Source organism: Caballeronia cordobensis (assembly GCF_001544575.2).
In the GTDB taxonomy this organism is placed as follows: Bacteria; Pseudomonadota; Gammaproteobacteria; order Burkholderiales; family Burkholderiaceae; genus Caballeronia; species Caballeronia cordobensis.
In genome coordinates, this window is the sequence record NZ_FCNY02000005.1 from 1 (window position 1) to 57671 (window position 57671).

Below are 57671 nucleotides of genomic sequence, written 5' to 3' on the forward strand. Positions count from 1 at the left end.
ATTAGCTTGACCTCGAAACGCCTCAGGTGCGACATCTGTACTTTGCTCAAGTACGACACTACTACTTTGCTGTGACAAGTAAAATATTGATAATTGGCCTTATGTAAAGTAGCGTGTTCGATGAGAATGCTTATGACGTTCGTATGCGAATGCTTCTTCTCTGAAACCACCTCCCTGGTCTGAGTATGGCGACAGCGTTCGCCGCCTGGCATCTTCCAATGCCACACGCCGACTTGCGCCTAGCCTCAAGCCTGCCTCCTTCCCTGCCGATATCCCGAAGAGTTTCCAACTGATGCCCTGTGCGATGAAGCCCTCGCACGGCGTATCCCAGGCCCGGGTCTCCACCCTTGCGCCTGCAACCGCATGCTCCGATAAAAGGCCCGAAGATGACGACCAAAAACATCAGCCGACGCACGTTCCTTCTCGGCATGGGGGCATCGGGCCTGCTCGCCGCATGCGGAGGCGGTTCGGGTTCGAATCCGGCGTCGGGATCCTCGGGTTCGTCGTCCAATCCGGCTTCCTCGTCGGCGCCCCAGGCGGGTGGCGCGCAACCCACCGCGAAGACGCCGCTGACGCTCGATCTCACGCAGACCGATCTCCCGGCCGGTACGTCCGTCTACGCCTACGTGATCGGCGAGACGAGTCTGACCTCCGGCGTCACGCAGTACTGGGTGGATTCAACAGGCACGCCCCACGTGATGAGCGTCGCCGACAACACGATGGCTCCGAAGACGTTTCCCGGCGCGTCCGCGCTGCCCGTGAGCGAAGCCGCGGCGCTCGCCGAAACCTATCCGCTCGCGTGGGCCGATTACAGCATTCCGCTCAAGGTCGGTTCCAGCTTCGTGCTGGATCTGTCGAAGCTCAACGCAACGAGCATTCCGGGTCTGGGCACCGGCACGGCGGCGTTCAGCGGCCGCATTTACCTGTCCGTCGGTGTACCGAAACTGCCGTTCACGGCGCTGGGCAGCAGCGCATACACTGCCCCGGTGACCGTCGACGGCCCCGGCTCGCTCACCATGTTCGACTGGATCGAATTCTCCTTCGACAGCGAATGCAATTTCAACGGCAACACCACGCAAGTCGATCAATTCGGCTTTCCGCTCTTGCTGAACGGCACGCCGGGCGGCGCCCAGCAAGGTCAGTACAACGCCTCGCGTCCGGCTATCCTCGATGCGGTGTCGACGCTGCCCGCCGCGTTCTACCTGCCGCAAAACGTGCCCGCGCCGTCCGCGTTCCCGGCGGGACTCGCGGTCAACGGCAGCGTCACCTTGCGCGCGCTGTCGCCCAAGACCATCTCGGCGCAGAACCAGTACAGCGGTTCGCTGCTGACGTATTTCGATCAGACCATCGAGAACTGGTATCAGACCTGGACCACCACGCCCCTGTCGGTCACCGATCTCGCGACGGGCACCTACACCGGCATCGTGCAATCCGGTGTCGGCCTGACGTTTTACGCCGGAACGGCTGCGAGCGGCACGGCGGCGTTCACGGTCGGCGGCGCGGGTACACCCGGCATCTCCAGCTATGACGTCTGGCAGTGCGCGAACACGCTCGCGACCGGAAGCGACGCTGCCAAGAACGTGCAGAAGATGCTGGCCGCCGCTTTCAACCGCGGCGTGATGTCGAACGCGCTCGCCGATGCGACCTGCAAGAACGACGCATCCACGTTCTATCAGATCACCAATCCGAACACCCTCGTCTTCAATCCGTGGGCGCAGTTGTTCCATCGGCTGAGCACCAATTCGCTCGCCTATGCCTTCCCGTACGATGACGTCTGCGACCAGAATCCGTCCATCGGGCTGACGGGGACGCAGTCGGTCACGATCACGCTCGGCAAGTTCTTCAGCTGAGCTTCGGGTTCGCGGATGCTTCGTCATCCGCGACCGGTGATTTCAGCATCGCCTCATGGCGCAGCATTCTGCCCACACGCCGAACTGACGTGTAATCCAGCTTCTTTTCCAGACTTCGTTTTTAGACCGAAGCCCTAGACTTTCCGCTCCGAAGGCCCTTGCGCGCATCGCACGTGACCGCTTGGGCCTGTCACTATCGATTTCGGAGCACCCAGATGGCGACCCCGCCAAACTCCCCGCAGACCGTAACGCTCCATGAAGCGCTGAGCCGCGGGAAAGAGGAGATCGAACGTTTGCAGCGCGACTACGGCCATGTTTTTAGAAATACATAGTCAGATCAAATCTTGCCTGTTGAAGCAAACCGCCAGAATTTGCACGGAAGGTACGAATACCCCAACGTCCATTCGCTTTCGAAGCTCACGCAGCTCTACGCCGACGTGATGGTCGAGCAGGCTTCGTCGGGCGCGGTCGCGCTGGGCATCGGGCCGTCGTCATCAATCCGGCAGACGGTAGTGCTCGCGGGCGTTCATCACCTGTTCTGAACGCGCGCTCAGCCAAGCAGCAGCAAGGCGTCCGCGAGCGACAGCACCGTCGTGCGCGATTCGAATGCGGTGGAAAACAGATGTTCGTGCACCACCAGATCCGGGTCGTAACAGCAATCCTTGACGGTGTACAGGCAAAAGTCCGCGTCGCTCGCATACGCAACCGACGACAGCACGACACCGGTCGACGCGATGCCGGCCATGATCAGCGTGTCGATGCCTTGCGCGGAAAGCCGCACGTCGAGGTCGGTGTTGAAGAACACGCTGGCCCGGTGTGCGATGACGAGTGGTTCGTCGGCGCGCTGAGCGAGCTCCGGCGCGGTCTCGTCGCCGGTGAAGAGACCGCGCCGCTTGATCTCCTGCCCGTTCTTGTTCAACCGGCTGACTTCCGGATAGCCCGGACCGAACCGTAGATTGACGAAAAACACGCCGACGCCCTTGGCGCGCGCCGCGTCGCATAGCGTGCGCGTATTGGCGAGCAGCGACGGCGCGACCGATGGAAAGAGCCCGAGAATATCCGTCTGGTAATGCATGACGATAAGCGCGGTGCGCGCCGGATCGATTGCTGCAATTTGCTCGCTCATGTGCGGGTCTCCTTGACGTCGAGTGCGATGTTGCCGTCGACATCGTATTCGATTTCGCCGCATGAGATCTTTTCGATTGTCGTCGCGATAGAGCCACGTCGTACACACCGTGGAACTGTAGTGCGCGTAACGAAACCCGCCGCGCATCCCGATGCGGCCTTGCAAGCCTTCGGCGTCGCGATCAGCGATCGGACGCTGGTCAGCGAAGACGTCGCGGCCCAGCGGCTTGTCACGCCGTTCGATATGATGCTCAAGACGGGTTCGCTACGACTTCGCCCATCCGGATTGCGTCGCGCATCAGCCGAAGGTCACGCTCTTCAGCGACTGGATCGTGCGCGATCGCAATGCGGCTGCGACTGCCGCATAGCGATGGGCGTCGAATCCGCTTCGCGCGGACCGCTCGCTCTCGGCACGACCAGCGTCAAAGCCACGCCCACGACACCGATCACGGCCAGAACATAGAAGATCGAATTCAGCGCGAGCCCCGAGCCGATCAGCAAGCCTCCCAGCAGCGGACCGATCACGCCCCCGAGACGCCCGAAACCGGCGCACCACGCAACGCCCGCGCCACGCACGCTGGTTCGATAATAGTTCGCGACGAAGCCGTAGATCAGCGTTTGCGTGCCGCTCGTACCCAAGCCGACGATCGCCACCAGCGCCAGCAGCATCCCGAGCGGCACATTCAACGTCAGCAGCGCGATCGAGATCGAGCCGATGAGAAAGCACGTCGCGACGACTGGCTTCGGACCGAATCTGTCCGCGACACGCGAGCCCGCCAGCGCGCCGATCACCGCGCCACCGTTTAGCACCAGCAGAAACGACAGCGATCCCTTGGCGTCGAATCCGGCCCGCAGCATTAGTTCTGGCAACCACGTGTTCAGCGAGTAGACGAGCACGAGTCCGGTCGCGCTCATCAGGCCGAGCACGATCGTGGGCAACAGATAGGAACCGAACAGTCCTGCGAACCCCGCTTTCTCCGATGTGACCGCCGCGGCGCCGATGTCCGGCCCCTTGACGGCTTCGGGCAGCGGCACGCCGGTGCGCTCCGAGATGGCGCGAGCTTCGTCTAACCGTCCGCGGCTGACGAGCCACGCCACCGATTCCGGCATTTTGAAACAGGCTAACGGAAGGAGCGTGACCAAAGGCAGCGCGCCGATCCAAAACATGCCGCGCCAGCCGATGTGGTTCAGCAGCAGGATCGCCAGCATGGCCGCCAGCAGACTCCCTAACGGCACGCCGGAATACGTGATCGCGTTGCAGAGGTTCTTGCGGCCTTTCGGCGCGTATTCCGACACGAGCGCGCCGGTCGTCGCCACCAGTGCGCCGACGCCGAGACCGGTGATGAAACGCATCAGCCCGAACATTGCCGTGGTGGTGGTCATCGCGGTAATCGCCATGCCGACCGAGAACCAAGCGTACGAGAACAGCATCACTTTGCGACGGCCGAGGATGTCGCCGACGCTTCCCGCGAGCAGCGCCCCGACAAGCACGCCGACGAGCGCATAACTACCGAGCGCGCCCGCGGTCGCCGGCGTGACGATGCCGATATGCGACGGGTCGCGCAGGAATCTCGACACGACCGTGCCATATACGACGAGATCGTAGCCATCGAAAATCAGACCCACGGTGGCGAGCGCCACCACCCATACGACCGTGCGACGGCGTAGCGTCTCTGCAGCGATTTCTGTTGTCATCGTGATTGCGAAGCTTCCGTGTGTTGAGTGCCCGTTTGCGTTAAGCGATTTCGACAAACATCTTCGATATCCTTACGATTTAGCGTACGGCGAACCGGGACGAGACACGCTGCACATGCCAGTGCGATGAAATGGCATGGTGTCGTCTCCTATGGGTTTGACCAACTTGAATAGCAATATACTCCGTACACCAACTATAATTCAAGAAAATTTCGCGATTCTGCGGTTTACCCTGAGATCGAGATACGAGTTCGATATATTCATACAACCGCCGTGAAAAGAAGCCACCGACGCCACTCGCAGCGAGCCCTTCACCTCTCGCCACTCTGGCTGGCGATCCGAGCGCGGGTATCACGTGATCCGTGTGCGGCAACGGCCAGTCGTCGGGCGGCTATAACCGCAATACCGGCACGGCTTGGTCGTCGCAAACGAATCAGAACGGGAAGCGGACGACGCAGACCAATCGCGGTGGCGAAGCGACGACGATGAACGGCAAAGGCGTGGTTCAGGGCGCCAACGGGAAAACCTGCTATCGCACGGCCAATCATCACGGTTGCAATTGAAGGATTCTGGGCGCCCGTCGCACTCACCAATAAAGCGCATCGCTGCTGAGCCAGCCATCCTGGCGGCGACGCCAGTATTCGGCGTGCAGCGTCGCTGTGAGCGCACCCGGTCCCGTGCCGATTTCCACGTCATCGATGCGCGTGACCGGCAGGATGCCGCCCGCGGTCGTTGTCAGGAATGCTTCGTCCGCGCGTACGAAGCGTTCAAGCGTGATGTCGCTTTCCGACACCGGGATCTCCAGCGACTCCGCGATCTGGATCACCGTGCGGCGCGTCATGCCGTCGAGCGCGGCGCTGCGCGGAGTCGTCAGCTGGCCGTCGATCACGGCGAACACGTTGAAGCCCGGACCTTCGGCGATATGTCCATCGATGCTCTTCAGCACGACAGTGTCAGCTGAGCGGTCGAGCGCGTCGAACAGGCCCATTTCGAAGTCGAGCCAGTGATAGTGCTTGATCAACGGACTGACCGATTGCGTCGGCACGCGACGGATATCGCTGACATGAACGTGCATGCCCTTGCGCTGTTTCTCGGGCGATGCGATCCACACATAGGGAATCGCGAACGCCTGGAAACGGTTTTCGCACAGACGCGGATCGCGGCTGCCGACCGGCGGCACGCCGCGCGTCATGATGATCTGCACGTAGGCATCGCGCCATCCGCCGATCGCGACGAGCTTGCGCACGACGTCGCGCGACAGCGTGTCAGGCGTCATCGTCCTTGCGTCCGCAAGTGCAGGTTGCGCACGCAAGCGTGACCTCTTTCACTCCATCGCGCTACGTGCGGAGAAATTCGCGCTTACTGTCGAGCGTTCCCGCCTCATCGAGACGGCCATCGACGAGATCCGGCGGCGGCAGACGCCTGTGCCGTCGGATGAGACACTGGCGCAATGGCAACGCGCGATGACTCCCGCCTTTCCTGACGTCACATCTGGCGACACATTGTGCGGCGTTTACCTCCCGGACTGCGGTGCGCGCTTCTATGTCAATGGGCGGCTGACGACCGAGGTCGATGACCCCGCCTTTGCCCGTGCCTTCTCCGATATCTGGCAGGCACCCGGCACCCGGCCACCTGCCCTGCGCCACCATCTGCTGCGCGAATCACAGTGATGCTCATACGACTAGCCGGCATCTCCCGGCGACTGGAAGCCTGGTTGTCCAATCTGACTGGGGACTTGCGGCACGCGCCGGAAACGCGAAGTGTCATAGCCCATTGCTTCGAAGCGGCCGAGTGCCGCGCGATAGTCGGTATCGCTCATGTCGGGGTCGCGTGAGAAGACCCAGCCGAGGCTCTTGTCCGGATAGCCCACGAGCGTCACCCGATACTCCGGATCGACATACAGCGTCAGTTGCGAAACGTAGATTGGCCAGAACAATCGCACGCGCCACTCGCCACCACCGCTGCCCGCAACCACCGAATCCACAAACTGCATGTGCTTGAAGGGCGCATCAAAACCGCCGGGGCGGTAGACGTAGGCATCGTCGATACGTCCGTCAGGCCGCAGCGCCCATTCGGCGTAGCTGCCGACGTTTCCGCGCTCGCCAAAGTACGGGATATTCGCGATGACATACCAGCGGCCCATGTAACGATGGAGATCAACCGGCACCGGTTGCAGCGGCACGGCGGCCCGCGGATTGGGATTCGACGGAGGCCCTGAGCACGCCGCACAGACAAGCAGCAGTGCGGCCACAGCAAAGCGGCCCGCCCAACGTGACAGGATGCGCGTGCGTTGACCTCGACGATGCGTTCCCATCGTGCCCTCCTTTATGTGGTCGCCGGACAGTGGGTGCCTGTTTTGGTGTGGATAGGCCAGCGCAGCGACGGAACCGGCCTTCTGCCAAAAACACCTAACGCTTGACGAGTCGGTAATGCGCGACGCCCCACTCGTTGCCACCGGCATAGCCAAATAGCGCCGACACCGCCAGATAAAACATGCGCCACCGCTGGAACCACACTGCCGCTTTGCGCTCGCCGTAAGTCTGTGTGAACACAGGCATCAAACGGCTGCGGGCAGCATCGAGGTTGGCTAGCCAATGGTCGGCTGTGCGCGCATAGTGCATGCCGTTGAGCCACCATTGCCTCGTGACACGCAGGTCATCCTGAAAGTGCAGCAGCAGCGCCTCTGATGGCATGGTCCCCCCAGTGAAGAAATACTTCGACATCCAGTCGGTACCGGTTTGTACCCGGAAGTGATAGGCCAGCGTGCGGTGCGCAAAGATGTGCACGAACAGCACGGCATCCGGGCGCATCCAGCGCGCGATCTTGCCAAGCAACAGTCCGTAGTTCTTCATGTGCTCGAACATCTCGGCCGAAACGACGCGGTCAAAGCGCCCGCCTTCTGACATGTCCGCAAACTCGAAATCGACGATGTTCCCGGTGTGCACGCTCAGATTAGTCAGGCCACGCTCGGCAGCACGCGCTTCGATCCAACTGCGCTGGCCCTGCGAATTAGACAGCGCCACGATGCGCGCATTGGGATAGCATTTGGCCATCCACAGCGATAGCGAGCCCCAACCGCAGCCCAGATCCAGAATGCACTGGCCATCCGCCAAGCCAGCGCGTTCGGCATAGCAAGCGAACATGGCCTTTTCTGCCTCGGCCAGCGGTTCACTGCCGGTGTTGTACAGCGCGCACGAGTACTTCAGTTGCGGCCCGAGATGCGCTTCGAAGAATGCCGGCGGCAGTTCATAGTGCTGCGTGTTTGCCGCATCCGTCTCGATCGCGATAGGGCTGCTTTGCAGTTCGTCGAGCAAGGCATTGAAGCGCCGTGACCGCAGCTCGCCGTCATGAATGCCCTCGTCGCGCAGACGCTGGCGCATGAGCGCGCGCATGCCAGCGCGCACCAGCCCATCGGGCAGCCAGCCTCGCTCGCACCACTGGATGAGCCAGCCGTCACTGGGCTCGGCCGCGGCTCGCGCGGGGGTGGTTGGTGTGGACAGTGCAGTCATGTGTGGTCTCCTTGGGTCTGCACATCAATGGCGCGGCGGCCAGGGGATCAGAACGCTCGTGGTGCGTGCGTACTCGGTGTAGTCGTCGCGCGTGGCGCACAGGTGGGCTTCCAGCATGGGGACGCCCGAGACCTTCACGAGGAGCCACGCCATCGCCACCGGTGGCAGCAGCGTCAGCCACGCCCCCGGCGCGCCAATCGCCAACGGGACATAGGCCAGCCAATGCACGCATTCAAAGAAATAGTTCGGATGCCGCGAGTAGCGCCATAGCCCCACCCGGCACGTCTTGCCACGGTGCGCCGGATCGGCGGCAAACCTGCGCAGTTGCCGGTCGGCCAATGCCTCCCCAGCCACCGCAATCCCCCACAGCGTGACAGCAGCCGCGACGGCGAAAATGCTTGGGGCGTCGGGCCGGTGACTCGGCACGGCAAACGCAATCGAGAGGAACATCGACACCGCGGCCTGCAACTGAAAGATGCCGAACATCTTCCTTGGTGCCGCTGCGCCCCATTCCTCACGCAACTTGCGATAGCGCGTATCTTCCGGCTTACCGAAATTGCGGCGCCACAAGTGCCAACCGAGTCGGCATCCCCAGATCGCACCGCCCACGCCGACCAGCACGCGCGCCTGTTCCGAGCCCGTACCAAGCCATGCATAGAGCAATGCCACCACGCCGAGCGAGAATGCCCACACCGGGTCGATCATGCCGGCGTTCTTGTTGGACAACTGCCACGCCCACACGGCACTGAACACGGCCACCAGAAACAACAGCGCAATGAGGGCAACACCAAGCACCGACATGGTCACCTCCGTTCGAGCAGAAACTGCGAGACGCCGATTCGGCCTTCTTCGAAACCGGCTTCGCAATAGGCGAAGTACAGCCGCCAGATACGGATGAAGGCTTCGTCAAAGCCGAGCGAGCGGACGGCATCAAGACGCGCTTCGAAACGTTGGCTCCAGCGACGCAGCGTCTCGGCGTAATCACCGCCAAAGTCGAGCCGGTCAATTACACGCATGCCGTGCTGCTCTGCCAGACGGATGAAGCGCTCGCGACTGGGCAGCATGCCACCCGGGAATATGAACTGTTGAATGAAATCGGTTCCGGTGCGGTAGCGCTCGAAAAACACCTCATCGATGGTGATGCTCTGCACCAAGGCCCGGCCGCCATGGCGCAGACAACGCACCAGCGTCTGAAAATAGGTTGCCCAATAAGACTCGCCCACCGCCTCGAACATCTCGATAGAGGCGATAGCGTTGTACGCGGCATCTAGATCACGGTAATCGCGCAGCTCGACGCGGGCCCGCGACTCACCAACGAAGCGCGCTGCCGTGTAGCGGCGCTGCTCCTCTGACAGCGTGATGCCATGCACGCGCGCGCCACGCCCACAGGCCATCGCCATGAGACCGCCCCAGCCGCAACCGATCTCAAGCACGTCCATACCCGGCCCGACCCTCAGTAGATCGCATGCGCGCCGATACTTGGCAGTCTGCGCATCGGCCAGGCTGCGCTGCACATTGCCGTCAAACCACGCTGACGAGTAAGCCATGCCCTCGTCCAGCCAGAGCCGATAGAAATCGTTACCAAGGTCGTAATGCAAGTGGATATTGCGGCGGCTGCCACGACGGCTGTTTCTGTGCAGCAGGTGACGCAGGCGAAGAAACACGCGCGCAAATGCATTTCCGAAGATCGCCTGTTCTAGCGTGACGGCATTGACGATCGCCAGACTTAGAAGGCTCGCCAGGTTGGCCGAATCGATCCACCCGTCGCGATACGCCTCGGCGAAGCCCACGTCACCACTGCGCAGAATGCGTGCGCAGGCGCGCCAGTCCAGGATGCGCAGATCAGCGACCCGCGGCGAGCCGGCCTCGCCGACGTATATCTCGCCGTCGGGCGTGACGAGGTGGAGGAAACCGTGCCGTAACCGACCGGCCAGCGCCACGAACAGACGCCCGGCGGCGGGAACATGGGATGGCACCCAGGCGAGGGACTGCGTGGCGGTCATCGGGAGTTCTCCGGAGAAGATCTGTCGCGAGCGTCGCGGCCCAAGAACGGCACGCCCTTGATCCACAGGCGAAGGGCCTGCCAATGAATGCGGCCAATAACCTGCAAGGCGAGCAACGGTTGCCGTAGCAACGCGCGGCGCAGGTGAGCGGCATCAAACGGCTGCAACCGTCCACCGATGGCCGTGTGCAGCAACAGGCCATCGCGATCGTAATAAGCAATGCGAACCAATGCCGTTGCTGCGGTCTCGGTAAAGCGGAACTGATAGCCGCCCTCGACCCGGCAGAACGGCGAAACGTGCAGCGCTTTACGGCACGTCAGCACGATATGCGTATCAATGGTGCCGCCATCTTGCGCGCAGACCAGGTAGCGGTGATGCTGGCCGAAGGTGTTGTTGACCTCGGCCAGCACCGCGCGCAGCGCGCCGGCCGCGTCGTAGCAGTACCAGAATGAGACCGGGTTGAACATCCAACCCGCAATGCGCGGGATGGTCTGCAGCCAGACGTCGCCGTCGGCGTTCAGACCGGCATCGCGCAGCACGCCTCGAATCCAGATAAGCAGGTCTGTCCCGTCGCGCGGTCCGTAGTCACGCGTGCGCAACGACAGCGGCCGCAGGCAGTCCACGCCGAACCATGGGCTTGTCAGGCGCCCCAGCGCGGACAACTTCACGCGCACGGCGAACACCGGGTAGATGAAGCGATTGGATACCGGTCGCAGACGGCGGTGCATGACCTGACCGACGAGGAGTTGCGCGTCCGCGTTCATGGCGCCACCTGTGCCCAAGCTGGTGCGCAGCCAAAATCCGCCGCAACCCGCAGGGCGGACTTCAGACCGTCCTCATGGAAGCCATAACCCGTCCACGCACCGACAAACCATGTGCGGCGCCGACCTTGAAGCGCCGGCAAACGCGCTTGCGCGTCGATGGCCAGTTGATCGAATACCGGGTGCTCGTATTCGAAGCGGCGGTACTCCAGCTCGGCCGCAGGCGGTGCCAGCGGGTTAAGCGTGACCACCACCGGCGTCGACACGGGCAACGGCTGCAACCGGTTAAGCAGGTAGCTCACATACGGCGCGCGGCTGACGGCCCCATTACGTGGCGCTTCGAGATAATTCCATGCCGACCACACGCTGCGCCGGCGCGGCAGCAGGCTCCTGTCACGGTGCAGGAAGGCAGTGTTGGGCTGATAGCGGAACGCAGTCAGCACAGCGCGTTCGTCGTTCGATGCGTCGTCGAGCAGACGCAGCGTCTGCGGTGCGTGCGTTGCCAGCACCACGGCGTCGTAACGCATGCTACCCGAATCGATCAGCACGTCGACGTGGTTTGCCGCGCGACGGATGCTGCGTACCGGTGTTGCCACACGCACGTCAGCCAGTTGGCCGGCGATCACGCGCACGTAGCTGCGTGCCCCGCCTTTGACGGTGCGCCAGCGCGGCCGGTTGAAGATCTGCAGCAACCCGTGATTGAGGCAGAAGCGCAGAAACGCTTCCGCCGGGAACGACAGGACGTCCCGGCTGGGCGTCGACCAAATCGCCGCAGCCATCGGCAGCAGGTAATGCGCGCAGAACGGTTCGCCGTATTGGCCGGAAGCCAGCAGCGCGCCGAGGCTATGGCGCTCGGCTCGGGCCGCGGCCAGGTGGGCCTGCGCGTGGCGATTGAAACGTAGGATGTCTCTCAGCATCGACAGAAACGGCCTCGATACCAAGTTGCGCGGCTGCGCAAACACCGTGCGCAAGCTGGTGCCGGCCCACTCAATCGCGCCCCCGTCCACGGACACGCTGAACGACATGTCGCTCTCGCAATGCGCCACTCCAAGCTCGTCGAACAGTGCAATCAGGTTGGGATATGTTCGCGCGTTGAAGACCAGGAAGCCGGTATCGACGCCAAACGCCTCCCCGTGCTCCTCAATGTCGACGGTATTGGTATGACCTCCGAGCCTGGGCTGCGCCTCGAACAGGGTTACGGCGTGGCGCTTGGCGAGGAAATGCGCTGCCGCCAGCCCGGAGATGCCCGAGCCGATGACCGCAATGCGCTTCGCAGGAAATGGGAAGATCTTCAAGGCAGGGCCTCTTCGAGTCTTTGAATACTTATCCCTGGCTACGGCCAGGCAGCAGTGCAAGAAATTCCAGGGAGGCGGCGATGTTGTCGTTCGCGTGAAAGCGATTACCGGCGCTCATCAACCGCCCCCGAATCCGGGCAGAGAGCGGCACGCTACCGACCGCCCCGGCAGCGCCGGGCGGGTCAAAAGTGACGTTCATTGAAGTTGCCTCCGAAAGTCGGCGGTGCACTCACCGCCCCCGCCCGCTCAGGTGGGCTCCTGAGCGTATATACGCAGCTAGCTCGCTGGCGGATTCATCGTCTCTGAGCGAATCGCGAATTCCATCGCGTCTTCGAGCAACAATCTGGCGCGGTTGGCGACATCGCCGAGATGCCGGTGGAGTTGTTCGTCGAGCGAAGAGCGCACCATGCAGCCGTCGCTGAAGTGCTCGAATGCATCGAGCTGGCGGATCAGCGCAACGAGGTGCCGCGGGCATTCGCAGGCGATCGTCTGCGATGCGTTGGCAAAAATCTCGAGCTGGCGGTCCGTAAACCGGCGCGCGTTGCGCCGCAGGGGCTGTAGCTTGCCGTAGACCGCGTCCACTCGCACGAGCTGCGACAGTTCCTGCAGGATCTGATCGAGTTCGCTATGTGCGTTTGGCTCGCGATACAGCCGCACGCCCGCGGCACGGAGCGTGTCGGTGGACCGCACCGTGCCGAAGCTATAGATCACGCCAACTGCGCTGGCGCCAGAACTGCGCGCCGCGACCAGGATGGCTTCGGCCGTTTCGGGCTGCAGTGACGCGGCTTCTACAATTAGTGCGTCTGTGTGCGGCGGTAGCTCCGGCGGCGTCTGTCCGTCAATGGCTGGCAGCTCGGTAATCGGATCCAGGCCCAACGACGCGAGCGTGTTTTTCCTGCGCCGAACGCGCTCTGCCATGAGTGGGCCGCAGACGGCAAGCGAAATGACTGCCTGGGCTTGAAGCGGATGAGACGCTTCAGCAGCACCGGATGTTTCGAGCAGTTGCTCAAGCTCGGCGCTCCCGGCGCGCGCAATCGCGCCAATGGCGTGCCCCTGATTGACGAGGGACCGCAAGAGCGTGAGCCGTTTGACGTCCTCGCCGGAATACAAGCGCTGTCCGGTCTCCGATTTGGCGGGCGAGATCACGCCATAGCGCTGTTCCCACACACGGAGCGTGGATACAGGCATCTTGGCCATGCGAGCAGCGGTTCCGCTTCGATATCGAGGCCTTGCGTCATCTTGCTGCACAATCGTCTCCCAGCAGTGCGACGTGCTCACTATGAGACGCTTTAACACCAATATCGTCAACGATATGAAGCGCAAATCACGGCTAATCGATGCAGGTGAGTAGCATTTGAGTCGCTATTTCGCGGGCAAATAGCCTCATCCGGGCGGTCTGGAACGAGGACTTTGGTGTGTATGTTGCGCGCAAGGCCTGGCGCCAGTTGCTGCGATGGCGTGGAGGTCGCACGCTGCACTGTTGCGCGCCTAACGAACGTGATTGGCCTCGAAGCTGTGCGGCGCGGACGCCGGATCAAGACGACGCGGCGCGACGATGCGAAGTCAGTTCTGGGCCGAGCGGCCTAACGCGCTGTGGGTCGCAGTTTCACCTATTGCTGGAAAGGGTCGGGCTTGGTCTCAGCCACTCGGCGATAGCGCCTTGGAAAACAGGTCTTATTTAGCGGTTTAGCGATTGGTCATCGCATTTCCCTGTATCGACGCGAGCAACTTCTGCAGCGAACTGAAGTCTGCCGGCTTGACGAGATGGTGATCAAAGCCGGCGGATGCGGTCCGTTCGCGATCCTCGTCCTGGCCCCAGCCGCTAAGTGCGATCAACTTGATGTCCTTGAGTGCGGGGTCACGCCTAAACCGTCGCGCGACCTCCCAGCCGTCCAGAATAGGCATGCCGAGGTCGAGTACGACCGCCGATGGTGTCCACTCTGCGGCGCTCGCAAGCGCCGATGCTCCGTCGTACACGACGCGCACTTCGGTGCCGAGGGCGCTCAGCAGCATACCCAGACTATCAGCGGCGTCGTGGTTGTCGTCGACGACCAGAACCCGCAGGCCTCCGAGAGCATGTTGGCCATCTTGCTCTGTGCTGCTCAGCGCTCTACTCCTCGCGTGCCGCAACGGCAGTCGAACCGAGAACGTACTTCCTTGCCCAAGACCATCGCTGTGCGCCGAGACGCTGCCACCGTGCATTTGCGTGAGGCGCTGCGACAAGGCCAAGCCGATGCCGAGCCCACCGCCGGATCGCGCGTGCGCTGTGTCGACCTGCGCGAACATCTCGAAAAGTCGAGGCAGTTGCTCGGGCGACAATCCGACACCGCTGTCGCGAACGTCGACGACGGCCCATTCGCCTTCGCGCCGACTCTCCACCTCGACGCTACCTCCAGCGTCAGTGTACTTCGCTGCGTTGTTGAGTAGGTTAGCGATGACCTGCGTGAGTCGCACTTCATCACCATCCACAACCAATGGCTGCTCGGTCGCGCGGACTGTCACGCAATGACGACCGCGGTCGAGCAGCGGCTTACTTGTCTCAAGCGCAGTCCGGACGACCTCGTTCAGGTCAACAGGTGCGCGTTGCAACTGAAGCTTGCCGCTGCGAATGCGAGAAGCCTCCATCAGGTCATCGACCAGGCGCACCATGTGATTGACCTGGCGCTCGAGCATTTCGCGCGGGGCGGACGGGGGCACGTCGTCGCCAGTAAGGCTAAAAAGGTGCAACGCGTTACGGATCGGAGCGAGCGGATTGCGCAACTCGTGCGCAAGCGTGGCGAGAAACTCGTCCTTGCGCCGGTCTGCATCGAGCAACGCTTGCTCGGCTTGCTTGCGCGCCGTCACGTCGCTCGCTGCACCAAGCCACTCGACGATAACGCCGTCTTGAAGCACTGGGATCGCACGCGAGAACACCCAACCGATGGTGCCGTCAACGCGCGTAACCCGGTGCTCGAGTTCGAAGGGAGAGCAGGCGTGTATCGCGGCTTCGACGGCGGACATGACTCGCGGGCGCTCGTCGAGAGGGATGTAGCGCGTCAGCCAAGCGTCGCTCGGCTCCAGCGTGTCGACGATGAAATTCTGGCCCAACAGTTGGCGCAATTGCATCCAGTCCGGGCTCATCCGGAAGATGATGTCGGATGTGGCCGTCACCAATGCACGAAACTGCGCCTCGCTGGCCCGCACTGCCTGATCAGCGTCGCGGCGCAGCTGCGCAGTCGCGAGATGCGCGCTCACCCGCGCCATCAGTTCCCGAGCCGAGAACGGCTTGACCAAGTAGTCGTCGGCCCCCGCGGCCAATCCTTCGATTCGCGCTTCCTCACCGGCACGCGCCGACAAGAGGAGAATTGGAATGGTGCGAGTGCGCTCATCGGCGCGCAATCGCGCGAGCAAACCGAATCCGTCTAGTTCCGGCATCATCACGTCGGTAAGCACAAGATCGGGCGGTGCGGCAAACGCCTTGTGAAGCGCATCGATGCCGTCGACGGCCGTTGTTACCGCGTAGTGAGGGCTCAATAATCGCTGAAGATAGGCACGCAAATCGGCATTGTCATCGGCAACTAAGATGCGATGCGCGTCCGGCCGTAGCGCGCGCATCTCGGCAGCGGACTGCAACTCTTCCTCCCCGCTGCCGGCTGGCGCATCGTCACGGCTGGATGGCAGCCACTGCAGCGCTTCGCCCACGTAAGCTGCCGCGTGCAAAGGCCGGTGCGGCGCCTGCGGTATCTCACGCACCTTCTGCGGGGCGAGGTGTGCCTTGCCGAAGGGCAAGCGGACGGTGAACTGGGTGCCGCGACCCTCGGAGCTCTCAACCTCGATGGAGCCGCCATGCAATTTGACCAGCTCATGCGTGAGCGCCAGACCAATACCGCTTCCCTCGAAGCTGCGCCCGCGCACGCCCTCGATGCGCTGAAAGCGCCCAAATAACTTATGCAGTTCCCCCGGCGGAATCCCCGCGCCGGTGTCGCGCACCAGCAGTTCAGCGCCGTTGCCGTCATCAGAGGTCCGGACCGCGACCATGATCGAACCTTCCAAAGTGAACTTGAAGGCGTTTGAAACGAGATTGAGGACGATCCTCTCCCAGTGGTCGCGATCAACGTAGACCGGCTGCGCGAGCGGCGGGCAGTCCACATCCAGTACGAGCCCCGCCTTCTCGCACGCGGAGCGGAAGGTGCTGGCGAGTTCGGCTGTGAGCAACGGCACGTCGGTGGGTTCAAACGTCGCGCTGGCACGACCGCCTTCGACGCGCGCGTATTCAAGCAGCGTGTTGACCAATTTGAGCAACCGCTCTGCATTACGCTGCGCCGAGGCCACCAAGGGCTGCTCGGGACGGCCGTCGAGGCCCGCGAGCGCTTCTTCGAGCGGACCGAGCATCAAGGTGAGCGGTGTCCGGAACTCGTGACTGACGTTGGTAAAAAAGGTCGTCTTGGCGCGATCAATCTCGGCGAGCGCCTCGGCACGCCGCCGCTCGGCCTCATAGGCTTCGGCTTCAACCAGCGCGCCGCCGATGCTGGTCGCTACCAAGTTGAGGAACGACCGATAGTCATCGTCCATCACCAGGTGGGAACTGATGCCACAGACAAGCAGCCCGAGGGCGTCGTCGCGAGATGCGCCGGGGATCGGTACGGCTAGCACTTGCTGCACGGGGCGATATGACACATCCAGCGCGTTCTGCTCGTGCGCGTCAGTCATCATCGAAAGTTCGGTCGGCAACCCGTTTGCAGTCGCATCGTCGAGTCCGATGCTTCCGACCAGGCGAGCCTGCGCCGCTTGGGACTCTCGTAGATACACCGCCGCAAAAGGGATGTCGTGCGGGTTTCTGGCCAGCGCGTTGAGCGCGTTGCGCGCCACCTCCGTCGACCGCCGTGCCCCGGCCTGGCGTTGACCCAGTTGCCGCAGCAAGTCGATCCGGCGCTCGCTGATGACGCGATCCGTAGTCTCCGTACACGGGCAAAAAATGCCGTCCACACGCGCCCCGTCCGGCGACACGATTGGGCCGAAGCTGAAGCGAACGTACACTTCCTCAGCTGGCAAGCGTCGCGCGAAGTACATCAGCAGGTCCTCGGACCAGGTCGCTTCCGCAGTCTCGACCACGCTCCGCAGCATAGGTCCGATAGTGGGCCAAATCTCACGCCAGCATTCGCGCGCGGGCGCGCCAAGGAACCGTGGATGCTTATCAGCGCCGAGGAATGAGATGTACGCGTCGTTGTAAAGGACATTGAAGTCCTCGCCCCAGTACATGACGACGGGAATCCGCGATGTTAGGCACAGGCTGAGCGCACTACGCAGGTGCAGTGGCCAGCCGTCAGGGTCGCCAAGCGACGTGCGCGACCAGTCGAGCTCGCGCATTCGCCGCGACATCTCGCTGTTACCCGGGAATACGGGATTGAGGTTAAGCGGCACGATCCTCCTGGAGAGTGGCCGACGAGCGCGCTGCTCGGTTTGTTGGTTTAACGCCTACCCGGCGAGACAAAAGCTGGACGCGACGGAGAGCTCAATCGAAGCGTGGAGGTCATCGAAGCGCGGCTAGTCCCAATGCCTTCGCAACGCGCATTTTGACCGTACAGCGGGCGTCTTGCAACGCTGGGGCTGGCGTCAGCGCAACGACTGCCAGCGCAGAACTCCCACTCAGCCTCCAATGGTCACACGAAGCGCTGCAACAAATCGCGCCTTGGCCGGACGCTGTTTCCTAGCGAATGCCGGCGCTTCGGAACACGTCGCCGCCGCTCGAACCGGAAAGTACACTTACCCCATAGTGGCGAATTCGATGGAAGCCGATAGGCAACACATGGAGCAGGAAGCGGCGCATGAATTCGCCGGGCTCGAGCGTCATGACCTTGTGCCGGGTGCGACCGTTCTCGCGGTAGTCCTTCCAACGGAAGCTCACGCCACGCTCGTCTAAGGCGAGCAACCGCTGGTTGGAGATGGCGACGCGATGTGTGCAGCGTGACAGGTACCCGAGCACCGCTTCAGGACCGGCAAACGGACGCTCGGCATACACGAACCATTCCGAGGCTCGCAGCGGCGCGAGCCACCTTGCGAAGGCCTCGCGATCCGCGAGTTGCGCAACCGCGCCGATCACCACGTTCCGCTAAACGCCTGCTGTACCTTATGCGAATCAGTGACACCGTTCGCAATCAGCAACTGCGTAAGCAACCGGGCCTTTTGCGGGTTCAGGTCGAGCGACACGACGAAACCGCTCTTGTCATCATCGACCTCCACGTTTCTGTTCACGAACCCCGACATTACGCGCGTCGAGCGGACCACCACGATTCCCTTTTTAGCCGCCCGGTCGAGCGCAGCGAGCGCTTCCTTCGACGCGTCGCCATCGCCTTCGCCTGCCAGCACGATGCCTTTTGCGCCATCGCTGATCGCGTGGTCGATCTGCATTCCGTCCATGTTGCTATGCGCATACACGATCTCGACGCGCGGCAATGCACCATTCGCCGGCAAGCCCAGCACGTTGCGCGCGGTTTGAGGCAGCGGCGTGACAAACCGCACGCTTGCCGGATCCACGTAGCCGACCGCGCCCGCATTCGGCGAAGCAAACGCCTGAACCGCGGTCGTGTTGGTCTTCGTGATCCAGCGCGGCCCGTGAATCTGGTCATTCATCACGACCAGCACGCCGCGCCCCTGAGATTTCGGGCTCGCCGCCACTTCCACCGCTTCATAGAGATTGCCGGGACCATCGGCGCTCGTCGAACCGCCGGGACGCATCGAGCCGACCAGCACCACCGGCTTATCCGAGCGCAGCACGTTTTGCAGGAAGAACGCGGTCTCCTCGATCGTATCCGTGCCGTGCGTAATCACGATGCCATCCGCCTCGTTCCGATCGAACGCCTCCTGAATCCGGTGCGCCAATTGAAACCAGATCTTGTCGCTCATGTCCTGCGAGCCCACATTGGATATCTGCTCGGCGCTGATATTCGCGAGCTTCTCGATGCCCGGCACGCCACGCACGAGATCCTGGCCCAGCACGTTGCCCGAGTTGTAGCCGATCGCCGAGCGCGGATCAGCCGTCCCGGATATCGTCCCGCCCGTCGCCAGCACGAGAATGCGCGGCGTCGCAGCCAGGGCGGCCGTCGTCGCGTCCGGCGCCGCATCTGCGGCCAGAGCGCTCGTTCCATGGAGCGCGCTCGCACCCACGACAAGCCCTGCGACAAGCATTGCGCCTTGCACGATAGTCTTGATGCTCATTTCCTTCTCCTCCGTTGATTGGACAGCGCAAAAGACGGGACGCCGCGATTCAGCCGAGCGCCCCGCCGGGTGTTTCCTTACGCGGCAGACGAGATTTTTCTGGGCTGCGTCAGCATGGCGGGCTGCAGAATCTCGTCGAGCTGCAACTGGCTCAGGAGCCCCTTTTCGACCACGATCTCCGCGACGCTGCGCCCCGACGCGAGCGCTTCCTTCGCGACCTCGGTCGAGTGCGTGTAGCCGATGTACGGATTGAGCGCGGTCACGATGCCGATCGATTGCTCGACGATCGAGCGCAGCCGGTCGCGATTGGCCGTGATGCCATCGACACATTTCGACGCGAGCGTGAGGCATCCCGCGCGCAGATGAGCGACGCTCTTGAAGAGACTATGCGCGATGATGGGTTCGAACGCATTGAGCTGAAGCTGGCCCGCCTCCGCCGCAAAGCTGACCGTCACATCGTTGCCGATGACTTCGAATGCGATCTGGTTGACGACTTCCGGAATGACCGGGTTCACCTTGCCCGGCATGATGCTGGAGCCGGCCTGCACCGGCGGCAGGTTGATTTCGCCGAGTCCAGCGCGCGGGCCGCTCGAAAGAAGCCGAAGGTCGTTGCAGGTCTTCGAGAGCTTGACCGCGACGCGCTTCAACACACCGGACAACTGCACGAACGAGCCAACGTCCTGCGTCGCTTCAACGAGGTTCGGCGACGTCGTGAGTTCAATGCCGGTCACGTCGCTCAAATGCCGGCAGACGAGCTGCGCATACTCCGGATGCGTATTGATGCCAGTCCCGATCGCCGTTGCGCCGAGGTTGATCTCGCAGATCAGCTTCGCGGCTTCCCTCAGCCGCTCTTCGTCTTCGCCGAGCATGACCGCAAACGTGCTGAATTCCTGCCCGAGCGTCATCGGCACCGCATCCTGAAGCTGGGTGCGGCCCATTTTCAGGTCGTTGCTAAACTCCTGCGCCTTGCGTTCGAACGACGCGCGCAGCACGCCCATCGCCTCGACGAGTTGCATGATGCCCGTATAAGTCGCGATCTTCAGGGCGGTCGGGTAGACATCGTTCGTGCTCTGCCCGAGATTCACATCCTCGTTCGGATGCAGGACGCCGTACTCGCCTCGCTGATGTCCGAGATGTTCGAGCGCGAGATTCGCGATGACTTCGTTCGCGTTCATGTTGGTCGAGGTGCCCGCGCCTCCCTGAATGACATCGACGACGAAGTGGTCGTGCGCCGTGCCGGAGCGCACTTGCCTGCATGCCTGGACGATGGCCTGCATCTTGAGTTCGCTCAGCAATCCCAGGTCGTAGTTCGCGAGCGCGGCTGCTTCCTTCACGCTCGCCAATGCGTTGACGAGATTCGGGTAAGCGGAGATGGCAATACCCGTGATCGGGAAGTTGTCGAGCGCGCGCAGCGTGTGAACGCCATAGTACGCCACGGCGGGCACGGCGAGGTCGCCGAGAAGGTCGTGTTCGATGCGTTCGGTGAGTGCTAACATATGGATTCCTATGTAATTTCAAATGCGAATTGACACTGACGAACGGAGTCATCCGGCGCACATCGTGCGCAGGACAGTCAGCGATATCGATTGGATGAACTAGGTTGCTTCGGGCAGCAGCGGCGTCGCGCTCGCGTACGTCACGCACTGTCTTGCAAGCACATCGGTCGGGTCGACGAGCCGTACGCGCGCGCCGCCTGCCCCGGTGAAGTCAGTCCGCGGAAACAGGAGCGGCAATTCGGTACATCCCAGGATGATGACTTCGACACCCTCGGCGATCAGGCCCTCGATCGCGGCGGCGATATCCTCCTGGCACGCTCCGGTCGTGAAGCCGGCTTTCACGCCCTCCTTGCCGTAGATCGCCGCCATCACGCGCGCCTGCAAGGCGGGGCCCGGAACGATCTGCCGCAAGCCCTGTGATTCGAGCGCTCTCTCGTAGACGCCGCTTGCAACCGTACCCGACGTCGCCAGAACGCCCACCGCGCGCAGTGCCGGAAACGTCTCGCGAAGATATCGCACGGTCACGGTCAGCATGTTCACGATAGGAACGGCGAGATAGGGTTGAATGCGCTCGACGAATGCGTGGGCCGTGTTGCACGGGATGGCGATGATGTCCGCTCCCCCCGCTTCGAGCTTCTTGCAGGTCGCATAGAGCGAGATGGTCGGGTCGGGACCGTTGCCGACCAGATTTTCCGTGCGGTCCGGAATCTGCGGATTCTGTTCGACCATCAGCTTGATATGGTCCTGGTCGCGCCTCGCAGGCGTTGCGCGCACGATTTTGTGAATGAAATCGACCGTCGCCGCCGGCCCGACTCCGCCGACCACGCCGACCTTGAAGAGCGTTTCCGGGGACCCGTACTGGCCCGACACGACGTATTGCGCATAAACGAGGTTCGAATCCACCAGCGGGACCCGCAGCGGGCCGATGTCCTCGGCGACGAGCGCGATCTCCGTCAGGCCAGGCACGATGACATTGGCGCCTTGCGCGATGAGGTCTTCGCAGGCCTCCCGCAACAGTTCGACTGGCCGGCCGCGCAGCGTGCCGCTCTTCACGCCGTTCGGTCCGTAGACGGCCTCGTTGACGAGGTCGCGCCCTTCCGCCAGACGCGGATGGATCACGTCGAACTCGGGCGCCGCGAAATACGATTCGAAGAGTCCCTTGCGCCGCGCGTAGGCGGACGCCAGCACGCCGATCCGTCGAACGGCCGGAAACTTCCGTCGTACATGACTGCGGACCGCTTCGACCATATCGACGATCTGCAAGGGCGAGTTGGCCTTCAGCTCATCGATGAAAGTGTGGCTGAGAAAGCAAGGGAGCACGACCGTAGTCACGCCGCGCTTCTCGAAGCTGTTCATCATATTGAAGATGTACAGCTTTCTTTGCGTCAACGTATCGCGGCCGGCATCGGAGCTCCGGAAGGGATGTTGCTCGAAGATCGCGTCGAAATGCTCGCCGTCGCTCGCAGTGGGCATCGACTTGATCAGCTTGAAAAAGACGTCTGCGCTCGCGAGCGGCCCGAGTCCGCCCACCACGCCGAACTTTCGCACGCTCGTCAGATTGCCCTCGCTCATTTCGTCTCGCCTTCGAGCTGGCCGAACGCGACCGTCTGCGCGACTTGCTCTTCGCGGACTGCGCGCTTGCCTTCCCACTTTGCGATGACCGCCGTGGCGATGCTGTTGCCGATCACGTTCGTCGCCGTGCGCCCCATGTCGAGGATCTGGTCGATGGCGAGGATCAGCACCACGCCCGAGGGCGGCAGATGGAACATCGGTGCCACGGCCGCGACCACGACCACCGAGCCTCTCGCGACGCCGGCCATGCCCTTGCTGCTGACCATCAGGACGAGCAGCATCAGAATCTGCGTGCCGAGCGGCATGTCGATTCCGAACGCCTGGGCGATGAAAATCGCGGCGAACGCCTGATACATCATCGAGCCGTCGAGATTGAACGCGTATCCGAGCGGCAAGGTGAAGCCCACCACTTTCTTGTCGACGCCGAACTCCTCGAGCTTCTCGGTGAGACGCGGATACGCGGCCTCGCTGCTCGCCGTCGAGAACGCGAGCATCGCGGGTTCCCGGATCGCCTTCAGCAGCGCCCAGATCGGGTTGCCGAGAAATGCATAGCCCACCAGGATGAGCGCGGTCCACAAGAGGGCGAGACCGGCATAGAAGCTGCCGATGAGCTTGCCGTAGGTCATCAGCACGTCGAGCCCGTGCACGGTGATCGCGGAGGCGAGCGCACCGAAGACACCGAGCGGCGCGAGGCGCATCACGTAGTCGGTCAGCTTCAACATGGCGGGCACGAGCGCATCGATGCCCGCGATCAGCGGTGCCACGCGCGGGTCGGACTTGATCACGCTCAGGACGATCCCAAACAGCACGGAGAAGATCAGAATCTGGAGGATGTCGTTGCGCGCCATCGCATCGAGGATGCTGGTGGGAAACGCGTGCGTCACGAAGTCCTTGAAGTTGAGGCCGCTAGTGTTGAGGCCGGTCGCCACGTCGGCGCTCGTCTGGGTCATGTGCAATCCTGCGCCCGGCTGAAACAGGTCCGCGAGGAAGAGGCCGAGCGCAAGCGAAAACAGCGACGCGCTCAGGAACCATCCAATCGACCTCAAGCCGATTCGGCGCACATCGCTCGTGCCTTCCATGCCGGCGAGGCCGGAGACGAGCGTGGCCAGAACCAGGGGCGCAATGATCATCTTGACGAGCCGCAGGAAGATATCCGTGATGATCGAGAAGTAGCCCGCGATTTCCTTGGCTTGCGCCGCATCCACAGCCGTCCGATGGCAGACGTAGCCAACAGCCACGCCGAGCACCATGCCGGCGAGTATATAAAGGGTGAGTCGATTTTTCATTTGTCTCCGTCCAAGGATGGCGACGTCAGGGTCGCTTTTCGCGGCCGCTGCGCGCTCGGGGGCTGGCAAAGACGCCGCGAATTCAGCGGCGCTTTTGTGTCTGGACGGAATCTTAGGGAAGCTGGAAAAAAGGTGAATGCTACTCCTGCATATGGTTATGCGAGTTTCGCATAACGCGGGACAACCCTATCCGGCGGCACCGGAAGCGGCACGGAGGTGACGCCAGAGCGAATCCAGAAATTCGCTGTGGTTCGACGCATCCCGATACACCCGAAGCTCCACTTCGAGTTGCCATTCCGCCGTGCCGGCCGGCACGAGATCGCCGGCGTCGAGTTCGGCAAGGATGGAGCTTCTCGGCAGCCACGCGACACCCTCGCCTTCGAGCACGAGCTTCTTGACCACTTCCGCCATGTCGGATTCGTAATGAAGCCGCAAGGCGGGCGTCGAGCGGGCGTGAGCGAGCAGGACTGCGAGGCAGCGTCCGAAGTAACTGGTCTCCGTGTAGGAGATGAGCGATAAAGGACGTTCGTTCGTGCCGGGCAGGCGGAATGCGGGCGCGCTTCGCTGATTGGGCTTGCAGACCGGCATGAAGGTGTCGGTGCCCACGGTGAGGTACTCGTATCGCGTCGGGTCAAGATGCAGCGGCAGCTCGGGATGATGATAGGCGAACATCAATTCGCAATTGCCGTTGACGAGCATCAGGATCGAATCGTGGACATTGGCCGGAATGACGCGGGCGCGCACTTCGTCGAAATGCGCAGCGAGCGCACGCAGCCACGCGGGCAGGAAGTTGAGCGCGATGGTATGGCCGGCGGCGATCTGCACGCCCTTGCCGGCAATGCGCTGCTCGGTGCGGATGATGGCGCGCGTGTCGAAGAGCTTCTCGATGATGTCCTCGGCCGCTTCGCGAAAGAGCTGACCCGCGGGCGTCAATGTAGGAGGAAAGCTGCTTCGGTTGATGAGGTCGGCGCCGACCCACTGCTCAAGCGACTGAATCCGCCTGCTGAACCCGGACTGCGTCACGTTGCGAAATTCTGCCGCCCGCGAGAAGCTTTGATACTGCGCGAGCGCGATGAAGTCTTCGATCCACTTGATTTCCATAGCTTGTCCGTATCGGTTTCAGCGACAAGGCAGATCGGCCGCCGGATGACCCTCGGATTCTACGGGACGCATCGTCGCCGATTGAGCCGTCGGATGCCCGTCCGTGTTCCTCAGCGCATGGGCTCTTCGAATTTCCCACGCTAATAAGTATTTGGCGGCTCGAACCCGACGACGCGCCGCTGCTCGAAGCCATCTTGCGCCAAGCGGACGGCTAGCTTGAACGGGCGCCGCGCTACGTACACGTGGACGCGCGCGAGCGATTGGAGCGGGTTCGCGGTCGGCGGCCGCCAAACTGCGCTGGCAGGCGCGGCGCACCTCCGGTAACCCCTGCTCTCCATACAGAACGCCGCTCGAAGAACCGGTTTAATCTTCGCGCGCTGCGGTTGCTCATGTGCACGCCAAGTCACGGTTGCCAATCGGCGATTATATTTAGGATTACGATATAAAAGATGATCATTGGCCTCATGTAAAATCGATATGCTCGTCTAAGGCGTTGAGACGACCTGGACTCGCCGCTCGCCACCGGCTATTCGAACATAGCAGCGCGCACGGCGGCCGCACCGGCACCCGTCGGTCGAACTTGCGGCACACTGTTTCTTTTCGTTGGAAGAGCGATCGGTGGCCAAGGCATACAAACCCACGGCGGAACAAGAAGCCGTTGTCGAAGCCGCGAAAGGCGGCGGCGATCTGAAGGTCAAAGCGTATGCGGGCGCAGGCAAGACTTCGACGCTTCGGCTCGTCGCTCAGCAGCTCATTGGCCAGCGGGGCAGCTATCTGGCCTTCAACAAGGAAATCGCGGACTCGGCGAGACGCGGCTTTCCGGCCAACGTCTCATCCCGCACCGTTCATTCACTGGCATACGCGAGTGCGCCCGCGTGGCTGACCGCGCGCATCAATCTGCCATCCGAGCCGCCACACGAGCTGGCCGCCCGATATGGGTTCGGCCCTATCGAAGTGCCGACCATCACAGGAAAGAACGCGAAGGTCGATCCGTTCGAAATCGGCCGGATGATCGTAGACGGTCTCGGCCGCTTTTGTCGGTCCGCCGATGATGCGCCGCAGCCCTTCCACCTATCAGTCGACGAGAAGATCCGCGACGATGCGGCCGATTGGCTTCGCGAGCAACTCGTACCCCGCATCGGGCGGCTATGGGCGGAAAGCATTAACCCGCGCGGCCTGAAGGCGATACAGCCTGACGTTTATCTGAAGGTGTGGGCGCAATCCAATCCGCGTATCAACGCCGACTTCATCTTATTCGACGAGGCGCAGGACAGTGACGGCATCATGCTGTCGGTTCTTGCCCGGCAACGGCACGCACAGAAGATCTACGTGGGCGATCCGTATCAGCAAATCTATGAGTGGCGCGGCGCAGTCAACGCAATGGCGCAAATTGATGCGCCAGAGCGGCCGCTGACTGAATCTTTCCGTTTCGGTCCGACCTTCGCAGGACTCGCGAGCCGCGTGCTCGCATTACTCGGAGAGGCAATCCCTATCCGAGGCCAGCCGAGCATCGGCTCGATCATGGTCGAAGATCCGTCCGTTCAGCCGCCCGTGGACGCGGTGCTGTGCCGCAAGAACGCCACGGCCATCTGGCAGTTTGCGGCGGGCATCGAGATGGGGCATCGCCCGGCACTTCGCATGAACCCCAGCGAGGTCGTCGCCTTTGCCGACGGCGCTGATCAGCTGCTCAACGGAAGGCGGGCTTTTCGGCCGACCGCTCTATCGTTGTTTGAAAACTGGAATGAGGCGCAAGCATTCGCGCGCAGCGCGGTCGGCCGCGATTTGCTGCCTGTCGTGGAGATCGTCGACGATCGTGGCACGGACTATTTGCGTGCGCTCGCTCAACGTCGGACGCCCGAGGGCCAAGCTGACTACGTCATCTCGACCATTCATCGGGCGAAGGGACTGGAATGGAAGCGCGTGCGGATCGTCAATGACTTCCGCTTCAAGACGGTCGACGGTCGGCTGACGTTGGACGAGGACGAGATGCGGCTGCTGTACGTGGCACTTACGCGCGCGCAACACGTGCTCGACATCTCGGACGTGCGGGATGAATTGTTGCGGCTCTTCAACGTGCCGAAGGCCGCGCGCCGATAGGAGGTCAGGCGGCCTGTGCTTGCAACGCGGCGTCGCGCTCGAGCGCTGCTTTCGCGGCCAGCTTCGTCTTGCCTGCTCGCGACGGCGGCTGGCAAATGCCGCAGACCATCGTGTGCGACGGCTCATGCGCGTGCGCGACGAACTTGCCGCGGCAACGCGTGCAGCCAGCCAGACGAAGGATCCCGGCGTCCTTGAAACGGATGAATGTCCAGGCGCGCGTCAGGTCCATCTGCAATGGCTCGCCGATCATGTCGAAATGCTCGGCATAGAGCGAGTACGCGCGAGTCAGCAGATCCACGCGGTCCAGCCCTTTGCTGTTCGCTTCCAGGAAGGCGTAGACGTTCGCGAACATCGACGTATGAATGTTCGGCGCCCACGTCAGATACCAGTCCTCCGAGAACGGCAGCATGCCCTTCGGCGGCGATGCACCCTTCACTTCGCGATACAGGCGAATGAGCCGTTCACGCGAAATCGTCGGGATTTCCGATTCCAGCACTTGCATGCGCGCGCCGAGCTTGATCAGCGCGATGGCACGCATGACCTGAGCAGCTTCCTCAGCGAGGCTCTTCGAAGGCGTGGTCGTGGTCATCTTCAGGCCGCCAGAAGGACGTCGTTAGCGACGGCCGACGCCGCGGCTTCGTTGCTGCGAACGGCGAGGCCCCCGAGCATCGCATCCGTGCTCATGCGGAAGAAGCACAGCACTTGCGACGACGATGCGAGCTTCAGCGTCTGCTCCGGCGAGAGCTTCAATAGTAGATCCGCCATGTCCGCCGAGAGACCCAAATGCGACTGTGCCGCTTCCCGGTCGGATGCCAGAACGCGTCGCGCGAGCATGAGGTAGGACATGTTCAATTCGCGGATAGCACTGAGGTCGGAGGTGGTGTTCATAGCGGCAGTCCAGAGAGTAATTTCGACTTGCTCGTCGCGCTGTCAATGAAGGCGCGAACGAATTGTCTGATTACAGATCGGACTTTGCAACATTTAGTTACACAGGGTAAACGTTTGCGATAGACAACTGACCTTTTCGCAATCGTTAGCGCGGAATGAGATTCTTCTTATCTGACGGTACATTCGCACTGAGATATTTCGGTTCGGATGGTCTCTGCGCCGATTGCTCTACTGTTTTTCAAGTTGCGTGAGTCACAGTCACCTTCGTCGCAATGAGAAAAATGCAAAGTCTAAATAAGTAACGATTACCGATTCGGCAATTTAGACTGATGTTTTCCCGCGACAAGCTTACTTGCGGTGAGAGATGCTGCTGCGCTCCGGAACCGACTAGCCGAGAGCACGCGCCGCAGACTTTCTTTCAGTAACCGCACATCTGTGATCGCGGCACCGACGTATGTCTCGAAACTCTTCGTCTCGGTCCCGCCTCCGTGACGCGCAGGTCAGCGCCGGTCGGGGCGCGACTAATAAATGCCCATTGCGCCTTCGAGCGCGCGGACCATCGACACCAGACGCGGCCCGATGTCGCCCTCCAATTGCCCTTCTTTCAAAAGATACGACGGCACGCCGCAGTTGAACACCAGTATCTCGCCGTCGGCGGAAGGCTTCATCGGCACGGCGACCGCGTGCACTTCGCGGCGCAAGTCGCCGTACGACGCGCAGAACCCGCGCTGGTGAAACGATTCGATGCTCGCCATCACGCGTTCGCGAAACGTCGTCCAGTCGCCAGGCGTCTTGACCGAGATTTCGTTGCACACTGCCTCGCGCCGCTCCAGCGGCATGGCGGCGAGCAAGGCGCGCCCCATCGCGGTACGCACGATCGGATAACTCAGGCCGATGTCCGCGGGCAAGCCGAGCGGCGTCGCGCTGCGGCTGCTTTCCAGGTATACGACGTTCAGCCGGTCGCGCATGCCGAGCGACACGGAGCCGCGCACCTGATCGGCGAGCTCCCTCATCGACGGCCGCGCGATCTGCCGCACCGTGAGGCTCGCGAGCAGCGGATAGCCGAGCGAGAGCACCGCCGAGCCGAGCTGAAACTTGTTGTTGAGGCGATTCACGCGCAGATAGCCGAGCCGCGTGAGCGTGTAGGTGAAGCGCGAGATGGTGGCCTTCGTCATTCCGGTGCGCGCGGCCAACTCCGCATTGCCGAGCTGCGGCTCGCGCGGCGTGAAGCACTGCAGGATGTCGAGCCCGCGTGCGAGCGTCGTCGCGAATTGGCGATCGCCCTCGAATTCGTCCGGCTCGTAGCGCACTTTCGAGTCGGCATAGTCACCCGTCGGCGGGTCCATGTGTGACGCATCGCGGGACATATACGGGTTTCTCCTCAATGATGCCGGCCATTTTGCCCAAACCGTTCCGCATATCCAAACTCTGTTCAGCATAGTCGAACAAGTACGCTTTCGCCGCCCGCCCTGCCCGATAGTGTCCTCACACATCGATCCACATGGCGGAGACAGACATGACGCAGAACGATTCAGCTTTCGATGCACTACTCGCGGGAGTAGAACGCTTCGTGCGGGACGAGGCGATCCCGCGCGAAAGCGAAGTCGAAAACAGCAACGAAGTGCCGCCCGATCTCGTCGCGCGGATGCGCGCGCTCGGCTATTTCGGCTGGAGCATTCCGCGCGAATTCGGTGGCGCGGGCCTCACGACCGAGCAACTGGTGCGCGGCGCGATGGCGCTTTCGCAGGCATCGGTCGCATTTCGCGCGCGCGTCGGCACGAACACGGGCATCGGCTCGGAAGCGCTCGTCGCCGACGGCGCGCCCGAGCAGAAGCGCCGCTATCTGCCGCGCCTCGCATCCGGCGAACTGACGGGCGCTTTCGCGCTCACCGAGCCCGCCGCCGGCTCCGACGCCACCGCGCTTGCCACGAGCGCGCGCCGCGACGGCGACCATTACATCCTGAACGGCAGCAAGTGCTTCATCACCAACGCGCCCATCGCGGACGTGTTCACGGTGATGGCCCGCACCGATCCGTCGAAGCCGGGCGCGGCGGGCATCTCCGCGTTCATCGTCGAACGTTCGATGGCGGGTCTCTCGACGAGCGAGCCCTACGAAAAAATGGGTCAGGCGGGCTCGCCCGTCGGCGACGTGATCCTGCGCGACTGCCGCGTGCCCGCCGCGAATCTGATCGGCGGCGTGGAAGGACAGGGCTTCCGGACCGCGATGAAAGTGCTCAACAAGCAGCGCATCCATCTCGCGGCGCTGTGCACGGGGCCGGCCATGCGCATGCTCGACGAAGCCGTCGCCTACACGATGACGCGCGAGCAGTTCGGACGGCCCATCGCCGAATTCCAGCTGATTCAGGCGCTCATCGCCGAATCGCAGACGGAGATTTTCGCGGCCCGCTCGATGATCCTCGATGCCGCCCGCAGACGCGACGCCGGCGAGGACGTCACGCTCGAAGCCTCGATGTGCAAGATGTTCGCCTCGGAAATGTGCGGCCGCGTCGCGGACCGCGCGGTGCAGATGCTGGGCGGCCGCGGCTATCTGTCGGGCAATGCGGTGGAGCGCTTCTATCGCGACGTGCGCGCGTTTCGCATCTATGAAGGCACGACGCAGATCCATCAGCTGAACATCGCAAAGATCACGCTGAAGCGCGCCGCGGCGGCGCGTGACATGCGCGCCGGCAACGAAGTCGCCCGCGCCGCGTGAGGAGAGCCGCCATGAATCACAATCCAAAACTCTCGATCGAACGTCTCGTCAATCCGCGCTCGATCGCAATCGTCGGCGCATCGAACGACGCCCGCTCGATCAGCGGCCAGCCGATGCGCTTTCTCATGCAGCACGGATATCGCGGCGCGCTCTACCCCGTCAATCCGAAGTACGCGGAGATCGAGGGCGTCGCATGCAGCCCGAGCGTCGCCGCGCTGCCCGCTACGCCGGATCTGGCGCTGATCCTCGTCGCGGCGAAGCGCGTGCCACAGATGCTGCGCGAGTGCGGCGAGCGCGGCGTCCCCTACGCGATCGTGTACAGCTCGGGCTTCGCCGAAGCGGGCGACGCGGGCGCGGCGCTCCAGCGGGAATGCACGGAGATCGCGCGGCGCTTCGGCATGCGCGTGATCGGCCCCAACTGCCAGGGGCTGGTCAGCACGGGCGGCCATGTCTACGCGGGATTCGGCGCGCCCTTCGGCGTGTCGTACCGCAGCGGCAATCTTTCGCTGATCTCGCAGAGCGGCGGCTTCGGCTGCGCGCTGCTGCTGATGGCCGACGAGCTCGGCATCGGCCTGCGCCACTTCATCACCACCGGCAACGAAGCTGATGTGAGCCTGCTCGATCTCGTCGACGCCTGCATCGACGATCCGGAAACCTCGCTGATCGCCGCCTACATCGAAGGACTCAAGGACGCGCGGCGCCTGGTCGGCGTGGCGCGGCGCGCGCTCGACGCCGGCAAGCCGATCCTCGCGTGGAAAGTCGGCAACACGCCCGACGGCGCGAAGGCGGCGGCCTCGCATACGGCGAATCTCGGCGGCGCGTCCGCGCTCTACAGGACGGCGTTCCGCCAGGCCGGCGTGATCGAAGTATGCGACATCGCCGATCTCTGCGACTATGCGAAGGCCTTCGGCATGCAGCGGCTGCCGCAGGGCGCGCGCGTCGCGGTGGTGACGCTTTCGGGCGGCGCGGGCATTCTCGCCACCGACGTCTGCGCGCAGAACGGCATGTCGATGCCCGCCCTCACACGCGACACGCTCGACCGCCTGCGCCCGCTCGTGCCGGCGTTCGCGTCGCTCGACAATCCCGTCGATCTGACGGCGGGCATTCTCGCCGACCCACGCATCTTCGCTGACACGCTGCAGTTCATCGCGGACGATCCGAACATCGACTCGATCGCGATCATGGCAGCGGCGGCGAGCGGCGAGGTCGCGCACGCGATGGCCGAGGCGATCGCGCGTGTTTACCGCGCAACCACGAAGCCGATGATGGTCGCCTGGAACGCACGGCGCGACATGGCGAGCGCAGCGTACCGCGTGATGGAAGACGCCTGCGTGCCGCTCTTTCCGACACCCGTGCGATGCGCCCGCGCCCTCGCCGCGCTGTCCACGTATGCACTGGCGCGACGCGCGCGCGCCGGGTCACGCCATGCGGCCCGCCCCACACGGCGTCCGGTGCCGCACGTCGCCGCCCTGCTCACGCAAGGCGCGGGCGATCTCACCGAGCATGCGGCGCAGAGCCTGCTTCGCGCATACCGCATCGATGCCCCGAAAAGCGCGCTCGCGCATCATCGCGACGACGCGCTCACGGCGGCTCGCGCGATCGGCTTTCCGCTCGTCGTCAAGGTGCAGTCGCCCGACATTCCGCACAAGACCGAGGCGGGCGCCGTGCGCGTCGGCATTCGCGACGAAGCCATGCTCGCCGAAGCGTTCGACGCGGTGCTCGCCGGCGCGCGGCATCATGTGCCCGGCGCGCGCATCGAGGGCGTGCTGCTACAGAAACAGATTCGCGATGCGGTCGAAATCATCGTCGGCATCGAGAACGATCCATCGTTCGGACCGGCCGTGATGTGCGGCCTCGGCGGCGTCTATGCAGAAGTGCTCAAGGACGTGGCGTTTCGCCTCGCGCCCGTGACGCACGACGATGCGCACGCGATGATCCGCGAGCTGCGCGCCCATGCGATGCTGCTGGGGGCGCGCGGCAAGCCCGCCGCCGACATCGACGCGCTCGCCGATACCCTCGTCGCGCTGTCGGACATGGCGCTCGATCTCGAAGATCATCTGCGCGAGCTGGATATCAATCCACTGTTCGTGCTGCCGCAGGGTCAGGGCGTGCGCGCCGGAGACGCGCTCGCGCGGCCCGTTCCGCAGCCATATGCGCACGCCGGACACGCGGGTGAAGTCGAGCCTTGCACGAACGCGGTCATGGATGGATAGTGAGGCCACGCCTCGCTGTTTCCGCGGGCGCGGCCGATGCCGCGCCTCATCGATTCCGGCTTATTTCCGCGAGACGATCCGATCATGCACAAGCTTTCCCCCGCCGACACGCCGGCTGCGAGCGAACTCTCTCCCGCCGACGTCGAGCGCACGTACCGCAAGATTTTCTTCCGGCTCATCCCGCTGCTGTTTCTTTGCTATGTGGTGAGCTATGTCGATCGCGTCAACATCAGCTTCGCGAAGCTGCAGTTCATGCACGATCTCGGCTTTTCCGAGGCGACCTATGGCCTGGGCGCGGGGTTGTTCTTCATCGGCTATGTGCTGTTCGAGGTGCCGAGCAATCTCTGGATGCAGCGCATCGGGGCGCGCCGCACGCTCCTGCGCATCATGTTCGCGTGGGGCGTGATGTCGAGCCTCATGATGTTCGTGCGCACGCCCACGCAGTTCTACGTCATGCGCTTTCTGCTCGGCGTGACGGAGGCGGGCTTCTTTCCCGGCATCATCTTCTATCTCTCGTGCTGGTTCCCCGGCGCGCGGCGTGCGCGGGTCACCGCGTTCTTCATGATGGCGACGGCCGTCGCGGGCATCGTCGGTGGTCCGGTGTCGGGCTTCATCATGACGCGCCTCGCGGGCGTGGCGGGCCTTCCCGGCTGGCAATGGCTCTTTCTGCTCGAAGGCCTGCCTGCCGTGGTGCTGGGCATCGTCGTGTACCTTGCGCTCGGCGATGCGCCCGCGGACGTGCACTGGCTCTCCGATGACGAGAAAGCCCTGGTGAAAGGCGACCTGCTCGCGGAGGAAAAGACGAAGCACGCCAGCCATCTCGACGGACTGCGCGGCGCGCTCGCCAACCCGCGCGTCTATCTCGCGGCGCTCGTGTACTTCGCGGTGATGATGCCATTCAACGCCATCGGCTTCTGGGCGCCGACGGTCATCCGCGATCTGGGCGTGAGCAACCTGCTCGACGTGGGCCTGCTTTCGGCGCTCGTGTTCGTCGCGGCGGCGCTCGGCACGTATATCGTCGGCTCGCATTCCGACCGCACCATGGAGCGGCGCTGGCATGTCGCGGTGAGCGGCGCGGTCACGGCAATCGCATTCGCGCTTCTGCCGCTCGCGGGCCACAACGTGCCGCTCGGCGTCGGGCTGCTCGCGCTCGCGGCCGCTGCGTCATATGGCAGCTTCGTCGTGTTCTGGACGATTCCTCAAACGTTCCTGCCGCGTTCCTCCGCCGCTGGCGGCATCGCGATGATCACGAGCCTGGGCGGCACCGGCGGCTTCGTCAGCCCGGCGTTCGTCGGCTGGATCAAGACGCAGACGGGCAACGCCGAATACGGACTGATCGGCCTGGGAATCGTTCTGCTCGCCGGCGTGACACTTCTTCTTGCATTCCCCGTTCATGGAAAGAATCGTGTCACTTCAGAACCCGCGCGGCGCCTACCCGCGTGATCAAATTCCAAGACGCTGCCGCCGGTCAGCGCGCGTAATGAAGGAACGACAACGCGTTAGCGGGTAGACAGCAAGTCAATGATTTACAACGATATTAATTTGGTGTCGGAAGCCGAAGCCCGGCCACAGCTAGCGCGCCCTAACCCGGAAAGTGCATGGGAAGCAAGGTCATCCCGAATATCGAATCACGCACATCAACACGGAGAATTACGAGGACATCGCGAAACCTTCGAGGGGCAGCGAAATGTCCTGATGCTGGTCGCGGGCCAGGAACGGAGAGACACAATGGCGAAAAACAATCCGACGAATGCTGCATCGAAGCATGCGCGTGAGGCGGTGGACGTGGCTCACGAGTCCACGCGCCACGAAATCGATGTTCAGATCGTGCTGGTCCTGCAGGGTGGCGGCGCGCTGGGCGCCTATCAGGCTGGCGTCTTCGAGGCCATGCACGACCTCGGAATCGAACCGGACTGGGTGATCGGCACGTCGATCGGCGCGATCAACGGTGCGATCATCGCGGGCAATCGTCGCGAAGACCGCATGACGCGCCTGCACGATTTCTGGGAGCGCGTGACGTGGAAAGAAACGCACGCCGCAAGCTGGCTCGCCGCGTTCACACCGGCATGGCTCACGGGCTTACCGTTGGTCCATCTGATGGATGCGTGGACATCGCGGATGCCGGGCTACGAACCGTGGCTGCGCAGCCTGTCGATCATGACGCACGGCATCCCCTCCTTCTTCACGCCGCGGCCCTATGCGTGGCTCGGCCTGCAAGCGCCCGTCGGCACCGGGCAGGCCGCGTTCTATCACACCGAGCCGTTGCGCGAAACGCTGATGTCGCTGATCGACTTCGACTATCTCAACCGCAAGGAGACGCGGCTGACGGTCGGCACGGTCGGCGTATGCAGCGGTCAGATGCGCTATTTCACCAATCGCGATGGACCGCTGGATGTGCAGCACGTCATGGCATCGGCCGCGTTTCCGCCGGGCTTTCCTTCGGTGCGCATCGACGGCGACGCGTACTGGGATGGCGGTGTCTATTCGAATACGCCGCTCGAAGCGGTGCTCGACGATCGGCCGCGCCTCAGTTCGGTGATTTTCACGGTTCAGTTGTGGCCTGAACATGGCGGCGAACCTGCGTCGATCACAGAGGCGATGAGCCGGCAGCGCGACATACAGTACTCGAGCCGCGCTGAAAGTCATCTCGAACGACAACGGCAAATTCACAGATTGCGTCACGTGATTCGCGAACTCGGCAAGCACATGTCCGGTGACGAACTCGAAACGCCTGTCGTCAAGGAGTTGCTCGGCTGGGGCTGCGGAACGACGATTCAGGTGATCGAACTCGATGCGCCCACGCTCGATCGCGACGACCTGCACAAAGACATCGATTTCTCGGCGGACGGTATCAGACGACGTTGGGAAGCAGGCTATCTGGACGCGCAACGGATGATCGACCGCGCGCCGTGGCGTGCGGAGCCGGACCCGATGGAAGGCATCGCGATTCATCGCTCGGACGATGAGGCGGCGTGATTCGATCGCGCTTCGTCAAAGTTTCTTGCCATTGCTGGCGATCACGTCGCGATACTAATAGAAAATGTCTTTCGGAATCCGGTGCAGGTCTCGCCGCTGCACGGCGACTTGCGCGGCCTCGCTGAAACGGCAACTGGCCCCGTTCCTGCGTAAAACCCGCGAAGGAGGACACGCCCATGTACCGAGCCGCTTTCGTCACGCCTGAAATGTTATTGATCGAGTATTCGGTCTCGATGTCGCCGCTGCTGGTCAAGCGACGGCAGCCGGACGCGCTGTCGCTCGTGCGACGTCTTGCGTCCGTGCTTTGCGGACTCCGCTGACTCTCGCACTTACCCCCTTCATACTTCAAACCGGTGCATCGCCGTGCGCGGCGGTGCATTCGCCTGGTTCTACGCCCCCCTTTCAGTGCATGTCGGAAGACTAAGTCCCGTAGATCGTGGCCTTCGCGCTGGCACGCTTCATGCCTAATGAATTATATTCAAGTCACTTGAATATGATTCTGGTTGCCTTCAAAATAGCTCACGCGCAAGGGGAGTGTCATGAACAAACGTCTTCGCCATTTGCTGACCGCACTGACGGGCGCGCTCGCGCTCAACGCCGCCGCGCCGTCGTTTGCGCACGCGGACGATCTGCTCGCCCGCATCAAATCGAACAAGGAAATTACGATTGCGACGGAAGCGCGTTACGCGCCCTTCGAATACGTCGATAACGGCAAGATCGTCGGCTATGACGCCGATCTGATGGCCTACGTCCTCAAGTCTCTGCCCGATGTGAAGGTCAAGCAACTCGACCTGCCCTTTCAGGGTCTGCTGCCCGGTCTCGATGCAAAGCGCTTTGACGTCGTCGTGACAGCGGTGACCGTCAACAAGGACCGCGCGGATCATTTCGCCTTCACCGTGCCCGTTGCCGATGCGACCACCGGCGTACTCACCCGCTCGGGCGATGCGTCTATCAAAACGCCGAACGATCTGAACGGCAAGGTGGTCGGCTCGCAGACCGGCTCCGCGCAGTTGCAGGCGTTGATGGCGCTCGACAAGAAGCTGAAGGAAGCGGGCGGACCAGGCCTCAAGCAGGTCAAGCAGTATGTCGCGTTCGACGAAGCCTATGCGGACCTCGCCGTCGGACGGCTCGATGCGGTTGCGCAATCCGTCGCCAATCTCGGGCCGTTGATGAAGTCGCGTCCGGGCGTGTTCGCCGTGCTGCCGCAGACCATCGGTCCCAAGAGCTACTTCGCATGGGTCGCGCGCAAGGACGCCGACAGCGCCGCCCTGCTCAAGCTCTTCAGCAATGGCATCGCGAAAGCGAACAGCGACGGCACCATGAAGAAGCTCCAGGAGAAATGGTTCGGCTCGACGATGGACGTTCCGACCACGCTGCCCGCGCCTTCCATCTGACCTTGCCATGAACGGTCCCGATCTGCTCACGCGCTGCATCGGCTACTTGCCGCAGTTGCTCGACGGCGCGCTGACGACGCTCGTGCTGTCGGCGGTTGCCGTCTGCTGCGGCTTCTTCGTCAGCGTGTTCGTCTACACGATGTCGGTCAGCGACAGCCGCCTGATGCGCACGACGGCGCGCGGGTACGTCAGCGTACTGCGCGGCACGCCCGTGCTCGCGCAACTGCTGGTGTTCTATTACGTGCCGTCCGCGCTCGGGCTGGAATTGCCGGGGCTCGCGGCAGCGGTGATCGGGCTGTCGCTCAACACAGGCGCGTATCAGTCGCAGATTCTGGGCGCGAGTTTCCGCTCGATCGCGCCCGGGCAGATCGAGGCGGCATCGACCTTCAATCTCACGCGTCGTCAGACCTTGTGGCATATCGAGGTGCCGCAGGTCGTGCGTGCGACGCTGCCGGCGCTGGTGTCCGAGATGATTGATATCGTCAAGGCGTCGGCGGTGGTGTCGGTCATTTCCGTGACCGATCTGATGCGCGTGGGACAGCAGCTTTCGTCATCGACGTACCGGCCGCTCGAGGTGTACGCAATCGCGGCGGTGTTTTATCTGGCGATCACGTCGCTGCTCGCGGGCGCGGGTCATGTATTCGCGCTGCGCGCAGCTCGGCGTCCGTGAGGCATCGGCATGCACAACTTCATCTCACTCATTCCACGCTTCATCGAAGCAATGGGCACCACGCTGGAAGTGAGCGTACTGGCGGCGCTCATCGGTATCGTCGCGGGCTTCGGGCTCAACGCGATGCGTCTCGCGCTCGGCCGTCCGTTCGCGCTCGTTTATGGCGCGTTCGTGTGGCTGGTGCGCGGCACGCCTTATCTGTCGCAGCTCGTGATCGTCTATTTCGGGCTGCCGGTCATCGGCATGACGTTGTCGGCCGTCCAGGCCACGATTCTTTCGCTCGCGTTGTATTCGAGTGCTTATTTTGCAGAGCTCTTTCGCGCGGCGTGGGCGAGCGTTCCGCGCGGCCAACTGGAAGCCGCCGCCGCATTCGGCGTGAGCCGGCGCGACGCTTTTCGCGCCATCGAGTTGCCGCAGGCGCTCGCGTTCGCCGCGCCGCTGATCGCGAACCAGACGATTCTCGTCATCAAGGAGAGCGCGGTTGCATCGATCATCACCGTGCCCGAACTGACGATGACGGCAAGCGATATCGTCGCATCGAGCTACACGTATATCGGACCGTATGCGCTGCTCATCGCGTGTTACTGGCTGCTGACGCAAGCCGTGTCGCTGATCGCGCAGGCCGCCACTTCCCGCATTTCGTTTCTGAAGAAGACATCATGAGCGACCTTCCGATTCTCAAGCTGCGCGCCGTCGGCAAGTCGTACGGCGAGAACCGCGTGCTCAAGGGCATCGACCTGGACGTGATGCGCGGCGAAATCGTCACGCTGATCGGACCCTCCGGTTCGGGCAAGACCACGGCGCTGCGGTGCATGAACTTTCTCGAAGCCTACGACGAAGGCGAAGTGTGGATCAAAGGTCAGTTGCTGGGCTATCGATCGCCAGGGCGCACGGCGAAGGACCGTGACAGCGAAGCCAGCATCGCTGACGTGCGCCGTCCCATTTCGATGGTCTTCCAGCAATTCAACCTCTGGCCGCACATGAGCGCGCTGGACAACGTCGCGACACCGCTCGTGCTCGCGAAGAAGATGAACCGGCGTGAAGCGCGCGAAAAGGCGCACTCGGCCCTCAGGCGCGTGGGCGTCGAACACAAGGCCGATGCCTATCCAGCGCGACTGAGCGGCGGACAGCAACAGCGCGTGGGCATCGCGCGGGCGCTGGCCATCGAACCCGAAGTGATTCTGCTCGATGAGCCCACGTCAGCACTCGATCCCGAACTCGTCGAAGAAGTGCTCAACGTCATCCGTTCGCTTGCGCAGGAAGGCATGACGATGGTGATGGTCACGCACGAAATGAGCTTCGCCGCGAAGATCTCCGACAAGGTCGTGTTCATGGAAGCAGGAAAGATCGTCGAAGCCGGACCGCCCGCGCAATTGTTCGGCAACACGCGCACGCCGCGTTTGCAGCAGTTCCTCAAACCCTGGCTCGAACGCAGCTTTACGATTGCAAGTGAAGGAGCGATGTCGTGATCGCAAGACAAATCGCGGACGCCGTGAACCAGGACCGTCTGCTCGAATCGATCGATACGCTCGCCACGTTCGGCGCGCGCGGCGACGGCGGCGTGGACCGTCCCGCGCTCGGCGAACGCGATATCGAAGCGCGGCGCTTCCTGATTGACCGAGCGCGCGCGCTCGGATGCAGCGTGCATGTCGATGCGTGCGCGAATCTGTTCTTCCGGCGCGAAGGCGGTGCAGCACTTGCGCCGGTGATGACCGGCAGCCACATCGATACACAACCGACCGGTGGCAAGCTCGACGGCTGTTATGGCGTGCTCGCGGGCTTCGAAGTGCTCGCCGCATTGAACGATGCGAACGCGCGCACGCGCCGACCGCTCGAAGTCGCGATCTGGACCAACGAGGAAGGCACGCGCTTCTCTCCCGGCGCAATGGGATCGAGCGCGTTCGTCGAGCCGTCGCGTATGGCGCGTTATGCGGACGTGCGGGATTCCGAGCGCATCACGTTGAGCGCGGCGCTGGACCATCACCGGCGCGCGTTTCCCGGATTGCCCCAACGCGCACAGCATGAAGCCGCACATGCTTTCGTCGAACTTCACATCGAACAGGGCCCGCAACTCGAAGACGCCGGCGTGCCGCTTGCCGTCGTCAACGGCATTCAGGGCGTGCGCTGGTACGCGTTTCACGTGCAAGGCACCGCGGCCCACGCAGGCACCACGCCGATGCCGCTACGCCGCGACGCGATGACGCTTGCCATCGCGCTGCGTCAGGAACTCGATGCCATCGCCCACGAACTCGGCCGCGCCGATACGCGCGTCACTTTCGGGCGCTGGAGCATCGAGCCGAACTCGATCAACACCATCCCCTCGGCGGTGAGCTTCACCATCGACTTCCGTCATCCCGACGCGAGCGTGCTCGCTGCGTTCGATGAACATGCGCACGCCATCGCGCAACGTCATGGCGCGCGCATCGAAGCATTGTTCACGCATGCGCCCGTCGCCTTCGATGCATCCGTGTTGGCGTGCATCGACGAAGCCTGCCGCGCGCTCGATGCCCGCACACTGCATCTGACCTCGGGCGCGTTCCACGACGCGATGTATCTCGCCACGCATTGCCCGAGCGGGATGATTTTCGTGCCGAGCATCGACGGCATCAGCCACAACCCAGCCGAAGCAACGGACGCGGGACATCTCGTGCTCGGCGCACGCGCGCTCGCCCATTGCCTCACCACACTCTGCAACGACTAAAGGAGCCCACATGAACGCCCCTGCAACCACCCTCGCAAGCGTCGAAGACAATGGCCAGGAAAACGGCGTGAACGCCACGCTGAACGAACCGATCTCGCCGGACGGCACGCCGGAAATCGGCACGACTTACACGGTGCCCGCGCGTTGCGGCCGCGCGGTGCGCGTGAAGGCGGGCCAGACCATCCGCATCGCCAATCCGCACGGCACGCAAGTGTGCGATACGTGGATCTTCAACGCGCAGCATCTGAACGAGTTCCTGTCGTTCGAACATACGCGCGCTTTCATCGACAAGATCATTCCGCAGCCGGGCGATCCGCTCGTGACCAACCAGCGACGCCCGATCGCCGAACTCGTCGCAGATACTTCGCCCGGCGTGCACGATACGCTGATTGCCGCGTGCGATCTGTATCGTTATCGCAATCTCGGTGTCGAGCACTATCACGACAACTGCGCGGACAATTTGCGGCTTGCGCTGAAGGCCATCGGTCTGCGCACGAAGGAAGTGCCCCAGCCGTTCAATCTGTGGATGAACATTCCCGTCAAGGCGGATTATTCGATCGACTGGCTGCCGCCCGTGTCGAAGTCCGGCGATTACGTGGATATCAAGGCCACGATCGACTGCGTCGTGGTCATGTCGGCGTGCCCGCAGGATATCATTCCGATCAACGCGCTCAACCCGCTCGAAGTCGAGTTCACGGTGCTCGCATAAGCGCGCCCTTCTTCCTTTCGATGGTGTTCATTCGTGGCCAGCAAACGACCTTCTTCACCTGCAGCGCGTACTTCACCTAAAGCCGACGCCGCGCCGGCGTCCGCCGCCGATGGCCTCGGCACGCGTCTGCGTCATGCGCGCATGGTGCGACAGATGACGCTCAAGGTGCTCGCGGAAGCGGCGGGTTGCTCGGAAAGTCTTCTGTCGAAGGTCGAAGGCGGCCACGCGACGCCATCGCTCGCCATGCTGCACAAGCTCGCCATTGCGCTCGACACCAACGTCGCGGCGCTGCTGTCCGCGCCGACCCTCACGGCTTCGCCCGTGCAGCGTGCGAGCGAGCGGCCCTCGGTGCGCTTTCCGGGCGCGCGAGCCGCTCCGCCAGCGGGCAAACGCAGGCGTGCCGAGGGCTCCATCATGCTCGAACGGCTCGTCGTGCCGAGTCCGGGCCAATTGCTTCAGGGCGATATCCACGTTCTGGAACCGCTCGCGCGCAGCGACGAGCAAATTCATCACGTAGGCGAAGAGCTAGGCTATGTGCTCGAAGGCGAACTGGAACTCACGCTCGGCGATCAGAGCTATTCGCTCAAGGTGGGCGATTCGTTCTATTTTCCGAGCACCGAGCCGCACAGCTATCGAAATCCGGGCGATACGGTCACGCGCATTCTGTGGGTCAACACGCCGCCCACGTTCTGATCACTGAACTCCTATCATGGCCACCACCGATCTTTCGCAGATGCAGTTGCCGCGCTTCGCGGGCATTCCCACTTTCATGCGCGTGCCGTTCGAGCGCGATCTCGCGGCGCTCGATATCGCGCTGGCGGGCGTGCCCTTCGACGGCGGCGTAACCGCGCGTCCGGGCGCGCGCTTTGGCCCGCGCGAAATCCGCAATATGTCGACGATGATGCGCGCCATCCATCACGTCACGCGCTTCAATCCGTTCGAAGCGTGCCGCGTGGCCGATATCGGCGATGTGCCCTTCGAGCATCTTTACGATCTCGAAGCCGCGCACGCCGATATTCGCCGCTTTTTCGAGCCCGTGTTTCGCGCCGGGAAGATGGCGCTGATCGCGGGCGGCGATCACTCGATTACTTATCCGGTCTTCCAGGCCATCGCGCCGAAGCAACCGCTCGCGCTCGTGCATATCGATGCGCACACCGACACCTGGGACGCGTTCAAAGGCTCGAAGTTCACGCACGGCGCACCGTTCAGACGCGCGGTCGAAGCGGGTTTGCTCGATCCGACGCGCACGATTCAGATCGGCATACGCGGTGCGCAGAATACAGACGAAGGCTGGCGTTATTCGCTGGATCACGGCATGCGCGTGGTGTTCATCGAAGAGTTCGAGGAACGCGGGGCGGCGGCGATCGTGGAGGAAGCGCGACGGGTGGTGGGCGATGCGCCCGTCTATCTTTCGCTCGATGTCGATGGGCTCGATCCCGTCTTCACGCCCGGCACCGGCACACCGGAAATCGGCGGATTGACGACGCGCGAAACGCTTGCGTTGCTGCGCGGACTCGACGGGCTAAACTGGGTCGGCGGTGATGTGGTGGAAGTGTCGCCGCCATATGATCCGAGCGGCAACACCGCCCTTGTCGCCGCAACGTTGATGTACGAGATGCTGTGTCTGTTCGCGGCACGTCAGGCGCGATCGAGTTGACGCAGCACAGCGTCGAACGCTCTCTAGCCCGATGGTCCCGACATTAGCGAGCGAACGTATCGGGGTCGCGGCCATTCGCGGCCAATCATGCGACCGATCTCCGCTCTCACCCCTCTGGCCGGTGGCAAAATCCCGCGCCTCCATTCCGACGATAGCGGCCGCGTTACGAAACATCGTCGAGTCCGCTAAGGCCCTCTTGTCGATTGCCGGGGATTACCGTCAGCGAGTCTCGCTCCTTCAGGCGGCCCCGAGCCGTGCCTTCTCGACGAGCCCGTCCTCCCGCGAATGTTGGTTCCTCGGCCTTTGCGGACCTTCGGGCATCGGCCTTCGTGCGGCGGCTCTAAGTTCCATTCCTGTCGTTCGACGCTTCGAGAGTGCGACTGTCGGGTATACTGATGCCCATACGTACCCTCGCACTGTTGCTGCCGTCTGGTCTGGGAAAGGAGCGCATTGCTGTCAGTCAAGCCTTGGCGCGGCCATCGCCGGAACTCAGCGAGACGACTTCATTTGTCGACTGTTGTGGGCATTGGCGGACAGGTCCGGACTGCGGGCCAAGCGGATTGCCGATTTTACCCCCGCCCCATCGCTGGGTTGATTGCTGCGCTTCAGCCTTATTCTCTGCCCGGCGCCTTACGACCGCGCACTAACGAAGTTGTTGGCTGCCGGTGGTACCTCAGGGAGCTAGTGGGATGATGCTGTCTTGGATACTCGGAAGCGCTTCAACCACAATCAAGGTGAGTTGCCGAGCGCTTACGGCCCACCTCGCTGCTGGCAGGGTCCATTACCAGTTGGTGGAAATCCGTTTGCGGTTGCCTCGCGGTGCCGCTCGAAACCTGGAACACTTCCGCTCCCCTCGCAGAATCTAGCTTGATATCGTCAGTTCGAAGTATGCTACGGAGGCTTGCAAGCAGCGACAACGTCAGTCAGCTTCAGGCAGAACCACTTCTTGACTGGCTCGTCGGCTAACCTCGGATAATATGCATCAGTCGTCGCGTTACACTTTGAACGATCGGACAAGGCAGACTCACTGGTAATCGCGAAGATGAGATGCTGTTCGTTCTTGAGGCCAAGCTGCGTGCCCCTGAACATGGGGCCACCCGAGTCGCCTGAACATGGCGAGGTCGGCATTTTGTTTGTCGTCGTTACCTCGGTTGGATCATTAGTGATATTAAGTTGTTGAAATCCGACGGTGAGCTTCCACGGGGGCTCATTAGAGGAACGCCTCCCGAAGCCTGCCACGGTGACGCTCCTATCCGGTGGGGGCGGACCGAACGAAACTAAGGCGGTACTTCTGTTTTCGGTCGATGCTGGATCGATCCGGAGCAGAGCTACGTCTCCGCGCGAGCTATCGTGATAAACGTCACTCACCGCTGGCATCGATACCAGCTTGTGCTTTCGGAATGTACATTGCCGAGGCGCGGCAATATCCTTATCAAACGACTCACTAAGGCAGTCTGATCCAAGCTCGTCGGGAAAAATGACCGACAACGACAACTTCGACTCGAGTTCAAAGCGATCACCTTGGTCCGCGCTTAGATAGTGTCCCACGCAGTGAGCGGCTGTTATAAGCCAACCTTGGCCCAAATGGGTTGCCGTGCAATGAATAATATCCACGTCAGCGATAATCGCAACCTCCGGGAAACCGCGTCGGTAAACAATTGCGTCGATGGTGCCTTGCTTTGTTGGTAAAAAAGACGGTTGGCCTCCTGGATACGTTGCGGGAGGCTCCGCGTCCGTTCCACTACCTGGCATGTAGAGCTTAACCTGGAGGTTCGATAGAAGCTCGACGATTCCTAAAGGAAGCGACTTCCTCAGGCGCTCGACGAGAACGGGGTCCACCGGCGCGGGAGATCGTGCCATCGCTTCCAGCGTGGACGGCTCCAATTCAGGCGCTACTGCAGTGATCGTTCGCGGATCAACTGCACGGGCGACGCTTAGAAGATACGCCCGGTAATGTATCGATTTATCCAAGGTATCCTGGTCTGCTCGGACAGAAACGCGCGCGGTCGGTTGCTTTCCCAAGTACTCTTGCATAATCCCCTGAAACGCCGGATTATGGTTTTCTGTCGTGCGCAGCCATACCTTTGTGTTTGCTTCTTTTGCCCGTTCCTCCAACATTACCCTCGCCTGCGCCTCGTAGATCAGACGTGTGTAATCTTGAGCAAAGCCGTATAAAGGAATGCAAATACCAATAGACAGTAGGCTGAACTGCACTGCCACAACGACGACGATCTTAGCAATCATTGCTTCAGAGCCGCGTCATACTCGCTCTTTGCTTCAACGAGTCCCTTCAGCGCCTTGTACCGCGCCGTCTGCTCTTCAATCTGTTTTGTCGTAAGTTCTCCGCTTGGCGGCGCTGTCACTGCCGCCTGCGCGTCAAGGAGAGCTTTCTGCGCATCGAGTCGCTCTTTCTCTTGCTTCATTGCCTGTACATCGGGTGGGTCTGCTTCCTGATCCCGTTTGTTCGCTTCGTGCCTGTCTTGCACATACTTTTGCACCTGACCAAGCGCGCTGTTTAGCGATTCAGCAGCATTGGCCGCGGCCGAATCCGACTTGAAAGTAATCTTTGACACGGCTCCACTCGAATCGAACGACAACCCAACCGTCCTGCCTGCAAACATTCCACCCTTGAGCGGTATCTCTACTAACCGCCCCAGTTGCGGCAGAGTCGACGCTATATTCGACAATCTCTCATTTTCCGCTAGCAGCATTTTGCTGTCGTCAAAGCACTCGCCACGACAACCGATTAACTTGACTGCGGCAGGCTGAAGGTAAAACAAACCGGTGCTTGGCTCGATCGCCGCAGAAGAAGACGGGTATTGTGGTGCATCGATGAGCAAGCCCACTACCAGATCGCGAGCGATCAATTGTTTGTCGACCATCATCTTGCCCTTTAGTTTATCTCGTCCGGCTGCTGTCAACCACTTCTCTTGCGTGTCACTCCTTAACGGCAGATACTTAAGCCTTCCTTCTGTCACTGCCGCGTCGGCTGGGTTAACAGGCGTCGAAGGAGCCGGATATGGCGAAAGTGTCACATCCGATGTTTCCATCAACCACTTGTCCTTAAGTGACTTTATCCTGGCGGACGTTGCTGTTGCATCAAGTTGGCGAACGTTGACCGCCGAAACGCCGCCCTCTAGGCGCGCGATTTCATCAAGCGCGGCGATGGCTTCCGCGCCGCACCATTGCTTTCTCAGAGTACTTTCCGACTCTGTTTCGTTCTTTTCGTTCACTACCTTCGGCGATATGGGGTTGGCAATCAAGGCGACCTTGATTGCGCTACCAACAAGGTTTCCGATGATCGCCGCTGTTTTATCTTCCGTTTGCACATTGACCGACTTCAACATGCCGATTGTTTGCGCGTCGGTCGAAAGGTCGATCGACGCATCAACCGTCTTCAAGGCTCCCTGCAGATCGACCAGGGAAACTCTCTTCTCCCGTTGCATGTCGCTCTCAATTCTTGACGTCCAAACGATGCTCGTCTTAATAATAATTCGGAGGGTGGCACTAGGTGCCTTCGGTGCAGGCTTCGAGACGTCACACTCAAGCAACTCTCGGGTAACGGTCGCCATAAACACCGCCTTAGGAAGGTAGTACGGAATCTCGGCGGTTAGCGTCTTCGAGGCATTGTTCGTATCATCTCTACTTGCGTCGGTAAATTGGCCGCACGCAGCGACGACGATAGCTGCGGATAACGCTGCTGCCCGGGCAACTCGATGCGTCTTGGAAAATCGGTAAGTCATGAGATCCTCGGCCCGTTATGCATCCATTCATGCTCCAAAACCACCGATCAAGTAAGAATTGCAATCTAGGCAAACCGGCTCTATGGGATGGAGTATGTCTTTGATTGAGCAGTCCTGCTCTGCCGCGTCGGAAGTGAAGTCTCGCTCTGCTGCATATTTTTATAGTCACTGATTCGCCCAACATCAACCAATCTAAAGGCTTTCGTTGTTGAAGCTCGTTCAAAATCGCGTCCCGTTTGCCATAAAACTTAGCTAACTACATAAATAACGCCTTCCAATGAACGGGCTTCCTATCGCGCTCGACATCGTCGATGCTCTGCACCGCCTCAATCGTCCATTTAGGATTTCTTGAAATTGCATTCGGTTGCTCCTATCTTCTTGTCAGGACCTCTCGTACTTGCTGACGTCAAGAGAGTTCAGGAGTGTTTCGGACGGATGTGCAAGAACTTGCAAGCGTGGATGGGGCGTAGCATGTCTGTACGTACGCCGTTCTAAGATCCCATCGCCGCTTAGTTGCTGGTCGAAAATGAAGGAGCGAGCATTCGGGGAGCTGTTGCTTCTTAGGAAAACGCGGATTGCGCTGATACGGTTGGACGCCGACTGACCCGCTGTTCGGGCAACGTCTCAAGTCGCTCTAGGCCAGCCGGCGGCCTCCGGCGGCCGGCCCGACGGGCGCAAGGCCAAACGTATTGGCCTTTGAATTGCGACGTCATTGCTAAACTTTGCGGTTCTCGAGCCCATACAGAGATATGGGGAGGTCATTACTCAGTCTATCGTGCTATGTCTTTTAGCGCACAATCTTCGGTCAGAAAGAAGGGGTACGTCTCAGAAGGCTTAAAGAAGATCAACCGTACACCACTTTTTTGAACTGACCGTGACTGAGAAATTCTGCCGATTCAACTTCATGGTTTGATCATTTGGACACTGATGGGTGGAACAAAGATAGCGGCGGGTTGGATTCTACATATTCGATCTTACTAAGCAAACGGAAATAACCAGCGCTGATTTAGAAGCCTTGAGAAGTAGCACCAATAAGATGCTTGGCAAAACATCAATCAACGGCTACCTTTTCAAGGGACTCGCTATGGATCCGCTCCTAAAAGATGACGACGAGTTACGCATCCGCAGTCGCCGCACCTTTTTAGAATTATGTTTACTGCTCCCAACTGGTGCGGCATTGGGCCTGAAACCACTTATGGCGATCGCTGGGGACATGGCGGCTACCGCTACCTGGCCGGAGTATATTTTGCGACGGGAGAGTGACGAGTTATTTTTAAAGCTAAAAGCGGTGGGGTTCCGTGAGTCACGTGCCGCGGGCGCGCGCTGGCTGTTTCCGGTTAGCAGTGTTAATGAACGGTATCTGGTGTTTGAATTTCCACCGCAACACTATGCCGAAATTGCGCTCCCGGCAGACAAGGAGATTCCACAGGTCTTTGACGAGAAGTCACTGTCACAAATCCGGCTCACCGCAAGCGCGCCGAGCCAGTTGGTGTTCCGGATTGGGCGTACACGTCCCATCCGGCTGCGGCTTGAATCCCTACTCGCTTGGGATGAGTTTGAGCTTGTCTTACCCGACCTTGATCGTGTCGCGGCACCCTATCAGCTGGATATCGGTGACGTGCAAGCGACTCCTTCAACCCGCATTGAGCTCCCATGGGGCATCGATTTAAGTCCCGCCGAAAATCCGGCAACGTCAGCTTATACCTTTGATGAACCCTTACGTATGCGGGTGGCGGGTATATGGAGTGAGCTTTGGTCAACGTCGCTACGTCGCAAGTCGGAACGCTATTCGCTTTCCATTCCGATGGAGGTTCTGAGTGTCAGGGGTTTTGACCAGAAAAGCGTGGACGGTACGGTGGATACGGGCACACCTGTCGTTACGTACGCTGATCGTCCCGGCATGCGCTTTCCACCTTCGCCGACACCGCTGAGCAATTATGCTCGTATTGAAATCGCAACAAGTCTCTCGCGTCGCTTTCCGTACACGGGCAAAGTAGACCCACTGACCAGCACAGGAGTCATCCGTTACGAATCGGACGACCCGAAGCAGAGCGGCTGCATACAGGCCTGCTATTCGCCGGGTCGCACGATCCCCGTGCAACAGCTACGCTTGAGCGCGAGAGGTGGATGGTTGCAACTCAAGGGCAAGTGGGATGCTTTCCCGGGATGTGCTCTGTCGGGCTGGGTCCACTCGACCAGTCTTGGCCGTGATCACCATGTCGAGGCGGTGAATGAAGGATTTTTATATCCATTCGGTACGCCCTGCGAACTGATATTGCTCTCCGAGAGAGTATTCGGTTTGGACGATCAGGGATTCTTCGTAGCTCCGCTGATCATGCAGGCAGTCCTTCAGATATCGCAACCTAACTCTATCGAGCCAGGCCATGCTGAGACCCCGTTCCAGCAGATTTCGGTGATAACGCCCAGATCGCCGCCGCTCGACCTTCCCCCAGGAGGAGACCCGGAAACCTACATCCACTATGACTTTTTTCTGCCACTTGTGGGTGGTAAGCCATTCGCGTTTGAACATCTTGGGACTGACTGGGAAGGCAAGAAGCATCGCGCGTCAATGCCCATGATTTTTGTGAATAACAAGGCACGGGCACCTAACGGCCTCATCTGGGAGCCAGGCTCCCAATGGAATCCGAGCAGTCCCAATATGGTTTGCCCTTCGTTTCCCATCACGCAGGGCGACGCGTCCCACGCAATCGATCAGAGCGCAGCAGGTGAGGGTCTTCGTGCAGTTGATAAGCAGTGGACGCTCATACCAGGACGGTTTGCGCACTATGGCGGCGCGTCTGTTGCGTTGGCCTCCAGCATCGAGAAGGGCGCGACAGCGCAGCACGTCGACTGGATAGAGTGGGTGCGCGCGAACATACCCGACCTCAAGCCAACGTCGGTTAGCCCACCATTCCGCCCGCGCGCGAGAACCATGCGGGTTCGAATTCAAAGCATGGGGCGGATTTCTGGAGAGCCGTCGACCTGCCTCGTGACTTACCGCGACGTCCGGTTTACCTACTCACCCATCCTGGATCCAGAGCCAACGACCCCTCCTGCCGATTATTTCTTCAATGTCACGGCGCAGTCACCCGCACCCGAAGCCCCCTATATCTACATGCTGGAAACGCGTGCGCTTGTTCCGGAGCCTGGCCGAGTCACGCCGCGATCGGCAGAAGAGGCTGCGAGGGCTGTCAGGCAGGCCTACTTTGGGGTATCTGTGAATCCCAGTCCGATACCGGATGACCTGTTTCTGGGTTTAGACAACGAAGTCCGCTTTGGTCGCTCTGCTTCATCGGAGGCCATAGGTGGCCTCTCTGTCCCTGACACGCATCTGAGCTTCGTAGATAGGAAGCATGGACCGATGGGGGATGCCACCTTCAATGAAGGGCGATGGCTGGGCTATGTCGACCCGGCCAGAAGCCGGATTCAGGCCGCGCAGCGGCTCGACTATGCCGCGTTTGCGCTTATCAGCAGGCCGCAGCACGACAAGGCGCCGTTCGACAGTTGCCGCGAGCCGACAATACGGACTGCGCTCGTGAACGACGCACGCCATCTGATGGGCGTTGCGGCAGGGCCCGCGCTGATGCTGACATCCGGCGCCACGTCAGGAGACACGCCGGGTGTGGCGCCCGGCCTGAAACTTGGCGACATGTTCGGTGCGAATGCGCAGATCATACCCGGCTTGAGTTTTGCGGATATTTTCCGGGACATCGCACTCAGTTCGTCCGCGGGAAGCGCTGCCCACGAACGTGCGGCTTCTCCGCCGACCTGGCTATTGCGTACAACAGGTATCGAGTGGCTTGCCGACGTGCTGGAAGGCCGGGCGCCCCTGCCCATTCCAGCACTGATCGCGATCCTGCAGAAGCAGGCAATGCCCGCGGTGCCCGGTGAGAAGCCCCTCACGCTCGGCGTCGATGCGGCGCTACAGTGGTCAAACGATGTATTCACGGAAGTCCCGGTCGGGCCTGTGACATTTGTGCCAACCGATGGTGAAACTCGTATCGACATCAACGCCCACGCGCGCATCGATCTTGGCGAGGTTTTTATCCCTTCAGACGGCTCCGGATTTAAATTTTCAGCTGGCACGCCGAGAGTGTCGGCGAATGCGTCGCTGGTGGATTTCTCGGTAATTGTCTTCAGTGCACTGAATGTAAGATTCTCAAAGGTCGAATTCCAGATTTTCGAGGATGGCCACAAGGATTTTATCGTTCAACTCAAGTCAGTCGATCTGCTACCTCCGTTGGACTTCATTAGTCAGCTTGCGGCCATCTTCGAAGGTCTCGGCGACAACAGTGTCCATATCGTCCCTACACCGGCCGAGATCCGGGTGTGGCAGACGCTCCAGTTCCCGGCTGGCGGTTCGGGCCCGTTGTTTATGGGGCCAGCGATGATTTCGAATCTTGCGCTCGGCTGGTCCGTTACGATCCCTCTGAAAGGGCGGGATGTTCTTGCAGTTGGATTTTCTGTGTCGACGCGTGAGAAGCCACTGACCATTTATGTGCCGCCATGGTATGGCGGGAAAGCTTACGCGCTAATCGAGGCGACAACGCGCGGGTGCCGCCTGGTTGAAGTCAGCATGGAATACGGCGCGCTGATCCCGATTGAGTGGGGAATTGCGAAGGGGCAGGCCTCGGTCACCGCCGGCATTTTTTTTTCGCTGCAGCGCGACGTTGTCGCCAACAGTGCGACTGTGACAATGCGAGCGTTTGTAAAAGCTGCCGCCAATCTAACGGTCGCGAGCATCATCGATTTTGCGGGTCTCATCTATATCGCGATGGAACGTATCGCGGGTGCACAAAGAATCATTCGGGGCACTGCAGAGGTGTCCGTATCGATCAAGATCGGCTTTGTGCGGATTTCGTATTCGTTTTCGGCCGTTCACGAAGAGGTTTCGGACGATCAGCACAAGGCGGCCGCAGGCGCTGCTGTGGAGATGCAGGCGTTCTCGGCTAACGCCCTTCCCGAGAGCACCTGCTCTCGGATCGGTCGGGGTGCGCCTAGCGATGCAATGCCGTTTGGACCGAAGTTTCAGAGAAAGCGAAGGACAGCCTTTAGACGCATACTCGCCGGATATCGATAGGGAGAACGAAATGCAAGTCGCCTACCGGATCACGCCGATACCTCTGGACTCCAGTAATCCTGAGCAGCGGCCATTGCGTTTCGACGTCCGCCTAGTCACCGTTCCGGAATTTTCCGAAGGGACGGTGACGAGAGCCGACATGATGAATGCGCTCGCCGCCCATCCCGTTCTTGGACGTTCGGCCGATCAACCCATCGATGCTGTAGCGGTCCCGCTGGCTGAGTGGATTGCATCCGGGAGGCCGGCGGCCGTCACCAACGGAATTGCGATTTCGTTGAAGTATTCGGGAGCGAAGCCATTTGAGGCCTTGCGGGAAGTGCTGGACAGTTACCTCGAGAGGCCGGCTGACTTGGCGGTGTCGCCCGTGCATCACGATTCGCGTTTCGATAAGCTGCGCGAGCAGGATTTCGTCGATCTTAATCGACTCCATGATGACCTATGGTTACTCCGCACGCACATCTACGCCAGCGTCACGGAAAGGCTGGCATTCACGACGTCCATTTCGGCCGGCCCCTCATCCTTTGACAAGGCCCGATGGGTAAATAACTACGTACAATCGACTGCTCTCGAAGTCGTATTCGGCGATTCTTACGGCGTCAGGCTTTTCGCGAACAGCCCCGTTAGCGCCGCAGCTGCGCGCCTGAAAGACGGCGTCAAAAAGATTCAGGACCGGCTGGCGAGTTCTGACGCCGCCGTCCGCGCTTTTGTTGCTTCTCACGGTCTTAGGCGTACTTCGGAAAAAGGAGACGTCACCGTTTCGGTATCGGATCCCAATGTCGCAATCCACGCGGCCCTGAAGAACGCGCTACTGAGCGAAACATGCGGAATCTCGACATCGTGGCATGCAGTGTCGGCGCAACCGGTAACGGGTGATCATGTGCTCTTCCTGCAAGGTAAGTCCTTTGCACAGACGTCGCACCCACTCGTACTCCACTCAACGGCGTTCAGGCGGATGGGACATACCCATCCTGTCAGTTTCGTTGACATCTCGCAGCCCGGAAAGCGGACGCGGACAACGAATAGTGCGCTAGCTTGCCTGAACGACGAGCAGGGTAACCCGAGGTATCGGGCGACTGCAATCAACGCAGAGGTCGCAATAATTCAGGGAACCGTACTGCAATTCAATAACTCCCTTTCCAATACGGCACAACCGTCTCCGCAACAGACAGGGAGTGATTTTACGGACGTGCTTGACCAGCGGCCGCCACAACTGCTCAGTGACGAGCACCGAGGCGTAAATGAGCCTGAATGCGCGGGATTGACGATATCCGCTCCAACCGCCGACCTTATCACGCCCGCCGCACTCAACAACCCTCAGCGGGAAGCGCTCTGGCCGTGCCTCTTTTTGGAAGATCTCTGGACAGGATTTCGCCTCGACCTTACGGACAGTGCCGAGGTCCGCTTCAGTAGCGTTCATCATCAGGTTCAGGAAATTACGTTGACGGGGTCGTCGCGCAAGATCAAGGGCCCGGTTGAGGACGTATATGAAAGGGAGCAGACTGCCGCCTCTCCCTCGGCCCGGAGTACGGAAATAATAAGGTACGTCGGTATGAGTTCAGGGCAGGCGCGTGACTACCTGCGTTTCCTCGGGACGGAAAAACGCATTTCGCCACTTGCCGATGCTCCTTTCCTGATAAACGTAACTGACTATTCCAGTGCTACAGCATTACGATTCGGACGCCTCTATTGTTATCGACTTCGAAACGTCCTGATGGGCGGTATCAGTCTTTCGGCAGCGGATGCGGATAGTCTGAGTCGGACGGACAGCTTTGTGCAATGTTGTCCCTTTTTTCGGGCCCGCGCATACAAGGCAGGGGAGCTGGTATCCGCTAATTTCAGCAACAGCAATGATGCATCCCGGTCCATATTCCTCACGCCAGACGCGCCGGATGCAAGCGTGTGGGTAGTGCCAACTCCGATCAATATGGATACCGCGCGGTATCACGGTATTTTCCTGAGTCAGAAAAGTGAACCGGCAAGAAACGCCCACCGCCAATTTGTGCAGAACGTCAGCCACTATTTCAGGCGGCGCCCGTCCGACGACCTCCAGTATTTTTTCGATCCTGATGTGGCTGCTATATCGGTGCAGGTGACCGTGCTCAATGGAGATCCAGACAGCACGTCCCAGGAATTCACGTATGAGCGAGATACGTTCTGCGAGCTTACGCCCCACATGCACCTTAGTCCAGTCCGGGTCGAATATGGTCGCGTCGGACGATGGGAAGAGTTCAGGCCGATTGAACTCCGGTTTTCCATTTCTTCGGGAACGCACGTGGAGGTGACGAAGCACGGGCGGACCGTTCGCATTGTTGCTCCCGTGTCGGCTGAGCTGGAAATCACCATTCTTCCCGAACTTGGGAAAGACCAGCTTCGTCAGACTGCATCCTACGCAGCCTCGAGCGCACAATTGAAGTTGCGTGCAACACCAAGCCTCGCGGACGCCGCATCGATTGTACCGGCCGTTGCAGAACAGAAACTTCAAGTGACTCATTGCGCTAAAGCGCCAACAATGAGACCGTTTTTTGGAGGTATGCCAGTCCGGTTCTCGCCGAAAGGTGAGACAGTGACCGTGGCCGAGCGAAGCCGGTTTAAGGAAACCGCCGACCTCCCCGGATACATTCAGGTGGATGCCGCTTCTGCAGGACAGGTATGGCTCGAAGCGGAATGGTCCGATATCGAGGACAGGCCGTGGCAGGATCGGCCCGCGCTGACATCGGCGCGTGCGAATTCCACGCCGAGAAGCATCCTCTTTGACAAGCATTCGCCTCCGTCCGCGTCTTTAATGGCCCGTGTAGCCATGTCGAGCGCCAGCCTTTTCATGCAGTCTGTGGGGGGTGTGCAAAGCTCATTTGGCTTCCAGTGTGCCGAAAACAAAATATTCCTTTTGAATCCACCGCAGCCGCAGTCGCAGCAGCCATCGTCCGCACTGGGCAGGCCATGTACTCTCAACTTTGTCGATGGACGCCGCAAACGCGCCAACGTAACGGCCGTGACAAGTTCGCGCTACAAGGCGCAATTCAAACCTGGTCCGGCGTCAGCGTTCCAAAGCAAGTCGGAGCGGATACTGGTCGACGTTCCAGCCTCGATGATGCTTCCTGCGCCTGACATCAGTCATGTCGTCCCCATATCGCACGATTTCGTTCGGCTTGGCGGAGGTACGCGCAGAACCCAGCGGATTTACGCCATGCGTATTTATGTGCGCCCGCCGTGGTTGGTTTCCGGACCCGGAGAGCGGCTGGCCGTAGGATGCAGATCGGGCGCCGCTGCTGGCGGACCAGTGAGCAGCCTTGACAAATTTGTGACTCAGTGGGGCGAAGACCCCATCGAGCGTCCTCATCTCGACGTGGCGCGTGAGCCGCCACGCATGACGGATTTCCAGGTTCCTGAAAATGGGAATACTGAACCGCTTGATGCAACGTTTTACCCGCAACGAAGTATCGAAGGCGCGAACGAGGTCCTTTATCTTGACAATCTGTCTGTCGCCGATGCTTCCCTCGCACAGCGGACGATATCAGTGGCCAGCTTTGCGTTGCGCAGAGACCCCACGACGAAGCTCTGGTTCTGCGATGTGCGCGTGGCGGGTGGATTTCTTGGGTGGTGCGGGCTTGCACTTTACCGGCACCAACCTCACTCGCATGAGGACCTTCAGTTATCGGCTACGCCGGCGTGGGTATACGGGGCGATCTTGCATGGAGAGCAGATCGTCTGGGTGCGTGGAGTGGGCATGCTTCATGTGACTGTCGGACCGGTGTTTGATCGGAATACGTCATTCGAGCTCGACCGGACGTCATATCACAACGATGTCACTCGCGATCTGACCAGGGCCGCGGGAACGCGTGTGACGCTTCAGCAATATGAGAGCGGGCGAGCGACCTATTTCGAGGGGATCGTAAAGACGGCGGACGGCCCGTGGAGCCTCATCAAGCGCAGATTTGGCAGTGAAGTCGCTTCGATCAGCCTGCATGCTGGAGGATAACATGAAACTCCATCGCGGTCTGGTGACAACCTGTACGACAGCACTTGTGGTGTTTGCGATGACACCGACGGCTTGGGCCGAATGTTTCAAGCCTTTGCCGCTCGAAGACCTCGCTTCGCGAAACGTCGATTACTTTAGGGATCTCGGTGACTGGAGGTCACCTATAAAAAAAGCAAGGCAAGTCAAGAGGTTTCTCCCGCCTGATAGCGGCGTAGGCGACGTAGTAAATGTTGATTTCTATTACGTTGTGTTTAAGAAGCCATTAAATAAATCGCTTGTGGAAACATTCAAAAATATTCGACTTCATTTCGATGAATTCGCGCGGGGCTCCACAGGCGATTACGATTTTAAGCCATACGGAACGCTGATCGATGTCTCCAAGTATGGTGAGGAAAACAGAAAACAATGGCAATCAGACAATCCCATAGGAGCCTTGATGACGTTCAAACTAGACACACATTATCCGAATCCGGTTAATAATCTTCAGAAGGCGGTAAAAAGAATTGAGATTGTCAATCCGTGGGGCAGCGTTCAGGTGACCTGCGCTACCAAAACTGATTTTATCTTTTCGACGGTGGAAATAGCCACGGGATGGAAACATTCTGTCGCGGGAAGCCGTGGCTTTGGGATTCGAGATGCCGAAAACGGCAACTGGATGTTTTACTCGAAAGCTTTTGACCGCGAGTCAGATGCTTGGCAGAATCGTATTGCGGGAAAAGGCGTTTTCTGCTACGGGCACCTTTTCTGGCTTAATTTCTATTCGAACATGAAAGATTTTCTGAACAAGAATGGAATGCCTGTTCAACGCGTCGCGAGTACCAACCACGGAACTGCGTGGTGGCCTCTAAGACCCAACGATCCTCCGCCTGCTCAACCTCCATGCAAGTGACCGTCACGGTCCGGCGAGTTACAACACAGCGCTAGTCAACGCTGGACCTTCCTCGGTTCCCGAGGATCCGTTGATCCGGCGATCGGTCGAAGGGCTGAAGTGGGTCGCCCGCCTTCCTCGCAAAGTGAGTGATCAGCTTTTCGAACTCGTCGCGAACCCATGTTGCGGCAACTCGGTAACGTTGTGGCAACTCCCGGGAATATGGCGCTCATTGCGAAGTACGATAAAGAAAACTATAGGAAACTACGAATTGAATGATTTCAGGAATTTAGAAAGGAAAAGCGCCGATCGACGTTCCGAATGAAGTGCATTCGGTGTTTAGAAGTCAGATTTTGCCCGCCTATCTGGCACTGGGGCCGGACGACCAATTGGTTAGGTACTGGCGCTCGCGCGGCGCGTTCCCCGGTCCCGAACGATCCAAACCCGATCAGCTGAACGGCGTCGCCCGCGGCCACCGTATTCGAAATCGTCTCAAACACTGCATTGATCGCCTCTTCTGCGGCGGTCTTGCTCGTACCCGACGCCGACGCAACCGCGTCGATCAGTTCCTGCTTGTTCATTGGCGTCTCTTCCTCTCTATTGAAAACGAATGCGATCTTACCGAAGCGCTACGAAAGCACGGCACCGCCGCTGCTACGAGGCAGCATCGGTCGCATCCAGGTCGAACAGATCCGAGGTCGTGCTGTGTGCAGCGAGCAGCTCGGGCAATTCATCATTTCGAACCTTGGCCAGCGTGTCTGGCGCCAGCCAGGTCTCTTCCATCGCTTCGATGCCTTCTTCGATCATCCGCTGCAGAAAGTAGGACTGTTTCCGCCCCGTGGCCTCTGCCAACACACGTAATCGCTGTTCGATAATCGGGTCGATGCGCACCGCCACGACCCGCAATCTATTTTCTGCCGATCTTCTCACCTGTTTGCTCCTTTTGACCGTCGGCGCAACTGCGGCACCAACCGTCCGTGGGTCGCGCCGCTAGCCGGCGCCACCCGGTCATTATCTAGGTTCGAGCTTTCGCTCTCGCCGTTTTGCCAACGGCGGCCTTCCGAGCGGCTCGCCTGACTGGCGGACTGGATTCTGACGT

The 57671-nt window shown here is 61.1% G+C and carries 44 protein-coding genes and 1 pseudogene; 20 read left to right on the plus strand and 25 right to left on the minus strand.

From position 1 onward, the window contains the following. The first annotated feature begins 386 nt into the window (after positions 1 to 386). Together AWB70_RS10815 and AWB70_RS38230 are read left to right on the plus strand one after the other, a co-directional pair. Positions 387 to 1850, plus strand: a complete 1464-nt coding sequence (locus AWB70_RS10815) for a beta-1,3-glucanase family protein (protein ID WP_053570293.1) — start codon at positions 387 to 389, stop codon at positions 1848 to 1850. 371 nt (positions 1851 to 2221) lie between these two features. Further along, entirely contained in the window at positions 2222 to 2392 is a 171-nt protein-coding gene (locus AWB70_RS38230; protein WP_235024205.1) for a hypothetical protein, read from the plus strand. An 8-nt stretch (positions 2393 to 2400) separates the two neighbouring features. Here AWB70_RS38230 and AWB70_RS10820 read toward each other — a convergent pair whose 3' ends face one another. The 3 genes from AWB70_RS10820 to AWB70_RS10840 all read right to left on the minus strand — a co-directional run bounded on the left by AWB70_RS10820 (position 2401) and on the right by AWB70_RS10840 (position 5946). Beyond that, the gene (locus AWB70_RS10820; RefSeq protein ID WP_053570292.1) at positions 2401 to 2976 is read right to left on the minus strand and encodes a cysteine hydrolase family protein; all 576 of its coding nucleotides are present in this window, start codon (positions 2974 to 2976) and stop codon (positions 2401 to 2403) included. A gap of 317 nt (positions 2977 to 3293) precedes the next feature. Then, complete coding sequence (locus tag AWB70_RS10830; protein WP_053570290.1) at positions 3294 to 4670, minus strand: MFS transporter; 1377 nt, start codon at positions 4668 to 4670, stop codon at positions 3294 to 3296. 586 nt (positions 4671 to 5256) lie between these two features. Beyond that, positions 5257 to 5946: an aminotransferase class IV gene (locus AWB70_RS10840; RefSeq protein ID WP_235024206.1), complete on the minus strand. Its 690-nt coding sequence runs from the start codon at positions 5944 to 5946 to the stop codon at positions 5257 to 5259. Between AWB70_RS10840 and AWB70_RS10845 the strand changes: the two genes are divergently transcribed. Then, positions 5933 to 6340, plus strand: a complete 408-nt coding sequence (locus tag AWB70_RS10845) for a chalcone isomerase family protein (protein ID WP_235024207.1) — start codon at positions 5933 to 5935, stop codon at positions 6338 to 6340. The genes AWB70_RS10840 and AWB70_RS10845 overlap by 14 nt on opposite strands. Before the next feature lie 11 nt (positions 6341 to 6351). Here the strand turns inward: AWB70_RS10845 and AWB70_RS10850 are convergent, their stop codons facing one another. The 15 genes and pseudogenes from AWB70_RS10850 to AWB70_RS10920 form a co-directional block, all read right to left on the minus strand. After that, on the minus strand, positions 6352 to 6984 hold the full coding sequence (locus AWB70_RS10850) for a lipocalin family protein (protein ID WP_235024208.1): 633 nt from the start codon (positions 6982 to 6984) through the stop codon (positions 6352 to 6354). Positions 6985 to 7078: 94 nt separating this feature from the next. Further along, complete coding sequence (locus AWB70_RS10855) at positions 7079 to 8179, minus strand: cyclopropane-fatty-acyl-phospholipid synthase family protein (RefSeq protein ID WP_053570287.1); 1101 nt, start codon at positions 8177 to 8179, stop codon at positions 7079 to 7081. Between the two features lie 24 nt (positions 8180 to 8203). Next, positions 8204 to 8980 carry a DUF1295 domain-containing protein gene (locus AWB70_RS10860; RefSeq protein ID WP_053570286.1) on the minus strand — a complete coding sequence of 259 codons (777 nt, stop codon included), beginning with the start codon at positions 8978 to 8980 and terminating at the stop codon, positions 8204 to 8206. A 2-nt stretch (positions 8981 to 8982) separates the two neighbouring features. Continuing rightward, the gene (locus AWB70_RS10865) at positions 8983 to 10182 is read right to left on the minus strand and encodes an SAM-dependent methyltransferase (RefSeq protein WP_053570285.1); all 1200 of its coding nucleotides are present in this window, start codon (positions 10180 to 10182) and stop codon (positions 8983 to 8985) included. Next, positions 10179 to 10946: a DUF1365 domain-containing protein gene (locus AWB70_RS10870; RefSeq protein WP_053570284.1), complete on the minus strand. Its 768-nt coding sequence runs from the start codon at positions 10944 to 10946 to the stop codon at positions 10179 to 10181. The genes AWB70_RS10865 and AWB70_RS10870 overlap by 4 nt, the downstream gene beginning before the upstream one ends. Beyond that, complete coding sequence (locus AWB70_RS10875) at positions 10943 to 12238, minus strand: NAD(P)/FAD-dependent oxidoreductase (protein WP_053570283.1); 1296 nt, start codon at positions 12236 to 12238, stop codon at positions 10943 to 10945. Before AWB70_RS10875 ends, AWB70_RS10870 begins: the two co-directional genes overlap by 4 nt. Positions 12239 to 12266: 28 nt before the next feature. Then, entirely contained in the window at positions 12267 to 12437 is a 171-nt protein-coding gene (locus AWB70_RS10880; RefSeq protein ID WP_235024209.1) for a hypothetical protein, read from the minus strand. A gap of 77 nt (positions 12438 to 12514) precedes the next feature. Continuing rightward, a complete protein-coding gene (locus AWB70_RS10885; RefSeq protein WP_327349143.1) occupies positions 12515 to 13534 on the minus strand; it encodes a MerR family transcriptional regulator in 1020 nt (339 codons plus the stop codon). A gap of 390 nt (positions 13535 to 13924) precedes the next feature. After that, complete coding sequence (locus tag AWB70_RS10890) at positions 13925 to 17638, minus strand: ATP-binding protein (protein WP_235024211.1); 3714 nt, start codon at positions 17636 to 17638, stop codon at positions 13925 to 13927. 343 nt (positions 17639 to 17981) lie between these two features. Further along, positions 17982 to 18308 (minus strand): annotated as a pseudogene (locus AWB70_RS10895) (transposase); the annotation flags it as partial. A 5-nt stretch (positions 18309 to 18313) separates the two neighbouring features. Continuing rightward, the gene (locus AWB70_RS10900; RefSeq protein ID WP_053570281.1) at positions 18314 to 19432 is read right to left on the minus strand and encodes an asparaginase; all 1119 of its coding nucleotides are present in this window, start codon (positions 19430 to 19432) and stop codon (positions 18314 to 18316) included. A gap of 77 nt (positions 19433 to 19509) precedes the next feature. Beyond that, entirely contained in the window at positions 19510 to 20928 is a 1419-nt protein-coding gene (gene aspA / locus AWB70_RS10905) for an aspartate ammonia-lyase (RefSeq protein WP_053570280.1), read from the minus strand. A gap of 99 nt (positions 20929 to 21027) precedes the next feature. Next, a complete protein-coding gene (gene cuyB, locus AWB70_RS10910; protein WP_053570279.1) occupies positions 21028 to 22500 on the minus strand; it encodes a cysteate racemase in 1473 nt (490 codons plus the stop codon). Continuing rightward, the gene (locus AWB70_RS10915; RefSeq protein WP_014193236.1) at positions 22497 to 23786 is read right to left on the minus strand and encodes a dicarboxylate/amino acid:cation symporter; all 1290 of its coding nucleotides are present in this window, start codon (positions 23784 to 23786) and stop codon (positions 22497 to 22499) included. The genes cuyB and AWB70_RS10915 overlap by 4 nt, the downstream gene beginning before the upstream one ends. 186 nt (positions 23787 to 23972) lie before the next feature. Then, positions 23973 to 24887, minus strand: coding sequence for a LysR substrate-binding domain-containing protein (locus AWB70_RS10920; RefSeq protein ID WP_053570278.1), 915 nt, complete (start codon positions 24885 to 24887; stop codon positions 23973 to 23975). 618 nt (positions 24888 to 25505) lie between these two features. Here AWB70_RS10920 and AWB70_RS10930 point away from each other — a divergent pair. Beyond that, positions 25506 to 26984, plus strand: coding sequence for a 3'-5' exonuclease (locus tag AWB70_RS10930; protein WP_053570277.1), 1479 nt, complete (start codon positions 25506 to 25508; stop codon positions 26982 to 26984). Positions 26985 to 26988: 4 nt separating this feature from the next. On the opposite strand, the gene flhC is transcribed toward AWB70_RS10930, so the two are convergent. The 3 genes from flhC to AWB70_RS10945 form a co-directional block, all read right to left on the minus strand. Continuing rightward, on the minus strand, positions 26989 to 27573 hold the full coding sequence (gene flhC, locus AWB70_RS10935; RefSeq protein WP_045457304.1) for a flagellar transcriptional regulator FlhC: 585 nt from the start codon (positions 27571 to 27573) through the stop codon (positions 26989 to 26991). A gap of 2 nt (positions 27574 to 27575) precedes the next feature. Next, a complete protein-coding gene (locus AWB70_RS10940; RefSeq protein WP_014193240.1) occupies positions 27576 to 27872 on the minus strand; it encodes a flagellar transcriptional regulator FlhD in 297 nt (98 codons plus the stop codon). A gap of 521 nt (positions 27873 to 28393) precedes the next feature. Then, positions 28394 to 29239: an IclR family transcriptional regulator gene (locus tag AWB70_RS10945; RefSeq protein ID WP_198066133.1), complete on the minus strand. Its 846-nt coding sequence runs from the start codon at positions 29237 to 29239 to the stop codon at positions 28394 to 28396. 149 nt (positions 29240 to 29388) lie between these two features. Between AWB70_RS10945 and AWB70_RS10950 the strand changes: the two genes are divergently transcribed. From AWB70_RS10950 to speB, 13 genes are all read left to right on the plus strand, one after another. Beyond that, positions 29389 to 30585, plus strand: a complete 1197-nt coding sequence (locus AWB70_RS10950) for an acyl-CoA dehydrogenase family protein (protein ID WP_053570275.1) — start codon at positions 29389 to 29391, stop codon at positions 30583 to 30585. An 11-nt stretch (positions 30586 to 30596) separates the two neighbouring features. Further along, positions 30597 to 32798 carry an acetate--CoA ligase family protein gene (locus AWB70_RS10955; protein ID WP_063786712.1) on the plus strand — a complete coding sequence of 734 codons (2202 nt, stop codon included), beginning with the start codon at positions 30597 to 30599 and terminating at the stop codon, positions 32796 to 32798. 84 nt (positions 32799 to 32882) lie between these two features. Then, positions 32883 to 34241 (plus strand): MFS transporter, encoded by a 1359-nt coding sequence (locus tag AWB70_RS10960; RefSeq protein WP_053570333.1) that lies wholly within the window; start codon positions 32883 to 32885, stop codon positions 34239 to 34241. 285 nt (positions 34242 to 34526) lie between these two features. Continuing rightward, positions 34527 to 35774, plus strand: coding sequence for a patatin-like phospholipase family protein (locus AWB70_RS10965; RefSeq protein ID WP_053570273.1), 1248 nt, complete (start codon positions 34527 to 34529; stop codon positions 35772 to 35774). A gap of 176 nt (positions 35775 to 35950) precedes the next feature. Further along, a complete protein-coding gene (locus tag AWB70_RS38710) occupies positions 35951 to 36094 on the plus strand; it encodes a hypothetical protein (RefSeq protein WP_159680220.1) in 144 nt (47 codons plus the stop codon). Positions 36095 to 36313: 219 nt separating this feature from the next. Further along, entirely contained in the window at positions 36314 to 37168 is an 855-nt protein-coding gene (locus AWB70_RS10970; RefSeq protein WP_014193246.1) for a transporter substrate-binding domain-containing protein, read from the plus strand. Between the two features lie 7 nt (positions 37169 to 37175). Further along, on the plus strand, positions 37176 to 37838 hold the full coding sequence (locus AWB70_RS10975) for an amino acid ABC transporter permease (RefSeq protein WP_053570272.1): 663 nt from the start codon (positions 37176 to 37178) through the stop codon (positions 37836 to 37838). A gap of 9 nt (positions 37839 to 37847) precedes the next feature. After that, a complete protein-coding gene (locus tag AWB70_RS10980; RefSeq protein ID WP_053570271.1) occupies positions 37848 to 38501 on the plus strand; it encodes an amino acid ABC transporter permease in 654 nt (217 codons plus the stop codon). Then, positions 38498 to 39307 (plus strand): amino acid ABC transporter ATP-binding protein, encoded by an 810-nt coding sequence (locus tag AWB70_RS10985; protein WP_053570270.1) that lies wholly within the window; start codon positions 38498 to 38500, stop codon positions 39305 to 39307. The genes AWB70_RS10980 and AWB70_RS10985 overlap by 4 nt, the downstream gene beginning before the upstream one ends. Then, positions 39304 to 40539 (plus strand): M20 family metallo-hydrolase, encoded by a 1236-nt coding sequence (locus tag AWB70_RS10990; RefSeq protein WP_053570269.1) that lies wholly within the window; start codon positions 39304 to 39306, stop codon positions 40537 to 40539. The genes AWB70_RS10985 and AWB70_RS10990 overlap by 4 nt, the downstream gene beginning before the upstream one ends. A gap of 10 nt (positions 40540 to 40549) precedes the next feature. Continuing rightward, complete coding sequence (locus AWB70_RS10995; RefSeq protein ID WP_053570268.1) at positions 40550 to 41248, plus strand: DUF1989 domain-containing protein; 699 nt, start codon at positions 40550 to 40552, stop codon at positions 41246 to 41248. A 141-nt stretch (positions 41249 to 41389) separates the two neighbouring features. Next, positions 41390 to 41941, plus strand: coding sequence for a cupin domain-containing protein (locus tag AWB70_RS11000; RefSeq protein WP_053570267.1), 552 nt, complete (start codon positions 41390 to 41392; stop codon positions 41939 to 41941). A 16-nt stretch (positions 41942 to 41957) separates the two neighbouring features. Continuing rightward, on the plus strand, positions 41958 to 42905 hold the full coding sequence (gene speB / locus AWB70_RS11005) for an agmatinase (RefSeq protein ID WP_053570266.1): 948 nt from the start codon (positions 41958 to 41960) through the stop codon (positions 42903 to 42905). An 891-nt stretch (positions 42906 to 43796) separates the two neighbouring features. Here speB and AWB70_RS11010 read toward each other — a convergent pair. Together AWB70_RS11010 and AWB70_RS11015 are read right to left on the minus strand one after the other, a co-directional pair. Then, positions 43797 to 45149, minus strand: coding sequence for a trypsin-like serine protease (locus AWB70_RS11010; protein ID WP_053570265.1), 1353 nt, complete (start codon positions 45147 to 45149; stop codon positions 43797 to 43799). Then, positions 45146 to 46648: a hypothetical protein gene (locus tag AWB70_RS11015; RefSeq protein ID WP_053570264.1), complete on the minus strand. Its 1503-nt coding sequence runs from the start codon at positions 46646 to 46648 to the stop codon at positions 45146 to 45148. The genes AWB70_RS11010 and AWB70_RS11015 overlap by 4 nt, the downstream gene beginning before the upstream one ends. A gap of 1036 nt (positions 46649 to 47684) precedes the next feature. Between AWB70_RS11015 and AWB70_RS11020 the strand changes: the two genes are divergently transcribed. Genes AWB70_RS11020 through AWB70_RS38235 form a run of 3 tightly spaced genes read left to right on the plus strand, consistent with a single transcriptional unit; the run spans position 47685 to position 56593 of the window. Next, positions 47685 to 51728 (plus strand): hypothetical protein, encoded by a 4044-nt coding sequence (locus AWB70_RS11020; RefSeq protein ID WP_053570263.1) that lies wholly within the window; start codon positions 47685 to 47687, stop codon positions 51726 to 51728. Between the two features lie 10 nt (positions 51729 to 51738). Further along, positions 51739 to 55704, plus strand: coding sequence for a hypothetical protein (locus tag AWB70_RS11025; RefSeq protein WP_053570262.1), 3966 nt, complete (start codon positions 51739 to 51741; stop codon positions 55702 to 55704). Between the two features lies 1 nt (position 55705). After that, entirely contained in the window at positions 55706 to 56593 is an 888-nt protein-coding gene (locus AWB70_RS38235) for a hypothetical protein (protein WP_143281627.1), read from the plus strand. Between the two features lie 260 nt (positions 56594 to 56853). Here AWB70_RS38235 and AWB70_RS39230 read toward each other — a convergent pair whose 3' ends face one another. Both AWB70_RS39230 and AWB70_RS11035 read right to left on the minus strand, forming a co-directional pair. Next, a complete protein-coding gene (locus AWB70_RS39230; RefSeq protein WP_235024212.1) occupies positions 56854 to 57153 on the minus strand; it encodes an HU family DNA-binding protein in 300 nt (99 codons plus the stop codon). 73 nt (positions 57154 to 57226) lie between these two features. Beyond that, complete coding sequence (locus tag AWB70_RS11035; RefSeq protein WP_053570261.1) at positions 57227 to 57502, minus strand: YlcI/YnfO family protein; 276 nt, start codon at positions 57500 to 57502, stop codon at positions 57227 to 57229. Between the last annotated feature and the right edge of the window lie 169 nt (positions 57503 to 57671).

What these genes read in the sequence shown, in the direction of transcription:
- AWB70_RS10815 (WP_053570293.1), top strand. Translation starts at nt 387, where the DNA reads ATGACGACCAAAAACATCAGCCGACGCACGTTCCTTCTCGGCATGGGG.
- AWB70_RS10820 (WP_053570292.1), bottom strand. Translation starts at nt 2,976, where the DNA reads ATGAGCGAGCAAATTGCAGCAATCGATCCGGCGCGCACCGCGCTTATC.
- AWB70_RS10830 (WP_053570290.1), bottom strand. Translation starts at nt 4,670, where the DNA reads ATGACAACAGAAATCGCTGCAGAGACGCTACGCCGTCGCACGGTCGTA.
- AWB70_RS10840 (WP_235024206.1), bottom strand. Translation starts at nt 5,946, where the DNA reads ATGACGCCTGACACGCTGTCGCGCGACGTCGTGCGCAAGCTCGTCGCG.
- AWB70_RS10850 (WP_235024208.1), bottom strand. Translation starts at nt 6,984, where the DNA reads ATGGGAACGCATCGTCGAGGTCAACGCACGCGCATCCTGTCACGTTGG.
- AWB70_RS10855 (WP_053570287.1), bottom strand. Translation starts at nt 8,179, where the DNA reads ATGACTGCACTGTCCACACCAACCACCCCCGCGCGAGCCGCGGCCGAG.
- AWB70_RS10860 (WP_053570286.1), bottom strand. Translation starts at nt 8,980, where the DNA reads ATGTCGGTGCTTGGTGTTGCCCTCATTGCGCTGTTGTTTCTGGTGGCC.
- AWB70_RS10865 (WP_053570285.1), bottom strand. Translation starts at nt 10,182, where the DNA reads ATGACCGCCACGCAGTCCCTCGCCTGGGTGCCATCCCATGTTCCCGCC.
- AWB70_RS10870 (WP_053570284.1), bottom strand. Translation starts at nt 10,946, where the DNA reads ATGAACGCGGACGCGCAACTCCTCGTCGGTCAGGTCATGCACCGCCGT.
- AWB70_RS10880 (WP_235024209.1), bottom strand. Translation starts at nt 12,437, where the DNA reads ATGAACGTCACTTTTGACCCGCCCGGCGCTGCCGGGGCGGTCGGTAGC.
- AWB70_RS10900 (WP_053570281.1), bottom strand. Translation starts at nt 19,432, where the DNA reads ATGAGCATCAAGACTATCGTGCAAGGCGCAATGCTTGTCGCAGGGCTT.
- aspA (WP_053570280.1), bottom strand. Translation starts at nt 20,928, where the DNA reads ATGTTAGCACTCACCGAACGCATCGAACACGACCTTCTCGGCGACCTC.
- cuyB (WP_053570279.1), bottom strand. Translation starts at nt 22,500, where the DNA reads ATGAGCGAGGGCAATCTGACGAGCGTGCGAAAGTTCGGCGTGGTGGGC.
- AWB70_RS10915 (WP_014193236.1), bottom strand. Translation starts at nt 23,786, where the DNA reads ATGAAAAATCGACTCACCCTTTATATACTCGCCGGCATGGTGCTCGGC.
- AWB70_RS10920 (WP_053570278.1), bottom strand. Translation starts at nt 24,887, where the DNA reads ATGGAAATCAAGTGGATCGAAGACTTCATCGCGCTCGCGCAGTATCAA.
- flhC (WP_045457304.1), bottom strand. Translation starts at nt 27,573, where the DNA reads ATGACCACGACCACGCCTTCGAAGAGCCTCGCTGAGGAAGCTGCTCAG.
- AWB70_RS10940 (WP_014193240.1), bottom strand. Translation starts at nt 27,872, where the DNA reads ATGAACACCACCTCCGACCTCAGTGCTATCCGCGAATTGAACATGTCC.
- AWB70_RS10945 (WP_198066133.1), bottom strand. Translation starts at nt 29,239, where the DNA reads ATGTCCCGCGATGCGTCACACATGGACCCGCCGACGGGTGACTATGCC.
- AWB70_RS10950 (WP_053570275.1), top strand. Translation starts at nt 29,389, where the DNA reads ATGACGCAGAACGATTCAGCTTTCGATGCACTACTCGCGGGAGTAGAA.
- AWB70_RS10955 (WP_063786712.1), top strand. Translation starts at nt 30,597, where the DNA reads ATGAATCACAATCCAAAACTCTCGATCGAACGTCTCGTCAATCCGCGC.
- AWB70_RS10960 (WP_053570333.1), top strand. Translation starts at nt 32,883, where the DNA reads ATGCACAAGCTTTCCCCCGCCGACACGCCGGCTGCGAGCGAACTCTCT.
- AWB70_RS10965 (WP_053570273.1), top strand. Translation starts at nt 34,527, where the DNA reads ATGGCGAAAAACAATCCGACGAATGCTGCATCGAAGCATGCGCGTGAG.
- AWB70_RS38710 (WP_159680220.1), top strand. Translation starts at nt 35,951, where the DNA reads ATGTACCGAGCCGCTTTCGTCACGCCTGAAATGTTATTGATCGAGTAT.
- AWB70_RS10970 (WP_014193246.1), top strand. Translation starts at nt 36,314, where the DNA reads ATGAACAAACGTCTTCGCCATTTGCTGACCGCACTGACGGGCGCGCTC.
- AWB70_RS10975 (WP_053570272.1), top strand. Translation starts at nt 37,176, where the DNA reads ATGAACGGTCCCGATCTGCTCACGCGCTGCATCGGCTACTTGCCGCAG.
- AWB70_RS10980 (WP_053570271.1), top strand. Translation starts at nt 37,848, where the DNA reads ATGCACAACTTCATCTCACTCATTCCACGCTTCATCGAAGCAATGGGC.
- AWB70_RS10985 (WP_053570270.1), top strand. Translation starts at nt 38,498, where the DNA reads ATGAGCGACCTTCCGATTCTCAAGCTGCGCGCCGTCGGCAAGTCGTAC.
- AWB70_RS10995 (WP_053570268.1), top strand. Translation starts at nt 40,550, where the DNA reads ATGAACGCCCCTGCAACCACCCTCGCAAGCGTCGAAGACAATGGCCAG.
- AWB70_RS11000 (WP_053570267.1), top strand. Translation starts at nt 41,390, where the DNA reads ATGGTGCGACAGATGACGCTCAAGGTGCTCGCGGAAGCGGCGGGTTGC.
- speB (WP_053570266.1), top strand. Translation starts at nt 41,958, where the DNA reads ATGGCCACCACCGATCTTTCGCAGATGCAGTTGCCGCGCTTCGCGGGC.
- AWB70_RS11010 (WP_053570265.1), bottom strand. Translation starts at nt 45,149, where the DNA reads ATGATTGCTAAGATCGTCGTCGTTGTGGCAGTGCAGTTCAGCCTACTG.
- AWB70_RS11015 (WP_053570264.1), bottom strand. Translation starts at nt 46,648, where the DNA reads ATGACTTACCGATTTTCCAAGACGCATCGAGTTGCCCGGGCAGCAGCG.
- AWB70_RS11020 (WP_053570263.1), top strand. Translation starts at nt 47,685, where the DNA reads ATGCTTGGCAAAACATCAATCAACGGCTACCTTTTCAAGGGACTCGCT.
- AWB70_RS11025 (WP_053570262.1), top strand. Translation starts at nt 51,739, where the DNA reads ATGCAAGTCGCCTACCGGATCACGCCGATACCTCTGGACTCCAGTAAT.
- AWB70_RS38235 (WP_143281627.1), top strand. Translation starts at nt 55,706, where the DNA reads ATGAAACTCCATCGCGGTCTGGTGACAACCTGTACGACAGCACTTGTG.
- AWB70_RS39230 (WP_235024212.1), bottom strand. Translation starts at nt 57,153, where the DNA reads ATGAACAAGCAGGAACTGATCGACGCGGTTGCGTCGGCGTCGGGTACG.